The 57,671-nt window shown below is 61.1% G+C and carries 43 protein-coding genes (2 of these 43 cut by a window edge); 34 read left to right on the forward strand and 9 right to left on the reverse strand.

The genetic code is table 11. The features are described from left to right. The 8 genes from accC to V3W27_RS20620 all read left to right on the forward strand — a co-directional run. Positions 1–1,061: the 3' portion of an acetyl-CoA carboxylase biotin carboxylase subunit gene (gene accC, locus V3W27_RS20585; RefSeq protein ID WP_027613593.1), read on the forward strand. It extends 298 nt beyond the left edge of the window; the window shows 1,061 of its 1,359 coding nt (coding positions 299–1,359); its start codon lies off the left edge, out of view; its stop codon occupies positions 1,059–1,061. A 255-nt stretch (positions 1,062–1,316) separates the two neighbouring features. Beyond that, positions 1,317–2,195, forward strand: a complete 879-nt coding sequence (gene prmA / locus V3W27_RS20590; protein WP_183783611.1) for a 50S ribosomal protein L11 methyltransferase — start codon at positions 1,317–1,319, stop codon at positions 2,193–2,195. Between the two features lie 30 nt (positions 2,196–2,225). After that, positions 2,226–3,500, forward strand: coding sequence for a DUF3426 domain-containing protein (locus V3W27_RS20595; RefSeq protein WP_330207407.1), 1,275 nt, complete (start codon positions 2,226–2,228; stop codon positions 3,498–3,500). A gap of 185 nt (positions 3,501–3,685) precedes the next feature. Further along, positions 3,686–4,696: a tRNA dihydrouridine synthase DusB gene (gene dusB / locus V3W27_RS20600; RefSeq protein WP_007961945.1), complete on the forward strand. Its 1,011-nt coding sequence runs from the start codon at positions 3,686–3,688 to the stop codon at positions 4,694–4,696. Beyond that, positions 4,693–5,013, forward strand: coding sequence for a DNA-binding transcriptional regulator Fis (gene fis, locus V3W27_RS20605; RefSeq protein WP_003221275.1), 321 nt, complete (start codon positions 4,693–4,695; stop codon positions 5,011–5,013). The genes dusB and fis overlap by 4 nt, the downstream gene beginning before the upstream one ends. An 82-nt stretch (positions 5,014–5,095) precedes the next feature. Next, entirely contained in the window at positions 5,096–6,703 is a 1,608-nt protein-coding gene (gene purH / locus V3W27_RS20610; RefSeq protein WP_330207408.1) for a bifunctional phosphoribosylaminoimidazolecarboxamide formyltransferase/IMP cyclohydrolase, read from the forward strand. A gap of 149 nt (positions 6,704–6,852) precedes the next feature. After that, complete coding sequence (gene purD, locus V3W27_RS20615) at positions 6,853–8,148, forward strand: phosphoribosylamine--glycine ligase (protein WP_095138182.1); 1,296 nt, start codon at positions 6,853–6,855, stop codon at positions 8,146–8,148. A 99-nt stretch (positions 8,149–8,247) separates the two neighbouring features. After that, entirely contained in the window at positions 8,248–11,022 is a 2,775-nt protein-coding gene (locus tag V3W27_RS20620) for a hybrid sensor histidine kinase/response regulator (RefSeq protein WP_330207409.1), read from the forward strand. Positions 11,023–11,032: 10 nt separating this feature from the next. Here V3W27_RS20620 and V3W27_RS20625 read toward each other — a convergent pair whose 3' ends face one another. Both V3W27_RS20625 and V3W27_RS20630 read right to left on the reverse strand, forming a co-directional pair. Continuing rightward, a complete protein-coding gene (locus V3W27_RS20625) occupies positions 11,033–11,761 on the reverse strand; it encodes a hypothetical protein (protein WP_247268727.1) in 729 nt (242 codons plus the stop codon). Positions 11,762–11,818: 57 nt separating this feature from the next. Then, positions 11,819–12,622 carry a hypothetical protein gene (locus V3W27_RS20630; RefSeq protein ID WP_247268726.1) on the reverse strand — a complete coding sequence of 268 codons (804 nt, stop codon included), beginning with the start codon at positions 12,620–12,622 and terminating at the stop codon, positions 11,819–11,821. A gap of 216 nt (positions 12,623–12,838) precedes the next feature. Between V3W27_RS20630 and V3W27_RS20635 the strand changes: the two genes are divergently transcribed. Further along, positions 12,839–13,435 (forward strand): MarC family protein, encoded by a 597-nt coding sequence (locus V3W27_RS20635; RefSeq protein ID WP_007961956.1) that lies wholly within the window; start codon positions 12,839–12,841, stop codon positions 13,433–13,435. 62 nt (positions 13,436–13,497) lie between these two features. Here the strand turns inward: V3W27_RS20635 and V3W27_RS20640 are convergent, their stop codons facing one another. The 7 genes from V3W27_RS20640 to V3W27_RS20670 form a co-directional block, all read right to left on the reverse strand. After that, a complete protein-coding gene (locus V3W27_RS20640) occupies positions 13,498–20,463 on the reverse strand; it encodes a TcdA/TcdB pore-forming domain-containing protein (RefSeq protein WP_330207455.1) in 6,966 nt (2,321 codons plus the stop codon). A 110-nt stretch (positions 20,464–20,573) separates the two neighbouring features. After that, complete coding sequence (locus V3W27_RS20645) at positions 20,574–27,629, reverse strand: TcdA/TcdB pore-forming domain-containing protein (RefSeq protein ID WP_330207410.1); 7,056 nt, start codon at positions 27,627–27,629, stop codon at positions 20,574–20,576. A 409-nt stretch (positions 27,630–28,038) separates the two neighbouring features. Continuing rightward, positions 28,039–29,739, reverse strand: a complete 1,701-nt coding sequence (gene cobJ / locus V3W27_RS20650; protein ID WP_330207411.1) for a precorrin-3B C(17)-methyltransferase — start codon at positions 29,737–29,739, stop codon at positions 28,039–28,041. Continuing rightward, positions 29,739–30,473 (reverse strand): precorrin-2 C(20)-methyltransferase, encoded by a 735-nt coding sequence (locus tag V3W27_RS20655; protein ID WP_371917839.1) that lies wholly within the window; start codon positions 30,471–30,473, stop codon positions 29,739–29,741. The genes cobJ and V3W27_RS20655 overlap by 1 nt, the downstream gene beginning before the upstream one ends. Then, positions 30,470–31,096 (reverse strand): precorrin-8X methylmutase, encoded by a 627-nt coding sequence (locus V3W27_RS20660; protein WP_103520958.1) that lies wholly within the window; start codon positions 31,094–31,096, stop codon positions 30,470–30,472. The genes V3W27_RS20655 and V3W27_RS20660 overlap by 4 nt, the downstream gene beginning before the upstream one ends. Then, complete coding sequence (cobG, locus tag V3W27_RS20665; protein ID WP_330207412.1) at positions 31,089–32,387, reverse strand: precorrin-3B synthase; 1,299 nt, start codon at positions 32,385–32,387, stop codon at positions 31,089–31,091. Before cobG ends, V3W27_RS20660 begins: the two co-directional genes overlap by 8 nt. A gap of 119 nt (positions 32,388–32,506) precedes the next feature. Further along, positions 32,507–33,163: a hypothetical protein gene (locus V3W27_RS20670; protein WP_330207413.1), complete on the reverse strand. Its 657-nt coding sequence runs from the start codon at positions 33,161–33,163 to the stop codon at positions 32,507–32,509. A 233-nt stretch (positions 33,164–33,396) separates the two neighbouring features. Here V3W27_RS20670 and cbiE point away from each other — a divergent pair, with 233 nt between their 5' ends. The 25 genes from cbiE to ureC form a co-directional block, all read left to right on the forward strand. Continuing rightward, positions 33,397–34,608 carry a precorrin-6y C5,15-methyltransferase (decarboxylating) subunit CbiE gene (gene cbiE / locus V3W27_RS20675; protein WP_330207414.1) on the forward strand — a complete coding sequence of 404 codons (1,212 nt, stop codon included), beginning with the start codon at positions 33,397–33,399 and terminating at the stop codon, positions 34,606–34,608. Further along, positions 34,601–35,698: a cobalt-precorrin-5B (C(1))-methyltransferase gene (locus V3W27_RS20680; RefSeq protein ID WP_330207415.1), complete on the forward strand. Its 1,098-nt coding sequence runs from the start codon at positions 34,601–34,603 to the stop codon at positions 35,696–35,698. Before cbiE ends, V3W27_RS20680 begins: the two co-directional genes overlap by 8 nt. Then, on the forward strand, positions 35,695–36,423 hold the full coding sequence (locus tag V3W27_RS20685; RefSeq protein WP_330207416.1) for a cobalt-precorrin-6A reductase: 729 nt from the start codon (positions 35,695–35,697) through the stop codon (positions 36,421–36,423). Before V3W27_RS20680 ends, V3W27_RS20685 begins: the two co-directional genes overlap by 4 nt. A 159-nt stretch (positions 36,424–36,582) precedes the next feature. Then, positions 36,583–36,885 (forward strand): type II toxin-antitoxin system RelE/ParE family toxin, encoded by a 303-nt coding sequence (locus V3W27_RS20690; RefSeq protein ID WP_003221246.1) that lies wholly within the window; start codon positions 36,583–36,585, stop codon positions 36,883–36,885. 3 nt (positions 36,886–36,888) lie between these two features. Then, positions 36,889–37,179, forward strand: coding sequence for an addiction module antidote protein (locus tag V3W27_RS20695; RefSeq protein ID WP_003221244.1), 291 nt, complete (start codon positions 36,889–36,891; stop codon positions 37,177–37,179). 98 nt (positions 37,180–37,277) lie between these two features. Further along, positions 37,278–37,676 carry a DUF2946 domain-containing protein gene (locus tag V3W27_RS20700; protein ID WP_225137326.1) on the forward strand — a complete coding sequence of 133 codons (399 nt, stop codon included), beginning with the start codon at positions 37,278–37,280 and terminating at the stop codon, positions 37,674–37,676. 48 nt (positions 37,677–37,724) lie between these two features. Then, on the forward strand, positions 37,725–38,204 hold the full coding sequence (locus tag V3W27_RS20705; RefSeq protein WP_097089900.1) for a copper chaperone PCu(A)C: 480 nt from the start codon (positions 37,725–37,727) through the stop codon (positions 38,202–38,204). A gap of 21 nt (positions 38,205–38,225) precedes the next feature. Continuing rightward, the gene (locus V3W27_RS20710) at positions 38,226–38,672 is read left to right on the forward strand and encodes a DUF2946 domain-containing protein (RefSeq protein ID WP_097089899.1); all 447 of its coding nucleotides are present in this window, start codon (positions 38,226–38,228) and stop codon (positions 38,670–38,672) included. Positions 38,673–38,757: 85 nt separating this feature from the next. Further along, on the forward strand, positions 38,758–40,878 hold the full coding sequence (locus V3W27_RS20715; RefSeq protein ID WP_183783639.1) for a TonB-dependent copper receptor: 2,121 nt from the start codon (positions 38,758–38,760) through the stop codon (positions 40,876–40,878). 177 nt (positions 40,879–41,055) lie between these two features. Next, positions 41,056–42,435, forward strand: coding sequence for a PepSY-associated TM helix domain-containing protein (locus V3W27_RS20720; RefSeq protein ID WP_330207417.1), 1,380 nt, complete (start codon positions 41,056–41,058; stop codon positions 42,433–42,435). 150 nt (positions 42,436–42,585) lie between these two features. Next, entirely contained in the window at positions 42,586–44,709 is a 2,124-nt protein-coding gene (locus tag V3W27_RS20725) for a TonB-dependent receptor (protein ID WP_330207418.1), read from the forward strand. A gap of 113 nt (positions 44,710–44,822) precedes the next feature. Beyond that, complete coding sequence (locus tag V3W27_RS20730) at positions 44,823–45,611, forward strand: ABC transporter ATP-binding protein (RefSeq protein ID WP_027613567.1); 789 nt, start codon at positions 44,823–44,825, stop codon at positions 45,609–45,611. Beyond that, on the forward strand, positions 45,608–46,555 hold the full coding sequence (locus V3W27_RS20735; RefSeq protein WP_115988311.1) for an ABC transporter substrate-binding protein: 948 nt from the start codon (positions 45,608–45,610) through the stop codon (positions 46,553–46,555). The genes V3W27_RS20730 and V3W27_RS20735 overlap by 4 nt, the downstream gene beginning before the upstream one ends. After that, positions 46,552–47,562 carry a FecCD family ABC transporter permease gene (locus V3W27_RS20740; RefSeq protein WP_330207419.1) on the forward strand — a complete coding sequence of 337 codons (1,011 nt, stop codon included), beginning with the start codon at positions 46,552–46,554 and terminating at the stop codon, positions 47,560–47,562. Before V3W27_RS20735 ends, V3W27_RS20740 begins: the two co-directional genes overlap by 4 nt. Before the next feature lie 329 nt (positions 47,563–47,891). Then, a complete protein-coding gene (gene urtA, locus V3W27_RS20750; RefSeq protein WP_027613564.1) occupies positions 47,892–49,157 on the forward strand; it encodes an urea ABC transporter substrate-binding protein in 1,266 nt (421 codons plus the stop codon). Positions 49,158–49,320: 163 nt separating this feature from the next. Then, positions 49,321–50,823 (forward strand): urea ABC transporter permease subunit UrtB, encoded by a 1,503-nt coding sequence (urtB, locus tag V3W27_RS20755; protein ID WP_330207420.1) that lies wholly within the window; start codon positions 49,321–49,323, stop codon positions 50,821–50,823. After that, the gene (urtC, locus tag V3W27_RS20760) at positions 50,823–51,902 is read left to right on the forward strand and encodes an urea ABC transporter permease subunit UrtC (RefSeq protein WP_330207421.1); all 1,080 of its coding nucleotides are present in this window, start codon (positions 50,823–50,825) and stop codon (positions 51,900–51,902) included. Before urtB ends, urtC begins: the two co-directional genes overlap by 1 nt. Beyond that, positions 51,899–52,768, forward strand: a complete 870-nt coding sequence (gene urtD / locus V3W27_RS20765) for an urea ABC transporter ATP-binding protein UrtD (RefSeq protein WP_007950599.1) — start codon at positions 51,899–51,901, stop codon at positions 52,766–52,768. The genes urtC and urtD overlap by 4 nt, the downstream gene beginning before the upstream one ends. 133 nt (positions 52,769–52,901) lie before the next feature. After that, entirely contained in the window at positions 52,902–53,600 is a 699-nt protein-coding gene (urtE, locus tag V3W27_RS20770) for an urea ABC transporter ATP-binding subunit UrtE (protein WP_098966990.1), read from the forward strand. Between the two features lie 30 nt (positions 53,601–53,630). Further along, positions 53,631–54,470 (forward strand): urease accessory protein UreD, encoded by an 840-nt coding sequence (locus V3W27_RS20775; RefSeq protein WP_330207422.1) that lies wholly within the window; start codon positions 53,631–53,633, stop codon positions 54,468–54,470. A gap of 147 nt (positions 54,471–54,617) precedes the next feature. Continuing rightward, positions 54,618–54,920, forward strand: coding sequence for an urease subunit gamma (gene ureA / locus V3W27_RS20780; protein ID WP_007915951.1), 303 nt, complete (start codon positions 54,618–54,620; stop codon positions 54,918–54,920). A gap of 9 nt (positions 54,921–54,929) precedes the next feature. Then, positions 54,930–55,463, forward strand: coding sequence for a GNAT family N-acetyltransferase (locus tag V3W27_RS20785; RefSeq protein WP_047600616.1), 534 nt, complete (start codon positions 54,930–54,932; stop codon positions 55,461–55,463). Positions 55,464–55,469: 6 nt separating this feature from the next. After that, positions 55,470–56,006 carry a GNAT family N-acetyltransferase gene (locus tag V3W27_RS20790; protein WP_027613558.1) on the forward strand — a complete coding sequence of 179 codons (537 nt, stop codon included), beginning with the start codon at positions 55,470–55,472 and terminating at the stop codon, positions 56,004–56,006. Continuing rightward, entirely contained in the window at positions 56,003–56,308 is a 306-nt protein-coding gene (locus tag V3W27_RS20795; RefSeq protein WP_098966985.1) for an urease subunit beta, read from the forward strand. The genes V3W27_RS20790 and V3W27_RS20795 overlap by 4 nt, the downstream gene beginning before the upstream one ends. A 158-nt stretch (positions 56,309–56,466) precedes the next feature. Beyond that, positions 56,467–57,671: the 5' portion of an urease subunit alpha gene (gene ureC, locus V3W27_RS20800; protein WP_330207423.1), read on the forward strand. 496 nt of this gene lie beyond the right edge of the window; the window shows 1,205 of its 1,701 coding nt (coding positions 1–1,205); it begins with the start codon at positions 56,467–56,469; its stop codon lies off the right edge, out of view.

A 57,671-nucleotide genomic window follows, 5' to 3' on the forward strand; every position in this document is an offset into this window, starting at 1 on the left:
ATTCCGGCTTCGCCTTCATCGGCCCGAAAGCCGAAACCATTCGCCTGATGGGCGACAAGGTATCGGCCAAGCACGCGATGATCGAAGCAGGCGTGCCTACCGTTCCAGGTTCCGACGGCCCGCTGCCGGAAGACGAAGAAACGGCGCTGCGCATCGGTCGTGAAGTCGGCTACCCGGTGATCATCAAGGCCGCCGGCGGCGGTGGTGGTCGCGGCATGCGCGTGGTGCACAAGGAAGAAGACCTGATCGCCTCGGCGAAACTGACCCGCTCCGAAGCTGGCGCGGCGTTCGGCAACCCGATGGTCTATCTGGAAAAATTCCTGACCAACCCGCGTCACGTCGAAGTGCAGGTGCTGTCCGACGGCCAGGGTCATGCGATCCATCTGGGCGACCGCGATTGCTCGCTGCAACGTCGTCACCAGAAGGTGCTTGAAGAAGCACCGGCACCCGGCATCGACGAGCAGGCACGTCAGGAAGTTCTGGCTCGCTGCGTCAAGGCGTGCATCGACATCGGCTACCGTGGCGCTGGTACCTTCGAGTTCCTGTACGAGAACGGTCGTTTCTACTTCATCGAAATGAACACCCGTGTTCAGGTGGAGCACCCGGTTTCGGAAATGGTCACCGGTATCGACATCGTCAAGGAGATGCTCAGCATCGCCGCTGGCAACAAGCTGTCGTTCACGCAGGATGACGTGGTGATCCGCGGTCACTCGCTGGAGTGCCGGATCAACGCTGAAGACCCGAAAACCTTCATGCCGAGCCCGGGCACGGTCAAGCATTTCCACGCCCCGGGCGGCAACGGCGTTCGCGTCGATTCGCACCTGTACAGCGGTTATGCAGTTCCGCCGAACTACGACTCGCTGATCGGCAAGCTGATCACTTACGGCGCCACCCGCGACGAAGCCATGGCGCGCATGCGTAATGCCCTGGACGAGATCGTGGTTGACGGGATCAAGACCAACATCCCGCTGCACCGTGAACTGACCCGCGACGAAGGCTTCTGCAAAGGGGGCGTGAACATTCACTACCTCGAGCACAAGCTGGCAGGCGAGAAGCACTAAGCTTCAAGTCCGCACAGACAAGGCCGCCTTCGGGCGGCTTTGTTGTTTCTACAGCTTTCAAATCCCCTGTGGGAGCGGGCTTGCTCGCGAAAGCGGTGCATCAGATACATTTATTTGTCTGGCACACCGCCTTCGCGAGCAAGCCCGCTCCCACAGGGTGCAATGCAGCTCCCACAAACCCTGCGCGCTCGCGTAAACTTGCGCGCTTCTCGCTGGCCGCTAGGCTGCAATCATATTTTTTCAAAGGTGCCCGCCATGCCTTGGCTGCAAGTACGTCTCGCCATCAGCCCGGAACAAGCCGAAACCTACGAAGACGCTTTCCTTGAAGTCGGCGCCGTTTCGGTGACCTTCATGGACGCCGAAGATCAGCCGATCTTCGAGCCGGAACTCAACACCACCCCACTGTGGGCGCACACGCACCTGCTGGCCCTGTTTGAGGGCGGCACCGAGCCTGCGCCGGTGCTCGCGCATCTGGAACTGCTGACCGGCAGTCCGCTGCCCGAGCATCACAGCGAAGTCATCGAAGACCAGGACTGGGAACGCAGCTGGATGGACGGCTTCCAGCCAATGCGTTTCGGTCAGCGCCTGTGGATCGTGCCGAGCTGGCACGCCGCGCCCGAGCCTGACGCGGTCAATCTGTTGCTGGATCCGGGCCTGGCGTTCGGCACCGGCACCCACCCGACCACCGCCCTGTGCCTGGAATGGCTCGACGGTCAGGACCTGAAAGACTGCAACGTCCTGGACTTCGGCTGCGGCTCGGGAATTCTGGCGATCGCCGCCCTGCTGCTCGGCGCGAAAGAAGCCGTCGGCACCGACATCGACGTGCAGGCGCTGGAAGCCTCGCGCGACAACGCCGGGCGCAACAATATTGCCGACGAGCTGTTCCCGCTGTACCTGCCGGAAGATTTGCCGCAGGTCAAAGCCGACGTGCTGGTGGCCAACATTCTGGCCGGCCCGCTGGTTTCCCTGGCGCCGCAGCTGACCGGCCTGGTGAAAACCGGCGGTCGTCTGGCACTGTCAGGCATCCTCGCCGAACAAGGTGAAGAAGTCGCTGCCGCCTATGCGCAGGACTTTGATCTGGACCCGATCGCCAATCGCGATGGCTGGGTGCGTATCACCGGCCGTCGGCGCTAGAATGACCGCCTGCATAAACCGGATCGCCGCATGACCGACAGCTTCGTCACCCAGTGCCCGCATTGCCAAACCAGCTTCCGCGTCAGCCATGCTCAGTTGAGCGTGGCCCGCGGGGTGGTTCGCTGTGGCTCCTGCCTGCAAGTGTTCAACGCCGCCAAACAGCTGCTGGAACAACACGCCGGCAAGGAAGCGGTCACTCCGGTGGCGCCGTCCATTGTCCAGCCAGCACCGTCTCAGGCGGTGGTCAGCGAGCCGCCGCCAGTGGTCGAAGCACCCGTCAATGACGAACCGCCCGCGCCGCGCGCCATCAGCCAAAAGCAATGGAGCGCCAGCGAGCTGGACCTGGACAGCCTCGATCTGGACGAAGAACTCGCCCGCCTCGAACAACGGGAAATCCAGCCGACCACCGAATTCGGTCGTCAGCGCGAGGAGTCCCTGAGCGCCCGCCGCGACAGTCCTGAAGCCGATGAAACGGAGTGGCGCGACAGCCTGTTCAGCGCACGCGACGATGAACGTCTGCCCGAGCCCGAAGATGACGTCGAGCCAGATGCCGTCGAACCGGAACCGGTAAACACCGCGCGCACCGAGCCTTCCCTGTCGCTGGAGCCGGTGGATCTGGACGATGAACCGCCGATCCCGCAACTGCGCCTGCACGACCCGATCGATCCGAATGCCCGTCGTGAACGCCTGTCGGCCAACGTCGAGCCGGACGATGACGACTTGCCATCGGTCGAACCGCTGCGCAAAAAACGTCAACGCGCCGAAGTGTTGCAGGACCTGACCGACGACCCGCTGCAACTGGACTGGCAGAAACGCCGTTCGCCCTGGGGCCGGCGTCTGCTCTGGGGTTTGCTGGTGCTGCTAGCTGCCGCCGGTCTGGCCGGCCAGTACATTGCCTATCACTTCGATGAACTGGCGCGCCAGGATCAGTACCGCCCGTGGTTTCAGCAGTTCTGTCCGCAGATCGGCTGCACGGTGCCGTCCAAGGTCGACATCGGCAAAATCAAAAGCAGCAATCTGGTAGTGCGCAGCCATCCGGAATTCAGCGGGGCGCTGGTGGTGGATGCGATCATCTACAACCGCGCGACGTTCTCCCAGCCATTTCCGTTGCTGGAGCTACGCTTCACTGACCTCAACGGTCATCTGATCGCCAGTCGTCGCTTCAAACCCGGCGAATACCTCAACGGCGACCTTGAGGGCATGGCGGAAATGCCGCCGCAGACGCCGATCCACATCGCGCTGGATATCCTTGATCCAGGCCCCAAAGCGGTGAATTACAGCCTGAGTTTCCACTCGCCCGAGTGAATCGCTTCATCGCTTCAGGTTTGACGGCAGTTTTCTGACTTCGCCCGCGCTTACCAAACCGCTGGTAATAACAGAATAACTGTTCAGATTTTGTTCAATTCAGCCTTTATCCAGTCATCGAGAGCGGGTATCATGCCAACCCTTTTTCGAACTCTCATGATCCGGCCCCACTTCAGGGAAGTCCTATGTCGGCGGTACGCATCGGCCCATATACATTGCAGAACGGTTTGATTCTCGCCCCGATGGCGGGCGTCACCGACCAGCCCTTTCGTCAGCTGTGCAAGCGTTTGGGCGCAGGGCTTGTAGTCTCGGAAATGGTCACCAGTGACATGAGCCTGTGGAATACCCGCAAGTCGCGCATGCGCATGATCCACGAAGGCGATCCCGAGCCACGCTCGGTGCAGATTGCCGGTGGCGATGCGCAGATGCTGGCGGACGCGGCACGGGCCAACGTCGAACTGGGCGCACAGATTATTGATATCAACATGGGTTGCCCGGCAAAGAAGGTCTGCAACAAGGCCGCCGGCTCCGCGTTATTGAAAGACGAAGCACTGGTGACCGAGATCCTGCAGGCCGTCGTCGCTGCAGTGGATGTGCCGGTGACCTTGAAGATCCGCACCGGATGGGATCGCGACAACAAGAACGGCCTGACTGTGGCGAAGATCGCCGAGCAGGCCGGGATCACCGCGCTGGCCGTGCATGGCCGCACGCGCGCCGATCTGTACACCGGCGAAGCCGAGTACGACACGATTGCCGCGATCAAGCAGGCGGTGTCGATCCCGGTGTTTGCCAATGGCGATATCGATTCGCCGGAAAAGGCCCGTTACGTGCTTGACGCGACCGGTGCCGATGGCCTGCTGATAGGCCGGGCTGCCCAGGGGCGGCCATGGATTTTTCGCGAGATCGAACACTTCCTGCGTACTGGCGAGAAATTGCCAGCGCCGGAGCTGAGCGAAGTGGAACGCATCCTGCTGGAGCATCTGGCCGCACTTCACGCCTTCTATGGGGATGTGATGGGCGTGCGCATTGCCCGCAAGCATGTGGGCTGGTATCTCGCAACCTTGCCGGGCGCCAGGGAGTTTCGCGCCCACTTCAATCGTTTGGATGGTACGGAAACACAATGCGCCAACGTTCGGGAGTTCTTCGCCGAGCGTTACAAGAGCCTGACAGGGGACGAAGAAGGGGTGGCCGCATGACGATGATGACCGAGACTTTAGTGAGTGGAACAGCACCCGTGAGCGACAACGTGAATTTGAAACAGCACCTCAATACCCCGAGCGAAGAAGGTCAGACCCTTCGCGGGAGTGTCGAGAAGGCGCTGCACAATTATTTCGCCCACCTTGAGGGCGCGTCCGTCACGGATGTGTACAACCTGGTGCTCTCCGAAGTCGAGGCTCCCCTGCTCGAAAGCGTGATGAACTACGTCAAGGGCAACCAGACCAAGGCCAGCGAGCTGCTCGGACTCAACCGCGGCACGCTGCGCAAGAAACTCAAGCAGTACGATCTGCTGTAAGCATTCAATCAAACCAGAAAGGCGCCCGCGTAAAACCGGTCGCCTTTTTTGCTGACTTCCTTTGCTTTTGATGGAAATTGAGATGACCGACCAGACTACCCGCCTGCCGATCCGCCGCGCCTTGATCAGCGTTTCCGACAAGACCGGGATCCTCGAATTCGCCAAGGAGCTTGAAGCCCTCGGCGTCGAGATCCTCTCCACCGGCGGGACGTTCAAGCTGCTGCGCGACAACGGTGTTGCCGCAGTGGAAGTCGCGGATTACACCGGTTTCGCGGAAATGATGGACGGTCGGGTGAAAACCCTGCACCCGAAAATCCACGGCGGGATCCTCGGTCGTCGCGGTATCGACGATGCAATCATGAACGAGCACGGCATCAAGCCGATCGACCTGGTTGCGGTCAACCTGTACCCGTTCGAAGCCACCATCAACAAGCCCGGCTGCGACCTGCCGACTGCGATCGAGAACATCGACATCGGTGGCCCGACCATGGTTCGTTCGGCAGCGAAAAACCATAAAGACGTGGCGATCGTGGTGAATGCCAGCGATTACGCCAACGTTCTGCAAAACCTCAAGGCCGGTGGCCTGACCTACGCTCAGCGTTTCGACCTGATGCTCAAGGCCTTCGAACACACCGCCGCCTACGACGGCATGATCGCCAACTACATGGGCACCGTGAATCAGGCTGCCGACGTGCTGAGCACCGAAGGCCGCAGCGAATTCCCGCGCACCTTCAACAGCCAGTTCATCAAGGCTCAGGAAATGCGCTACGGCGAGAACCCGCACCAGAGCGCGGCGTTCTACGTGGAAGCCAAGCCTGCCGAAGTCGGCATCGCCACCGCGACCCAACTGCAAGGCAAAGAGCTGTCGTACAACAACGTGGCCGACACCGACGCCGCGCTGGAATGCGTAAAAAGCTTCGTCAAGCCGGCCTGCGTGATCGTCAAGCACGCCAACCCGTGCGGCGTGGCCGTGAGCCCGGACGCCGAGGGCGGCATCCGTCAGGCCTACGAACTGGCCTACGCCACCGACACCGAGTCGGCCTTCGGCGGCATCATCGCCTTCAACCGTGAACTGGATGCCGAGACCGCCAAGGCGATCGTCGAGCGTCAGTTCGTGGAAGTGATCATTGCTCCAAGCGTCAGCGCAGAAGCTCGCGCCATCGTCGCCGCCAAAGCCAACGTGCGCCTGCTGGCCTGCGGCGAGTGGTCGGCGGACCGCGCCGCTGCCTGGGATTACAAACGCGTCAACGGCGGCCTGCTGGTACAGAGCCGCGATATCGGCATGATCAGCGCCGATGACCTGAAAGTCGTGACCAAACGTGCGCCGACCGAACAGGAGATCCACGACCTGATCTTCGCCTGGAAAGTCGCCAAGTACGTTAAGTCCAACGCCATCGTCTACGCCAAGAACCGTCAGACCATCGGTGTCGGCGCCGGCCAGATGAGCCGCGTAAACTCCGCGCGTATCGCCGCGATCAAGGCTGAGCACGCCGGTCTGCAAGTGGCGGGTTCGGTGATGGCCTCGGATGCGTTCTTCCCGTTCCGCGACGGTCTGGACAACGCGGCCAAGGTTGGCATCACTGCAGTGATCCAGCCAGGCGGCTCGATGCGTGATGCTGAAGTGATCGCTGCAGCCGACGAGGCTGGCATCGCCATGGTCTTTACGGGCATGCGCCACTTCCGTCACTGATACAACTCGATCCAAATGTGGGAGCGGGCTTGCTCGCGAATGCAATCTGTCAGCAACAGCCGTTTTGCCTGACACACCGCTTTCGCGAGCAAGCCCGCTCCCACATAAAGCGCTCCAGCAGCGCCTGACAGATTTTTGAGGTTTTTGAAATGAATGTTTTGATCATTGGCAGCGGTGGCCGTGAACACGCCCTGGCCTGGAAAGTGGCTCAGGATCCGCGCGTACAGAAGGTTTTCGTCGCGCCGGGCAACGCCGGTACCGCGATTGAAGCCAAGTGCGAGAACGTCGCCATCGACGTGCTGGCCCTTGAGCAACTGGCCGACTTCGCCGAGAAAAACGTTTCCCTGACCATCGTCGGCCCGGAAGTGCCGCTGGTGGCTGGCGTGGTCGATCTGTTCCGCTCCCGTGGCCTGGACTGCTTCGGCCCGACCGCCGGCGCTGCGCAGCTGGAAGGCTCGAAAGCCTTCACCAAGGATTTCCTGGCGCGTCACAAGATCCCGACCGCCGACTACCAGAACTTCACCGAGATCGAGCCGGCCCTGGCTTACCTGCGTGAAAAAGGCGCACCCATCGTGATCAAGGCCGATGGCCTGGCCGCCGGTAAAGGCGTGATTGTTGCCATGACCCTGGCCGAAGCCGAAGACGCCGTGCGCGACATGCTCGCCGGCAACGCGTTCGGCGATGCCGGTTCGCGCGTGGTGATCGAAGAATTCCTCGACGGTGAAGAAGCCTCGTTCATCGTCATGGTCGACGGCAAGAACGTGCTGCCGATGGCCACCAGCCAGGACCACAAACGTGTTGGCGACGGCGACAGCGGCCCGAACACCGGCGGCATGGGTGCCTACTCCCCTGCCCCGGTGGTCACCGCCGACGTGCACCAGCGCGTGATGGATCAGGTGATCTGGCCGACCGTGCGCGGCATGGCCGAAGAAGGCAACGTCTACACCGGTTTCCTGTACGCCGGTCTGATGATCGACAAGGCCGGCAACCCGAAAGTCATCGAGTTCAACTGCCGCTTCGGTGACCCGGAAACCCAACCAGTGATGCTGCGTCTGCAGTCGAGCCTGGTGCTGCTGGTCGAAGCCGCTCTGGCGCAAGCGCTGGACAAGGTTGAAGCACAGTGGGATCCACGTCCGAGCGTCGGCATCGTGCTGGCCGCCGGCGGCTACCCGGGCGACTACGCCAAGGGGGCGGCAATCAACGGTCTGGACGCAGCCGCAGTCCTGGAAGGCAAAGTCTTCCACGCCGGTACGGCGCTGAAGGATGGCAACGTGGTAACGGCCGGTGGTCGCGTACTCTGCGCCACCGCCATGGGCGCCAGCGTCAGCGAAGCGCAGCAGCAAGCCTACAAGCTGGCCGCCGCCATCGACTGGGAAGGCTGCTTCTACCGCAAGGACATTGGCTACCGCGCCATTGCCCGTGAACGTGGCGAAACCCAGGAATAAGCTGTCCTTCACGTCCGGCGCGGGATGCAGTCCCTCGCCGGGCTGTTCCGCCGCCGCGCATCGTTATATTCTGGCATCAACCTACGAAGGGATTTCGCCGTGCGCTGGCTCAGGATTGCCATAAGTTTCACCGTCACGTTGCTGACCTTGCTCTGCATGCTCCCGGCCCAGGCCGCGCAAGGCAGTGGCTGGTCGGTATTGCTTGACGATCAGGGTAATCTGCAACTGAGCGACATCCGCTCGGCGCGCTACACCAATCAATTCAGTCCCATCGAACTTGATCGCCTCACGGCGGCCGAGCCCGACGGTGCACTCTGGCTGCGCTTCAAACTGGCGCCGGGCAAGCACGAGCAGGTGCTGCGGATCTTCGCTCCCGACCTGTCCAACCTCAGCCTCTACGTGCTGGACGGCGACAAGCTGATCGAGCAACGCACTTCCGGCACCCAGCAGCCACAGGTCGAGCGGCCACTGCCGAGCAGCGACTTCCTGTTGCCGCTGCCGCAAAGCGACAAGTCCCTCGACGTTTATCTGCGGATGGTTTCCGACCATCAACTGCGCCCGCACATCACCCTGCAATCGGCGGTGATGAGTGCCGCCAACCAGAACCAGACGCTGATCTTCGGTCTGCTGTTCGGCTGTCTCGGCATGTTGCTGCTGCACAACATCGTGCGCTACGCCTACTCCCGCTCGCGCAGCAGCCTGTGGCTGGCGGTCTGCGAAGGCCTGCTGGGCCTGAGCCTGTTGCTGTTGCTCAACCTCGCCGGCCCGTGGTTGCCGAACTGGCACGCGATCCAGACCCCGGGCGCCTATCTGGCGTTGCTGCTGACCGCCCCAGCCGGGCTGATGTTCGCCCTGCGCTTCTTCGCCCCACTCGGCCCGCACCCGCTGAACAAACTATTGCTGGGCGACATTCTGTTCATCGTGATCTGCAGCCTGCTGCTGTTATTCGTCAACACCCTGCCGCTGAACATCATCACCTACGCGCTGGTGGCGCTGGCCGGTCTGAGCATGTTGCTGGTCGGCTTCTATCACTGGCAGAAGGGCTACCGTCCGGCGCGGCTGTTCGTTGCCGGGATGGTAGTGTTCAACATCGGCACGCTGATTATTTTGCCGGCCCTGCTGGGGCTGACCCTGGTGGCGCCGCAAGGCCTGATCATGACCCTGATGGGTTTCATCTGCATCAGTGGCTTGCTGATGAGCATCGCCTTGGGTGAACGCCAGCGCAGCATCACCGAAAGCCGGTTCAGCATCAGCCGCGACCTTGCCGCGAGCAATGCCGAAATCAACGCCAAGGCCGAGTTCCTGGCCAAGATCAGCCACGAGATCCGCACCCCGATGAACGGTGTGCTGGGCATGACCGAACTGCTGCTGGGTACGCCACTGTCGGTCAAGCAACGCGATTACGTGCAAACCATCCACAGCGCCGGCAACGAACTGCTGACGTTGATCAACGAGATTCTCGACATCTCCAAGCTCGAATCCGGACAGATCGAACTGGACGATGTGCAGTTCGACCTCAACGCGCTGATCGACGACTGCCTGAGCATCTACCGGGCCAAGGCCGAACAGCAGAACGTCGAGCTGATCAGCTTCATCCAGCCGCAAGTGCCACGCGTGATCAGCGGCGACCCGACCCGCTTGCGCCAGACCCTGCTGAGCCTGCTGGAAAACGCCCTGAAGAAAACCGACGAAGGCGAAGTGCTGATCGTCGTCGCCCTCGACGAACGCAGCGTCAAACCGCGCCTGCGCATCGCCGTGCAGGACAGCGGCCAGCCAATGGAGGCGGAAGAGCGCGATGCGTTGCTGCACGCCGAACTGCACAGCAAACACTTCCTCTCGGCCAACCGTCTGGGTGGCAACCTCGGACTGGTGATTGCGCGGCAACTGATCCGCCTGATGCACGGCGAGTTCGGGATCAAGAGCGGCGCCAATCAGGGCAGCACCTTGTGGCTGACCTTGCCGCTGGACCCGGATCGCCTCGAACACCCGACCTCCGACCTCGACGGCCCGTTGCAAGGCGCGCGCGTGCTGGTGGTGGACGACAACGACACCTGCCGCAAAGTGCTGGTGCAGCAATGCAGCGCCTGGGGTCTGAACGTCAGCGCCGTGCCATCGGGCAAGGAAGCGCTGGCGCTGCTGCGCACCAAGGCGCACCTGCGCGACTACTTCGATGTGGTGCTGCTGGACCAGAACATGCCCGGCATGACCGGCATGCAACTGGCGGCCAAGATCAAGGAAGACCCGAGCCTCAATCACGACATCCTGTTGATCATGCTCACCGGCATCAGTAACGCGCCGAGCAAGATCATCGCGCGCAACTCCGGGATCAAACGCATCCTCGCCAAACCGGTGGCCGGCTATACGCTCAAGACCACGCTGGCCGACGAGTTGAACCAGCGCAATAAAGGTCAGGTAGTGTTCCAGCCGCAAGTGGTCACTCCCGCGACGGCGGCCAAGGTGCCGAGCGATTTCCGCATTCTGGTCGCCGAAGACAACACGATTTCGACCAAAGTGATTCGCGGCATGCTCGGCAAACTCAACCTGCAACCGGACACCGCCAGCAACGGCGAAGAGGCCCTGCAGGCGATGAAGGCCCAGCGTTATGATCTGGTGCTGATGGACTGCGAAATGCCGATCCTCGATGGCTTCTCGGCGACCCAGCAGCTACGGGCGTGGGAGGTCAGCAATCAGCGTATACGCACGCCGATTGTCGCGCTGACCGCGCACATCCTCGCCGAACACAAGGAACGCGCGCGTCAGGCCGGGATGGATGGCCACATGGCCAAACCGGTGGAGCTGTCGCAACTGCGCGAGCTGATCGAACACTGGGTAGCCCAGCGCGATCAGCAGAACCGTACGGCTTCGACGTTCTGAAAGCAATCCGCTACGAACGTGCCTCGACTGATGGCGTGTTCATGCAGGTTTCACCGCGCAGGGTCAACGTTGCGACATTACCCTGAATCCTGTCTTTGAGCTTCAGAGCCATTTGATGCCTTATAGGCGCATACAACGTTTCCGACAGACTTGCCTGGACGTAACGGCTGCTGATCGGGCCTTGCACCTCTTCAGCCCGATAACAGTAAGGCAACGGGTTGGAGCTCAGTCGTCGATCAGTTTTGAACTCTATACATACACAGCTGAACGAAGTGGGTGTTGGTGCGACGATTACGAGCAAACGAACATCCATCACAGGCGGCGTCGTGTGGGTTGGCTGATCTTCGGGCACTTGTTGCATATACTTGCGCAATAAACTGATCGCCGGGTTGAGCTGCGTTTCGTTGACCATTTGCGATAACACTTCGGCGGTCACTCTCTCTTTATCGACTTCCAGCCGAGACATCGCCGAAACAGCCCACTGAACTGTCGATTCGGCGCTATCTGAAGATATATCAAATTCGTCGCGCGCTTTGGCAGACCACATCCAGACACCACCCAAAACTTCAATATAGGTGTCATACCAACTAGTACCCGGAGTTGATTTCACTCTTTTACTTGCGGCCAGCTGCGCATACAACAACGCATTCACTACATCATCATAAGCAATGACTTCTATCGCCGAAGGCACTATCAAGACTGCGCCCCCTACAATCAACACCGAATGATCACAGTTCATTTCAACACCTCGATAGAGAAAGGACAGCCAACAAATGACCGCCCTTCCCTGCATTCATCAGATATCGTAATCAAGCGTCTCAGTAGCGTAAGCCACAATTTTGGATGCAATGAGCTGTCGAGTAGCTTCAGCCAGGGTTTCGTTCTTTTCGAACGCCGTCTCACCACGATACAGACCGACGTTACGAACATCCGTATCGACGAACAATACTTTGGTCGACGAATTTCCACGTGTAAATCGTACGGTGCCAATGGCAAAGATGTTCGTGCCGTTCACATCAATACACGAGCCTACGGTCACGCCACCGACACCTTGATTCAGAATGTTGCGCTCATAAAGCGTCAACGCGGTATCGCGTTTTTGCAGAGCGGCAATTGCATCACCTGCGGTTTTCAGCATTAATGCAGTGGACGGCCCCGGTACCGTGAGACCTGTGACTATCGAGGCGAGGATCTCCAACACCAACTTGTCCATGCGCACGCTGGTTCCCGAGACATTCAGATTGTTGTAGTACATGCTGAGGCTCATCCAACCCGCTTGCCCCATAACCTTACAGAACTGCGCATACCATTCTTTGCCTTGGTGCTCTAGTGGAAACATTTTGGTTGCAACAAGCGATGCATAGTGATAAGCATTCTGCGCATCTTTCCTGTTTTGGTCAGTAAGATTACCACTAAAGGTAATCAGCCCGTCCCTCACGACCGAAGCCGTGGCAGGAACTTCGACTTCATCTGCCGCAGAAAAAAAACCACGCGCCCTGGAAACAACTGGCACGCCCAGATCGTAACAGTCCAGCGCCTCTACACAGGCATCAATATAGGCTTCACTAAATACATTACTCACAAGAAATTCCTTATACATTAAAACAAGCTCCTCATGAACTTGCCGAGACCAAACAATAATCAACTATCACCCCACCGACAAACTTAAACATGTAACTTAATTTACAGAGAACAAATAAGCAAAAACCATAATCCCTCACACAAAACAAACAACACGCACCTTTAAAACCTGTCCCACAACCAACAGATCGACTGATAAACTCCGGCTCAACCTCTCGGAATGCGAGCGCAAACCATGCTCCACGTGTTATTCAGCGTTTACCTGAAGATGCTGGTGCTCTACAGCCCGTTCTTCGTGTTGTCCTGCTTCATCAGCCTGACCCGTGGCTACTCGCGCAAGGAACAGCGGCGCCTGGCCTGGAAAGTGGCGATTGCCACCCTGGTGTCCAGCGTCCTTTTGTATCTGTTCGGAAGGGTGATTTTCGATGTATTCGGGATCACTGCGGACGCATTCCGCATCGGTGCCGGCAGCGTGCTGTTCATTTCGGCGTTGGGCATGGCCCAAGGCAAGCCTGTGGTGCAGAGTGACAACGTGCAACAGGACGTGACGATCGTCCCGCTGACCATTCCGCTGACCGTCGGCCCGGGCACCATCGGTGCGCTGCTGGTGATGGGCGTCAGCCAACCACACTGGGACGACAAACTGACCGCGATCATGAGCATCACCCTGGCCAGTTTCACCGTAGGGGTGGTGCTGTATCTGTCCAATCACATCGAGCGGGTGCTCGGCGATCAGGGCCTGCAGATCGTCAGCCGGCTGATGGGCCTTTTTGTCTGCGCACTGGCGGCGCAGATCATCTTTACCGGGATCAAGGGCTATCTGGTGTCCTGAACGAAAAAGGGCTGCGGAGGAAAATCTCCGCAGCCCGGTCTGATCTGCCAGCTCGCAATGGCTTACTGGTCGATGGACAGCCCGATCAGCGCGCCGAGTTCCAGCAGGGGTTCCGTGGCCATCGCACTCATCAGCTCCTCCAGGCTAACGGTCACCGAGATTTCGTCAGGTAACGCAATCCCGAATGTCACCTGCTGTTGCCGTGCCGCATCAAGGCTCGTGGCATTGCGCATGATGATGCTGCTTCCCGAGTCGGGATCCGTCAGCAGCAGGTGCCCGCCGGACATCGAGACCAGCCACCGATGCATCGGCTCCAGTGTCAGCGCCAGATAGATTTTTGCCGCCTCGGGAAAATCGAGGTCGACAATCAGGCAGTCAAGGCTGTCCCAAGTCTGGCGGTCGAGCGAAAGGTAGGAGGCGGATTGCGCAAAACGCAGGACCAACGTATCGATGCCAGCCGGAATCGGCGCAACCTTGCCGGTTGACCTGATGCCATCGATAACCAGCGTATCTGCAACCCGGCTGACCCCTTCCACAGTCATCCATGCATCAATGCTTGTAACATCTTCACTCGCGTTGCTGAACAATTGGCCCGTTACAGGGTCATGCAGCACCAGGGTCTGACCGTTCGCTACGCCCAGATATTGTGGCCAGTCACGGCCTGACACCGTGGCGCTGAGCAGACGACCGGCAGCGACGTCATACCAGCGGCAAAGACCATCACTCCGGCCCGCTGTCAGGTACGGAGCGCTGTGCTGACCTGCAAGCAATCGCGCCAGCTTTTCCTCCCGTGCCTGCAGGGAATCCACGTCGTTGAAAAACTCGACTTCAACGCCGACGATACGCGGCGATTCACCTTCGAACAGGTCGAACAGCACATGGTCATGCCGACGGGCGCGCAGACCTGATGCATGGGGCACGGCCCAGGCAAAAGTGTGTCGTGGCATGACTCGCTGCATCGGGGCAAGCAAATGTGCCTGCAGCAAACGTGTTCCCGAACCGAATGCCGTCGCCAGGCTTTCAGGTGTCATGAAGGGTTGACGATAGATTCGACCGGTTGCCCAGTCCATCAACCACGCCGCTTTTTTGTCAGGCGTCAGTCTCAACACGCGCATGGCTTTGCCCGCCGTGTCGGCAATCAGAAATTGCTGATCCAGATAGATGACATACAGGGATGTCTTGCCCGTTGCATCGCTGATACCTCCGACTTCCACGCCATCGGCGGACTCGTTCTGAATGTTGGTCCCGACCGTTTCCCACCACTTGAACCCTTGCCCAGTGCGCTGCTGGCGGGCCGACAGCCATGCGTGATTGAGTCCCACCAGCCGCGTCTGGCCGTCGTCATTCATCTGGAACAGCATGCCTTCGTCAGTGAGGATGACGTATTGTCCGCCCTGGCGGTGAATATGCTGCACCTCAAGCGGCAAGACACTTTGCGCAAAGGTCTCGGGTATCTGATCCGCTGCGGCAATGTGCTGTCGATAAACAAGACGATGGCCCAGATGGTGAAACAACACTTTATCGCCGGTCGATTGAAGCGGATCAAGCAGCACGCAATCGAGGAAGTCAGGTGTACCTTCCGTATCGCGCAGCACTGGTCGAATGAACCGCCCATCGTCGCTGCGTACCCACACTCGGGTGAGAGTACGCAAATTCTCATCGAAGGCATCGAGCGCAATGAACACGCCCAATGTGAACTCCACCCTCTGTTCATCAAACGGCTCATGGTGCCGATTCATGTGCTGTTCGAGGAACTCCCGGACATTGTCGCGCCCTTCGCGTACGGGGCTTGGCTGATCAGTATTCGTATCGGAAATCGCGGTTATGACAAGAGAGTCTTCCCCGAGCAGGTAAGTGATCTTGTAGAAGCTTTTCCACTGATCTTCAAAGCGCTGAACCACCTGCAGCAAACCCTCTGGCGTCTCCTGAATCGCAACAATGCAGGCGTTGCCCCACGAATGTATTCTCATCACCCGATAAGCGCGCTTGATCTGTCCGGTGACCAGATCCGTACGCCAGATGATTCCCTGCACCGGGCAGTAGTAAAACATCTCCTCGCCGATCGTCGGTCCCATGCAGATCTGCGCCGCATACTGTGGGTCCAGTCCGCGCACCAGGTGCAGGGCATCTTCGGTGTGGTCGTACCAGGCCGTGGTACGAACGCCCGTCAGGGCATCGTGATAGTTGCGGATGACCGTCGGGCCATCGGCCAGACGATGAGCGCGGGCGAGTTCGCGCAAATGCTTGCGTGTGGCCGGGCCGTCGGCATCGTTGAGCGCGTCGAGTTCAGCAAAGAGCAGCGCTCCCGTTGCCCAGCCAACCTGATAGAACCCCTCCGCAAGTTGCAGGTACACGACACTCCTGGCGGGCACCTGCACCCGCATCGAGCCCAACTGAAAAGTATCCAGTTCCAGCTTCACCGCCGCTGCACTCACCCATGGGGCACGCAATGACCAGGTCATTGGATCATCGGAGGAAACCTGCAGCCGCAACGACTTGACGCCCTCGGCCAGGGTGATCGAACAGTGCCCGCCAACGGCATCGATGTCATAGCATAGGTAACCGTGCACCTCTTGCGGCAACGGGGGGACATGCAGAAAACGCTGGTCAGGGCCAATCACCACACTGACGCGGGTTTCCACGTAGTTGGGCACCATTTTTTCCATGATGTATTCGGTCGGTGCCTGGTAAAAGCTGAACCAGAATTGCTGCTCGCCTCCCCGCTTGTATTTTTCCAGTGCCAAAGCCGTTTCCATGTCTTCTCTGAGCGTTGTCGCAAAAGGCAGACCTTCATGGACGAAGCCCAGGAAGCACTCCGGCACACTCGGCAGCACGACGCTTTCAATACCCGGCGCTGTATCGAAGGAAATCGAGTCGCGAAGGTCGAGGGCCTCTCGAATGCTGAATGCCATGCTGCGATCCCCGACGATCCTCGGCTTATGCAGAAAGGAGTAATCTTCCGCGGCGAAAATTTTGTGGCCACCGAAGGTAATGAGCCCTTTGCGCAAATCAAGCCCGGTATAGACCGCACAAGGATTGGCGATATAGGTATCGCCTTGTACCGAGTGATTTTCAGGTCGATAGGCCGCATGCACGTCATTCAGATACCGGCCGATCCGTCTTCCACGATCAGCCCTGGCGCTGAAGCCCTCGACCAAAGCGCCGATGCCCACCGCCAGCCCGCCCAGAATCACCCCCGCGCCGCCGAGAAAGGCCGCCGCCGTGCCCGCACCGGCAACACCGGCGCCCAAAGCGCCAACACCCAGCGCCAGCCCAGCTGAATCGAAGGCCAGCTGCGTGGCATAGACCGCTCGCTGGATATCGTTTTGGGCATTGACCAACAGATAAATGTCGAAGCCGATGCTGGCCAGTTGCAGAACGGTTCCGACACCTTCGTTCAAGACGCTGCCCAATGCATTGCTGACGATCGATGAGGTGGTTTTGGCCACCCGCAGACCATCGGTAAAGGCATGACGCACCAGATTCAGCAGTTGTACTGCGTCGACCACCAGCCCGTGAGCCATCTGCGCGTAGGCCAGGTAACCGTGGATGCGCACTGCCGACGTCAACGCGGTCGCCCCCATCCCGGACTCCGCGTTCTGCAACCCGAGCAGCAGGGCTTGAATGGCAAATCCGGCATTGAGCGTGTGCACCGCACCGACATCCGTCGGATCGATCACTGGCGACCCCGCGCGTCTGCCGGACAACGCTTCAAACGTATCGCTCAGGTAAGACTTGATCCCTTGCAGGCGCGTGTCATCGGTCTGCACTGTGCGTGTGCGCTGCGGATCACTGGCACTGACCAGGGTGATTTCGCTGCGCCCTTGCGCAGTGCTCTTCAGGGAGTCGAACACCGGAACGAAGTCACGAGACAGTTGATGCTGGTCCTGTAACCGCAGGGTCGCGCTTTCGATCGTCCGCGCCCACTTGTGGCTGTCCACACTGCTCAGCGCCTGTCCCAGACGCGCGTTCTCTGACAAGGAACGCGCGCGCAAGGCGGCATGCTGACTCCAGGGTTCGACGGCACGCCCGCCACCCAGCGGATCACTGCTGAGCAAATGCTCAACGCGAATTTCCGAAGGCAACGATTTACCGGCAATGCTTGCGCCGTCGAGTTCGATGACTTCGAAAACGCTGGCAGCCCCCTGTTCCAGACCATAAAGCCTGGCAATCACTTCCTCCTGCATGAAGCGCTGGACGCCTTGTTGCAGATCCTCGATCCGGGCGAACGCATACAGCCCGAAGTTGGGATCGTAGAAGCGATAGGATGTCTCGCCTTGCGCTACAACCTTGCTCACCAGCATCGAATGATTGTCTGTGTTGAGCAACAGGCTGCCGGCAGCGGTTTTCGCTTCCAGCGTCTGCATCAGAGTGGCCAGGTTCGCCGCCGGTCTCTTCTCGCCCAATCGCGCCATGGGAACGCCACGCAACTCGTCCAGCACCTTGAGCAGGGCATGGGCTTGCGGTGCGTCGGGAGTGAGGTTGGCAATCGCCAGTTTGCCGATCAGCGCGCGCTCGGCCGAAGCGCCTTTTTCCAGCGCGGCGGCCATCACCAGCGCCAGTGGATAGCAGCGTCGGCCCGGATCCCCTGCACCGCGCAGCAGCAAATCCTGCGGCAATTGTCTGGCCGTATGTGCGCCCGCCGCGAAGAACGCCTCGCGCACTGCCGCGCCCCGCGCAAGGATCGACGCCCGGCGCTCATTCACGGCGGCGACCTCGACCCGACTCACGTACTCGCGCCATTGCCGCACGCTGATCGGTTCGGCAAATGCCTGCGCCTTCAGCACCCTGGAGTTCTGCCCGAGCGATTCGCGCTCCGATGCATTGACTCGTGCCTCCACCGGTGCAGGATCGCGATTGAGCAGTGTCTGTTCGATCACCTCGTAGCGCGCGACCAGGCCACGCTCGCGCGTATCTTCGGCAAAGGCGACGGTGGTTGCCCAGGCGTCTGCGAACCCGACCTGATCCAGTGTTGCGGCACCGAACAGGCCGCCGAACATCACCCGATGCAACGGGCTCAACTGATCCAGCGGCAACTTGCCCGCCGCGATGCGCGCCAAGGCCTCGTTGAGGTTACCCAGTGACTCGGCACCCGTGGACGTTGGAATTTTGTCGACTGTCTGGTTCAGCACCTGCTGTCGAGCATCAAAGTCGAGGTGGATGGGAACGTTGAACGTCACATCACCGGTCAAGCGGTCATTCATGGCCCGCACAAACGGCTCACCCAGATCATCCAGCAGTTGCTGCAGAACCGAGGTCAGCAACACGGATTTTCCTTCTATGACCGGCCAGCCAAGTTTGAACGTAAGAGTCCGCTCTTTCAGCAAATCGGACAGATTGCCGGTGTAGCGCGACTTGAGCTTGCCCGAGTTCCACTTCTCATGTTCTTTCGCCAGCCAGTCTTCGGGAGTATCCTTGACTGCCCAACCGGAGATCATTTCCTCTTCGGTAAAGACGTTGAAGCCCTCGACCTGCTTCAGATATTTGCGAAGCGTGGGCAGGTGCTCATACTGCAGACCTCTTTCGGCATAGTCGATTACACCGCTTTCAAGTGCGCCGGGACCGGTCATGTAGATGGTGCCCAAGGCGTCGGGACGAATCCCGTCCTGATAATAATCGGTGATGGCGCCTACGAGTTTTTCTGCTGAATAGGCCGCGGATTTTGGCAGCCGCCCATTTGCTCGAGCTTCAAGTACGACCTCAATAGCGATGCCCCGGACTGCCGCCACATCTGATGGTGTCACGCCCGCGACGCTTATGCGGCGCTCAACCTCATACAGACAGTCATAGTTCGTCCGGATCAAGTGCATGCTCGCATTGACCATGCCGCTGTCAGGGTGAGCCAGAACATAGGCATTCATTTCACTCGCCGACGGAATGCCCCAGGCCGCGCCGCGCCCGATGGCATCCTGGGGTAAAGACGTCGGCTGCGGCGAAGCGAAAATCTGCTCCACACCCGGCCTGCTCCGGGCAAATGCGCTCAGTGCCTCGAGATGTTCGGCGGGAATATGCCCGGTTCTGTCGACATAACGTTGCCGATCCCGCCCCGGCATCAAGGCATCGTCATGGTTGAGCATTAACTGCAGGACACCGATCTTCGCGTCTGTACTGAAACCACTGATGTCCACGCCGCCCGGTCTCTCGATCAGCGGCGGCAAATAATCCATGTCGCTGTAACGCCCGCCCTCGAGAAACTCGGCCTGCAGTCGCACCACGTCACTGGCAGCAGCAAAGTTGCCGCGCATGGCGACTTCGCGCTGGTAGACGTCAGCCAGAAAATGACTGGCAAACTCCTGGCGAACATCGCGCAGGCGCAAGTCCTCACCCACCATGGTCTGATGCGAATCCAGACATTTCTGGCGGAAGGCTTCGAGCGTCGCACGGTCTTTGCCATAACCCCGCACCATCAGGTCGATCCGCGCCTCGTCTGCGCGTCCGGCCCAGCGTGGATGATTCAGGTAGTCGAACATCTGCTGTTTGAGTACCCGTGCGCGGTCTTCGATCATTCTCGACAGTCCCGTCGGGGTTACCTTTTCGTCCTTTAATACCTTCATCGTGTCCGCACGGGCACTGTCGAGAATCACCCGATTCATTTCAAAGGCCAGCAGCGCATCACTGTCATACCAGAGATTGAATGCATATCCCTGCGACGCCAGTACCTTGCGCCAGATGTTCATGTAATCGCGCTGATTCGGCCCGACCTCACTGCCACCGACCCAGACAAAATGCATGATGCGCGGTATCGGTTTGCCAGCGGAGAGCATCTTCACAGTCGCACTCAAGCGGCGGTCGTAGTCGCCCAGTTTCAGGCGCAGTTTATTGACCTGAGCATCCGCGGCGTCCAGCTGTGTTGATTCAATCGCGTCCTTGAGCAATCTGATCGCCATCAATTGTTCTGCAAGACTGGTAGCCGCCGTAGCTCCGTCGTAGTAGCGCAAAGGAGCCTCCCCCAGGCTACCGCTGACGGACTCAAGTTCTGTGCGCGCAATAAGATCGGCGAACACTCTGCCCATCGTGACTTCATCCATAGTGCTCAATGCAATTTCCTTTTTTTTGGCCAAACGAACCCATCGCGACGACATGAACCGTCGCGACACAGAGAAAAAACAAACTTCAAAAAACCCAACGAAGACTTTCGTCAGGCCGGCACCGCTCCCAGCAACTGCGCCAGCGTTGTACTGCCGTCGCCATCATCGACTTCGACGATTTCCCGCAGCCTCTGCACCAGGCTCGATACCGGATAGGAACGCCCGCCCTCGAACCCGAGGAAGACGTCACCGCGCATCGCCGGATCCGCCGAGCACACATCCCGCAGGATCAGGCTGTGCTGGCGATCCGGGTCGACAATCAGCAAGTGCTCGTCGACAAACGACAGTTGCAGTGTTTGCGGTGCGTCCAGCGCCCAGACCAGCTTGCCGGGAATTGCCGGGACCTCGCCCAGCGGGTGACGGCAATCGACAATCACCGAGTCCAGCCGCAACCAGCAGGCCTTCGACAGGTGGTACGTGACGCCGCCCTGCCCCAGGCGTAACACCAGACAGCTCACGTCATCAGCGATCAGTGGCAACAGGTCTTCAACCTTGTTCTGGCCCTCGACCACCAACACCTCGGCGTCACGCCGCATGTATTCGAACGGGCCGATGCTCTGCTGACCGGGGAAGACGTGTACGCGGTGTGCCTGAAGTTCGTGCAACAGCACATGCCGATGGCGGGTGCCGAGTAATTCGCAATCGTGTGGCAGATCCTGGCCTGCTACCCGGATCAGTTGTGCATTCGCCACGTCGAACCATTGCAGGTAGCCCGCGCCAGACTCCACGGCGATGTAGGGCCCATGCTCGGCGGTCTCCAGCAATGCCTGCAGAGACTCCGGCAAATGTTCCGCGTGCTCGCTGGCCCAGTGATGATCGACGCCGATGATCCTTTCAGCTTCCTGATATCGCAGCTTGAGTGACACGCCGTTGACCGATGTCCCGTACAGACCGGAGCCGTCATTGCGCACGGTGCTGAACCGCCAGTCGTCCCACTCGGCCTGCGGTGCCGGCAGCATGTCGCTCGCCAGTAACTGGGCGCCGCTGCCGAATGCTGGCTCGAGTTGCCGGCTGTCGAAGAACCGCTGACTGCAGATCTCACCGTTGACGACATCGAACAGCCAGACCGCCTGGTTGTCCGGTGTGACCCCGAGCAGGCGCATTTCCCGTTCGTGCCCCGGATCGCACAGCAGCAAGCGGTTATCCACATACCAGGCACACAGGCTGCGATCACCGGCGGCGTTGCGCAGGCCCAGAATGGCGAAACTGTTGACTGGGTACTTCGCCGCCAGCGTTTCGAGTGCCTGCCACCACTGCGCGCGCCCCCTGAGCCAGCGCTCACTCAAGCCACCCAGATGCACTTCACCCTCTGCGGTCAGGTTGAAGAACAGACCGTCGTCGGTCAGGGCCAGATACCCGTCCTGTACCGGCACCACGTCATTCAACCCGTCGGGCTGCAGCCATTGATGCGTCCACTGCGCCGGCCAGCGCTCGCTGCCAGCGGACGCGCTGCGTTGCACCCTGCACAGTTTTTGCGCCAGCCGGTCGTAAATGAAAAACAGCTCGTGCTCATCGTTGACCGGCAGAAGCAGCAGATCACCAAGCTGTTTGATCGAATCGACCCAGCCGCGGTCATGCCCGAAGGCAAACGGATGAATGCACAACAGGTCACGGCTGCGAATCCAGACCAGGTCACGTTTGCCCGGATCGAACGCCCAGCAGACCGACACGTAGGCGGCCGGTTGCCAGTCGACGGTACTGACGCCTGCGCGTTCGGGCACCGGCGATAACGTGAAATAGTGACCAAGCACTACCGACCAATCCGTCAAGGTCGGGTTGGCGAACACTCGCTGGCCCAGCTCACGGTCAATCTCCCGGGTAACTGCCACCAGTTGCAGTTGGCCCTCATGGATCAGATAGTTGAACTGCGTGACTTGCCGATCGGTACCCAGCCATTGCTGTTCGATATGAATCACGCCCTGCGCATCGACTTCAATACGCCGAATGCTGCACTGCCCCTCCATGACAAGTAGACGATAGCGGCACTTGAGCAAACCGCTGACGGCATCGACCTGCCAGATGTCGTAGTTGCGCACCTCATAGAAAAACGCAGAATCGTCGACCACCGCCGCCAGCAGCATTTCATCGGCCGCCAGTACCTCTTCACTGCGGATGTACAGAAAACGATCCTCGGCAGCGTCGTACCAGGCCGTGGTGTGACGCGGCTGGCTTTCGGGCTCGAAAGGAATCGGAAAGTGATGAACTGGCGTGTAAGGCAGCACCAGCCGATGCTCCCGGGCCAGTGTCTGGTAATGCGTGAGCAGCGACTGCTCATTCTCCCCGGCTGGCGCGCTCTGCTCGATAATGTCCAGTCGTCCGTCACTGCGGTTGACCTTGAACGATTGCCGCCCGGTCAGTTGGAGCATGACCTCATGCCGACCTCTGCCGCCGAACGTCACCTTCACGCCACCCACCGAAAGAACCCCGCCAACGTCGATCCGCACATCCCTCTCAGTGGCCCAGGCGGCTACCAGATTCCAGCGGCACTGCTGCAGGCTGGGGGACTGCAACTGGAGATTGACCCCGCGATTGAGGATCAGTGAGCAGGCGCCGCCCGCACCTTCGATGCGGTACGACACCTTGTCGTGCCAGACCTGCGGCATCATTGGCACCGCCAGCGCACGCTCGTGGGCATCCAGCCGCACCTCGATCACGGTTGGCCGATACGACGGTGCGAGACGGTTGATGATGTAGTGCACGGGAAAGGAGTAGAACGAAAACAGAAACCGCCGCTGGCCAGCCGCATCCTTCTTCTCCAGCTTGCGGGCGGTATCGAAGCCGGTGTCGTGACGCAGCGTCGAGAAAGGCAGCGCCTTGTATTCGTAACCGTAGTACGTGGTCGGCGTGCACGGCAGGACGACCAGTTGCGTGCTCGGCGGATCGAAGTGGATGTAGCCGGGAAGTCCCAGTTCACGCCGCAGATCGAGCGCTTGTTGATCATCCGGATTGAAATCCGGCACCCCGAAATGGTCGCGCAGCCGATACACCTTAGGACTGTCGAGCACCAGCATCGTGCGATTGAAGTCCAGGCTCTGGACGACCAGCGAAGGGTGAGCGACCCACGCCCCGAGTCCGTCGTCATACCGATAACCGACACCCCGACAGACCCGCTCCAGCTCATCGAAGAACAGCCCGACCTCCTGCGCCTGCTCAGCGATCCTGGCAAACCCCTGTGCCAGGGCTGCCACACCCACGGCCAGTCCGCCCAGGATCACCCCGGCTCCACCGAGCACTGCGGCCGCTGTTGCCGCGCCCGCCGTGGCAGCCCCCAGACCACCGGCGGTCAACGCCAGACTGGCGGAGTCGAAGGCCAGTTGGGTGCCGAATTGCGCGCGCTCGATCTCGTTGTCTGCCGTCGCCAATTGATAGATGTCGAAACCGACATTGGCCAACCCCAGCACCGCGCCCACGCCTTCGTTGGCGACATGTCCCAGCGCCTCGCCAACCACCGGCGCACAGGTGCGGGCGATGATCTTGTCTTCATTGAGCGCGGTTTTTACCAGACTGATCAGGCCAGCGACATCCGTGACATTGCCATGCACCAGCTGCGCGTAATTGACGTAAGCGTGCAAGCGCACGGCGGTGGTCAGGGTGCGGTCATCCCCCTCTCGTCCACGCAGGACGTTCATCAGTGCCTGGATGGTGAAGCCGGTATTGAGCGTGTGTACGGCACCCGCCTCTGCCATCTGTGGCGAGATTCGGGTGCCCAGTGCCGAAAACTGCTCCGACAGATAATTTCTGATGCGCAGCAGACGGTGATCGGAGCTCACCACCTGCACCACATGCTCGGCCTGCGTGGGATCGACCAGGTTGATCCGGTACTCGCCGGCGGGCGTCATCTCCAGGGTTTCGAACAACGGCACCAGCGGTTTTGCCGCCGCATGCAAGTGCTGTAGAGCGTCAGTCGCCTGGGCAATCTGCTGTCCCCACCAATGACTGTCCAGATCGCGCAGGCTGCGCCCCAGGTGCGGATTATTGACCAGGGAATGGCCGCGAGCACTGTTCAGGCGCCGACGGATCGGTCGCTGTGTATGCTCCGGCAGCACGTTGTCGGATTCCAGCAATTGCCCGACGCGCAAACCGCCGGACAGATCCAGCGCCGCTATCTTTTGCCCCTGCAGCTCGATCAGATCAAAGGTCGGGCGCGCGTCGTCGCCATAGGCCGCATAGTATTTCGCCAAACCCTGTTTCTGGAAAAGATCGGTCAGTGCCAGCTGAAACTGGTCAGGCTGGCTGAACTCGAACACGCCGAAATTGGGATCATAGAAGTGATAGGTGGCGTGCCCACCATTGAAGATTTTCGCCACCAGCATGGCGTGGTTGTCCGAGTTGAGCATCAGCGTGCGCGAGCTGGCGAACGCCTCCAGCGTGGTGCCGAGCTGCTGCAGATCGACACGCCCCAGCGGCTTGCCGATGTCGTGCAACTGCACGCCGCGCAACTCCTCAAGCGCCTCCAGGAACACCATTGAATCGCGCTGCTGCGGCTCGGCGGTGGCCAGGAAGAATCGCTCGCGCAAGCGTCGCGATGCCGCCCCGCCGTGCTCCAGAGCAGCGCTCATGATCAGCGCCAGCGGGTAACAGCGGCCACCGGGATCTCCCGGCCCCTGGAGCAACAGATCCTGCGGCACCAGCTTGACGTCACTGGCCTCGATTTGCCCCAGTACCTGACCCAGCCGCAGGATCACCTGTTCACGATGCTCGCGGGTGGCGATGGTCTGGATAAGGGCAACATGACGCCCCCATTGAAACAGCGTGTGCGCCTGCGACAGCGCGGCTCGTTTTAACGTCAGCGCGCTGTCCGACGAGACCATCGGCTGGTCGACATGGCTGGCGAGACCGGCCATGAATTGCGGCGCCCGATGCTGATACAGATGGCGTTCAATGGCCGCATAACGTACCGATGCTCCTACCTCGGCAACGCTGTTGGCGAGGTTGTCGAGCTCGGGGGCAAGTTGCGTGAAGCTTGAGTTATCCAGTGAGCGTACGCCGAGCATCTGTCCCAACACTACCCTTTGCAAGGCACTGATCTGGAAGAACTGCAGCGAACCCTCGGCAATGCCGCTTAGCAACTCATCCAGCGCCAGCCCCTGAATCCGCGCATCACTGAGCGACGCCGGAGCTTGCAGAGTGACGGGTTGGGCCTTGATGGCCTGACGATCGTCGAACCCCAGACCCGGCCCTTCGGGAAAAACCAGCGGACCGTTATGACCTTGCCTCATCGCCGCCACAAACGGTGCACCGAGTCGGTCGATCATCCCTTGCAAGACCTCCGTCAATAACACCGGGCGTCCCTCGATGAGCGGCCAACCCTCTTCGAACACCACAGTCTGCTGTTTCAGCAGGGCAGCAACATCACCGCTGTAGCGGACACTGAACTGTCCTTGCCGCCAACGCTGCTGTTCGTCGACAACCCATTGTTCATCATCGCTGGCGTTGTCTTTCCACGAGTGATCCTGCTCCTCCTCGGTCTTGTCGTTGATCATCCAGAGCGGCTCGATGGCAGTCTCGACGCGCACTGTTTCATCTTCGCGCGGGACGAAGTTGTGCTGTTCGTAATCGCGCATGCCAGCGCGCATCGCGGCCGGGCCAGTCAGAAAAATTGTCCATTCGCTCTGCGGGCGGATACCGTCTTCGAAATATCCGGCGACCGCCAGAATCAGTTCGTTCACCGTTGCGTGTTCGATCGAGGACAGAGCGGCAATAGAGCCGCAGTTTTGCTCGAATACCTCGCGCGCAAGCGTCGACATGCCGTAAAAATCGCTCAGCGCAACACCGCGCTTGGCCGCCAGTCGAGCCGTCAGGTCGATGAAGTCATAATTGAAGCGAAACCGGTCGATCACGCTTTTGAGCATCGGCGATCGGGCATGGGCCATCAGGAAGGAATTGCTCAGCGAGCTCTGCACAGCAACTGCCCGCAAGTCCTGTGGGCGGACGAGCAACTCGGCCGGCGCCTGGAACACTTCATTCAGCGCCGGTTTTTGTCGGGCAAACGTCTCAAGCGCGGCGCGGTGTTGCTCGGGAATGCTTGCCAGATAATCAGTGTACTGGTGGCGCAGCGCCTCGCGTGCAGGCATCCAGTGCCGATTGTGATCGAGCAGCAGTTGCAGAACGCCAACGCGTGACCGGGGATCAAACCCGCTGATGTCAACGCCTCCCAGAGTCTTGACCAGTGGCGGCAGATTATCGACATCGGCATATCCGCCGCCCTCTTCGTAAAGGACCTCGGCGCGCACCACATCGGAAGCAGCGGCCAGATTGCCGCGCAACCGGATTTCACGCTCGTAGATATCCTGTAATTGCAGCGGAGTATCAAGGGCGTTCAAGTCGCGCAACTGCAGGTCGTCTCCTGCGAGGTCCAGTAGACTGCGGCGGTTTTGCTCGATCAGCGCCTCCAGTTGCGCGGCGTCCTGCCCATAGGCACGGGCCAACAGATCGACGCGTGCTTCATCAGCTGAAAGTCCCCGCGCCAGTGCGGCATCGATATGCATGGACATCTGTTGTTTAAGGACGATGGCCCGTTCTTCGTACAGCGTGCCCAACTGGTCTTTGGAAATACTGTCGCTGCCATCTTGTTGCAGGGCGTCGGCCTTGGCCGCCTCGACGATCAGCCTGTTGGTTTGCCAGGCCAACAATGCGTCGCTGTCGTACCAGAGATGGAGGCTGTAACCTTGCCCGTTCAGCACCTGTTTCCAGAGGTTGAGATAGTCACGCTGTATCGCGCCCAGTCCTCCACCGAGCCAGACAAAGTGCAGATTCTTCGGCACCGCAGTCGGGGTGCTCTTCGCGTACGCCAGGCTGTTTTGCACACGGGTCTCGAAAGCCTGGATGCTGTTATAGATGCGCGACAACTGTGCAGGCTGGCTATCGGATTGCGAGTATTTATGTGGCGAACCGATCAACTGGCCGATCGACTGCTTGAGCAGTGCCAAAGGCTCGATCAGTCGTGGAGAATCGAGCAAGCCAATACAGGCAAAATAATAACGCCACACTGACTGATAGGATTCACTACCCCTGTACGCCGACATGGCCTGTTCCAGATCCGCCTGCTTGAACAGTTTGATGAATTTGACAAACCCGCTGGCGTCTTGAGTTCTTCGGTCCTGCATGAAAGTTGCTCCTTTGCCCTGACCAATAACGAAAGTGCCCGCTGGCACTTGCATAGCGGCCAAACTAACTTCTGGCGAATCGGAGCTCAAACTTCAAAACTTTCAATACATGTCAAAATCAACAACTAAAAAACAACTGATAACGCATGTAACGGCAACAAGTTATTTCTACAATCAATATATAAATCAAACGCACCCGAGCAGAACGCGAAATTACCAAGGCTGCAATTTCAGGTCTGTCTATCAGTATTCAAGATAAGTCGAACAGAATGTAAGCAAAGAGAAAGCTCTCACACAGAAGCGGAGCAGATCGTACAGGTCGCGTTGAACAATATGACGCGGTCAGATCCGGAAACAATCTGTGCGGGAGATCGCGGTTGGCGAGGCAGCAAGCTCCCTCGCCAACGGCTCAGGACTGGGGCTTTTCGCCGTACCAGCGCGGCGTGTAGACCCACTCGCCACCTTCAGCCTTGGGGAAGGTGCAAGTCGTTGAAGAGCCGACCAGCACCATGGTGCGCATGTCCACCTGATCCGGGGTCAGTTGCCCCAGTGTCGTCACGCGCAGGGTTTGCCCCGGGCGACCGATGTCGCGCCCCAGCACCACCGGTGTTGCCGCGCTGCGATGCTGCGCGACGATTTCCAGCGCACGCCCCAATTGCCACGGGCGTGCCCGGGAAATCGGGTTATAGAAGGCCAGCGCCAGATCGGCCTCGGCCGCCAGATCCAGACGTTTTTCAATGATCGACCACGGCTTGAGGTTGTCCGACAGCGACATCACGCAGAAATCATGCCCCAGCGGCGCACCCGCTTGCGCAGCCGTGGCAAGCGAGGCGGACACCCCCGGCAGGATTTCCAGCTCGACGCTGTGCCATTTCGGGTCGGTCGACTCGTGCAACGCTTCGAGCACCGCCGCGGCCATGGCGAACACGCCGGGGTCGCCGGATGAGACCACGATGACCGAACGCCCCTCGGCCGCCAGCCGGAACGCGTGGCGGGCGCGCTGCATTTCTTCGCGATTGTCGGTGCAGTGCTGCACCTGATCATCGCGAAACGGGCCGGCCATGCGCACATAGGTTTCGTAGCCGAGCACATCGGTGGCCCGCGCCAGTTCCGCCTTGACCGCAGGCACCATCAACTCGGCAGCGCCGGGGCCAAGGCCGATCACCGCCAGGCGCCCACGCTGCCGACCGATCTGCGCGACGTCCAGCGGCTGTTCGGCCCGCGCAATCGCCAGACCGTTGGTATTGCTGATCGCGGCCTGCGGCAGTGCCTGACGAGCCAACTCGCCGAGGTCTTTCTGCGCCGCGAGAAAGCGCAGCGGCACCCCCAGTTCGAGGGCGGCTTCACGCAGTCTGGCCGACGCCATTTCAGTGTCAGCCGCCAGCAGACAGGCCAGCGACTGCTGCGCAACCCCGGCCTGCTGCAACGCGGCGCGCACGGCATGCGGCAGATCGTCCAACTGCGCACTCACCGCCACCGCCACACTGCGGGGATAGATCAGCAACTCGTTGGCGCTCGCGACACGCTCGGCACTGCCGACATGAATCGAGCGCTGCGCCTGCGGATCTTGTGGCAACTGCGCCTGATCCAGCCACGGCGCCGCGCCTTCGATGCGCACGCTGTGCCCGGCCAGCAGATCGGAAACGAAACGCTTGCCCAGCTCCAGATCAGCCAGCGCATAACCGCTGGGTGGATTGAGCAGGCAAGTGCCAAAGCGCAATTCGCCACTGGTGGTGATCGCCGCTGCGACCTGCAATGCGGCGGCGATTTCCCGGGCCATGACATTCACCCCGCCGAGGCCGCCGAGCAGCGGCACCACGGCGCTGCCGTCTTCAGCAACAGCGAGTACCGCCGGCTCAGCGCCCTTCTCCAGCAGCAACGGCGCCAGGGTGCGAATGACAATACCAGCCGCGCACAGGGCGATGATCGGTGTGTCTTGCTGATACAACTCACGCAGGGTCGCGCCGAATTCCTGATAGCTGCAGTCGGCGCCTTCGACGCGTCCGGCGAGGCCGTGGATCTGCGCTGTCGGATACAACTGCTGGATCCGCCGTGCGGTAGCGAGCGCGCCTTGTCCGAGGATGACAATGGCCGGTGTGGATGGCGTCATCAACCTTGCCACCGTTCGCCCGGGACGATGATCAGCGAGAAGTACGGCGAGGACATCGGCTCGACCTGATCCAGCGGCACGATCTTCTGATTGGCCATGGTCGCGCGTTCGACGTACAGCGCCCGCTCGGCCAGACCGAGTTCTTCAAGTACCGCACGAACTTTGGGAAAGTTGCGTCCCAGTTTCATGATCACCGCCGCATCGGCGTCGGCCAGACGGCGCTTGAGATCCTCATGCGGCAGCACGCCGGAGAGCACCGACAGGCTCTGGTTGCGATACACCAGCGGCGCGCCGAGCACCGAGGCGCCGCCGAGCATCGAGCACACGCCCGGTACCACTTCGGCTTCATAGCGCGTGGACAACCGGTCATGCAGATACATGTAGGAGCCGTAGAAGAACGGATCGCCTTCGCAGATCACTGCAACGTCGCGCCCGGCGTCCAGATGCGCCGCAACTTCTTCGGCGGCATCATCATAGAAATCGCTGATCACTTGCTCGTAGGACAGCGGCGCCGGCAGCACTTCGGTGGTCACCGGGTACACCAGCGGCAACAGATTCTGCGCGTCCTGCAGGTGCGCTTCGATAATGCCGAACGCATTGCCCTTCTTGCCCTTGGCGACAAAGTACGCCACCACTGGAGACTCGCGCAGCAGACGCAGGGCTTTGACGGTAATCAGTTCCGGATCACCGGGGCCCACGCCGAGGCCGATCAGACGTCCTTTGGCCTGCATCATTCGATCTCCGTGGCGAGGGCATTGACTGCTGCGGCGGCCATGGCGCTGCCGCCCAGCCGACCCTGCATGATCACGAACGGTACGCCGCGACTGTCAGCCGCCAGCGCCGCTTTCGATTCGGCGGCGCCGACAAAGCCCACCGGGAAGCCAAGAATCAGCGCCGGTTTCGGTGCGCCGGCGTCGAGCATTTCCAGCAGATAGAACAGCGCGGTCGGCGCGTTGCCGATCACCACCACGCTGCCTTCCAGATGCGGACGCCACAGTTCCAGCGCGGCCGCCGAGCGGGTGTTGCCCAGCTCACGGGCCAGCTCCGGCACGCTGTCGTCGCGCAGGGTGCAGATCACCTGGTTATTGGCCGGCAGACGCGCACGGGTCACGCCTTCGGAAACCATCCGCGCATCGCACAGGATCGGCGCACCGGCCGCCAGTGCATCACGCCCGGCCTTGCCGGCACCTTCGGAAAACTGCAGACCATCGACCGCCTCGACCATGCCGCAGGCGTGGATCACCCGCACCGCGAGTTTTTCCAGATCGGCCGGGATGCGCGCCAGATTGGCCTCGCTGCGAATGATCGCGAAGGAGTTGCGATAGATCTCCTGACCGTCGCGGATGTAATCAAGCATCAAGGGGGCTCCGTGAGCGGGCGTCGAGCAGGATCGCGGCCGCTTCAATAGTAAGGTTGCGTGCGTGCAGCGTGCCGAAACCCGGCAGCGCTGCATCGCGAAAATAAAGGTCGTAATGACCGGGGCTGACCGCCAGCAATGTCGCCGGGGCGCAATGGGCCGCCGCACAAGAGCGCGGGCAACCGGACAGGTGCACGTGCTGCGCCTGTGGCAACAACGTCGCCAGCAGCCGCGCGTCGTGTTTGGTATCGGCCAGACCTTTGCCACAACCGCTGGAGCCGGTGCAGGCAATCAGCCGGGACAGCGGCTCGCGGGTGTCGGTCAGCCAGTGCAATTGACTCAGGTGTTGCAGGACTCGCCCCGGGTCGGCGGGCTTCACGTTCGGCAGCAGCAGACTTTGCCAAGGGGTGAAACGCAGGCTGCCATCTCCGAACTCGCGAGCCAGCTGGGCCACGCCCCGCAGCATGGCCGGATCGAGACGGCCGAGCGCCGGCACCGCACCGACATATACCCGGTCGTCAGCGTTTTGCGCGTGAACACCGATATGCAGCGCATCCGCCATCGGTGTGCGCTGTCGAGCGACGGCAGCTTTGATCGCCACGCGTTCGCGCAATTGTTCGAGAAACGCCAGCAGCGGCAGTTCATCGAGCAAATGGCGCATGCGGGTCTGCTCCGGCCGAGCCAGCTCAAGGAACAACTCCAGCACCGCGACCACCAGTGCATGGCCGTTTTCCACGCTCACGGCACCGGCCGCACGATCGGTCGGGCAGCCGGCCAGACCGAACGCCAACAACACTTCACCGTCACGTTCGAACGCCGACAGCCACAGATCATGCGGATGCTCGAGCATCGCCAACGCCTCACCGCCGTCCAGCTGCACGGCGAACTTGGCACTCAACTGGTGAAAGTGCGGATGCGTCTGCAATGTCGCCAGAATCTGTTCGGCCAGAGGCCGGGTATCGAATAGCAACTGCCGATCAATCCCGGCACTCGGGCTGAGCATCAGGTTGCGCACATCGTCGCCCGCTGCGGTTTGCGGCCCCAACCCGGCGGCCAGCAAACTGTCGACCAATGCCGCGGACTGCTCGCCGATGCCGCGAATCTGCAGATTGGCGCGGTTGGTCGCCTCGATCGCGCCACTGGCAAAACGCTCGGCGGCATCGGCCACCGCGTCGGCCTGATCAGCAGTGATCGAGCCGCCATTGAGCTTGATCCGGCAGATACCGCCATCCAGCGCCTGGACAATACGCAGCAACCCCGGACAAGCCGAGGGGCGCAAAGCGGTGGACATAGAGCGTTCGTTCAAGGGATGACCGGCTGGCTGGCAGCGCTGTGGTGGGCGAAAGGTCGCCATTATGCCTGCTTTGCCCGAGCGCATGAAAATGCCTGCCGGTCGGAAACTGCGGCGTTTCAGAGTTCGACCTCCTCAAGGTCGGCCACGCTCTCGCGAATCGCCTGATCTACAACGTCCCGGTTTTTGTCGATGTCCCGGCGATTGATCACCATTCTCCTGGCGCGGATGTCCAGTTGCGACATCGGTTGATGGACCTGCCAGAACAGGTAGTTGGTACTCAATACCAACTTGAAAAAGCGGATATGGCTGAGCACCACAACCAACTCGCCGCTGGCATTCTTACTGACCGGCACAATATGCGAAGTGAAGCTTTTTCCACTCAAAGCGGTAAACTTTTGCAGCAGTGCTGTATCTCTTTCCAGTGCTGCCAGCCCGGCTTCAACCTGCTCTAATTGACCGCGCGCGAGCAAGGGGGCTGTCAACCGCCGCCACGCCTCCTGCACACTTCCGGAAAACGCCTCCTGGACCAGCACGACCGGCTTCTCTTCCAGGTTCCAGCCACATGACCAAAGGCCCCCGGCAAAGTAATCGAACCACTCTGCAGGGTGCAGGCTGCTGTCACAACGCTTGTCCGCCGCGATCTGGGCGAGATAAATGCAGTTCCTCACAAATCTGTTATCGGCCTCTGCGCGCCCCTCCAGCCCGGTGAACAACATATTATTAACGGCAACTGCATTACTCTGACTTAAACGTGTAGCTGAATTGATATCCATATCGCTCCCTGCCAACTTGGCACGTATTAATTTTATAGCTTCATTGCGCCAGACTTATTAAAAAGAACTGACTTGGAATCAAACTAACAAAAACGAAAGTTGAAAAAATCACTATTACTCGACATTAAGTTTCCGCGTTGTTCTCGACACGCCGCGACGACAGACCTGCGTCAGGTGCCGGCAGTCGCGTTATCATGCCGCCCGTGAAGATCTACTCAGGATTAAGGAACGGCATGACACCCTGGCTGACGGTTGTGGGAATCGGTGAAGACGGCTTCAAGGGCCTGGGCAAAAATGCCCGGCGAGCCCTGATGGGCGCCTCGCGGATCATCGGCGGCCAGCGGCAACTGGACTTGCTGCCGGTGTGCATTCGTGGCGAACGCGAATTGTGGCCGAGTCCGTTTTCCCTCGCGCCGGTATTGGAGCAGCGCGGCGAAGCGGTGTGCGTGTTGGCCAGTGGTGATCCGATGTTCTACGGCGTCGGCGCCAGCCTCGCGCGGCACGTGCCGAGTGTCGAGATGCTGATCCTGCCCGCGCCCTCTTCCTGTTCGCTGGCCGCCGCCCGGCTCGGCTGGCCGTTACAGGAGGTGGTCACCCTCTCGCTGGTGGCGCGACCACTGGCGGCACTCAATGCGCAGCTGTTCAGCGGGGTGCGCCTGTTGCTGTTGAGCAATGACCGGCACAGTCCGGCGGCAGTCGCGGCGCTGCTGCGCGAGCGCGGCTTTGGCGGCAGCCGCCTGACTGTGCTTGAGCATTTGGGCGGCGATGCCGAACGGCGCCTCGAAAGTACTGCCAATGACTGGAATGACCCGGCGATTGCCGATCTGAATGTGATCGCCATCGAATGCCTGGCCGATGCGCAGGCACCGCGCCTGTCACGTCTTGCCGGACTGCCCGATTCGGCATTCCAGCACGACGGCCAACTGACCAAACGCGATGTCCGCGCCATCACCCTCGCCCGCCTCGCGCCGATCCCCGGCGAACTGCTGTGGGATGTAGGCGGCGGTTGCGGCTCGATCGGCATCGAATGGATGCGCGCGCACCCCAGCTGTCGCGCCATCGCCATCGAGGCGGACGCAGGCCGACAGGCCTTGATCGAACACAACCGCGACGCGTTGGGCGTACCCGGTCTGCACCTGGTGCGTGGCCGTGCGCCGCAGGCCCTTGCCGGGCTGGAGCGCCCGGACGCGATCTTCATCGGCGGCGGCGTGACCCGCGAAGGCGTGTTTGAAACCTGCTGGGAACAACTCAAGCCCGGTGGCCGACTGGTTGCCAACGCCGTGACCCTGCAAAGTGAAGTCACTCTGATGCACTGGCGCGAACGCCACGGCGGCGAACTGACCCGAATTCACGTTGCCCAGGCGCAACCGCTGGGCGAGTTCGACACCTGGCGTCAGGCGTTGCCGATTACCCTGCTGGATCTGGTCAAACCCCTCGATGCGTGACGAAACCGCCGAACAACCCGCGCCCCTGCGTAGCGGCCTGACCACCGGCAGCTGCGCCACCGCTACCAGCCTCGCCGCCGCCCGCCTGCTGCTCGGCGGTACGTCGGCGGATGCGGTGCAGATCGTTCTGCCCAAAGGCAAACAAGTGCAGATGCGCCTGGAGTTTTGCCGCTTGACCGCCGACGGCGCCGAGGCCGGGACGATCAAGGACGCCGGCGACGACCCGGACGTAACGCACGGTGCGCTGCTCTATTCGCACGTGCGGCTGCTGGCCGAGCCGGGGATTCGCTTCATTGCCGGCGCAGGTGTCGGCACCGTGACCCGGCCGGGGCTGGTACTCGGCGTCGGTGAACCGGCGATCAATCCGGTGCCGCGCAAGATGATCAGCGACCACCTGACGCTGCTCGCCACCGAAAGCGCTTATGCCGGCGGTTTCGAGGTCACGGTCAACGTCGAGGGCGGCGAGGCGCTGGCGCTGAAAACCATGAACCCGCGCCTGGGCATTCTCGGTGGTTTGTCGATCCTCGGCACCAGCGGCATCGTCCGGCCGTTTTCCTGCGCGGCGTACATCGCCTCGATCCATCAGGGCATCGACGTCGCCAAAACCAATGGCTATCTGCACATTGCCGCGTGCACCGGCAACGCCAGCGAAGACACCATGCGCCGGGTCTACGACCTGCCGGAAATCGCCTTGATCGAAATGGGCGACTTTGTCGGCGCGGTGCTCAAGCATCTGCGCAAAGTGCCGGTGGATAAACTCAGCCTGTGTGGCGGCTTCGGCAAGATCAGCAAACTGGCGGCCGGGCACATGGATCTGCACTCGCGGCATTCGAGTATCGACCTGCCGCAACTGTCCGAGTGGGCGGCGGCGATTGGCGCTGATCAGGCGTTGCAGCAGAGCATTCGTGAAGCCAACACCAGCCAGCAGGCCCTGGCGATGGCCAGCGCGGCGGGCATTGCCCTCGGCGATGAGGTCTGCCGCCACGCGCTGAATTTCGCCTGCAGCGTGGTGCCGGCGCAGGTGCAGGTCGAGGTGTTTGCGATTGATCGCCAGGGCGGCATTGTCGGCCACGCCGGAGGTTTTGCATGAAACGCATTCTGTTGCTTGGCGGCGTCACCGAGGCGTTGGCCATCGCCCGTACGCTGGGGCCAGAACACATTTACAGTCTGGCCGGCGTGGGCCGGGTGCCGACCGACCTGACCTGCCAGGTGCGCGTCGGCGGCTACGGCGGGGCCGAAGGTCTGGCGCAATTCATTCGCGCTGAAGGCATCGACCTGCTGTTCGATGCGACCCACCCTTACGCCGCGCAAATCAGCCACAACGCCGCCATCGCCGCACAACTCGCCGGCATCCGCTGCTGGGCCTTGCGCCGCCCCGCATGGCAGCCGCAGCCGGGCGACGACTGGCGTGAAGTCAGCGACTGGGCCGAACTGATCGAAGCCCTCAAACCGTTCCGCCGCCCGCTGTTCACCCTCGGCCGCGAACCGCTGCAACACCTCGACGAAATCCCTGCCAACCAGTATTGGACCCTGCGCGCCCTCGACGCTTATCCCGGTAACGAACGCTGCGAAGTCATCGGCGCCCGTGGGCCGTTTCTGCTTGAGGAAGAACGAGCGTTGTTCGAACGCCGGCAGATCGATGTGCTGATCAGCAAGAACAGCGGCAGCACCGCGACCGAGCCGAAGCTGGAAGTAGCGCGGGAGTTGGGGGTGCCGGTGATGGTGTTGAAGCGGCCGGTATTGCCGGGAGTTGATCGGGAGTTTCTGACGACGTCTGAAGTCCTCGCTTCCCTGCTTACGTCAGAATTTTCCTGATTTCGAATTTTTCTGCGAATTAGCCGGCTTGATTTGAAGAAGCAGCCGACTGTCCCTAGCTATCCCCTCACCCAATACTTCGGTTCCTTTAATCCATACAGACAGACAAGCGCTAAAAAGCGGCTTGCCAGACTGTATCCCAAGGAATACAATCCTGACATGATCGAACTTGAACGATCCCGTATATTTTCCGAATGGCTCGACTCGTTGAAAGACATCATCGGCAAAGGCCGAATCATCTCCAGACTTCGAGCAGCCGAACATGGCAACTTTGGCGATTGCGGATTTGTCGGTGACACCGTTTACGAAATGCGTGTTCACTACGGCCCTGGTTACAGGATGTACTTCACTCGTCGAGACGAAGTGATTTATCTGCTGTTGATCGGCGGCGACAAATCGACACAACGGCGTGATATCAAGCGCGCCGTACAAATGGCACATAGCATCGGTAATGAGGAGTAAGTCATGACCGAAAAATTCACCCGTTTCGACGCCGCCGAGTACCTTAAAACCCCCGAGGACATGGCGGCTTATCTGGACGCTTGCTTTGATGATGATGAAGGCGATGGCGTACTCATCCGTGCAGCACTGAATGACATAGCCCGAGCCCAGGGCATGACACAGGTGGCACGTGATGCTGGCCTGGGTCGTGAAAGTCTCTATAAAGCGCTGAGCAGCACTGGTAACCCCGAATTCGCAACTATCATGAAGGTCATGAAGGCTTTGGGTTTGAGATTGCACGCCGTCGCGGTGTGATTGATCTGCGACACCATACCGCACGACGCCTTTTTACTTATCGGCCCTGATCAGGCTAAATAGCCCGCGCCTGATCGCCCACCCAACGGATCTGTCCCATGAACCGACACCGGCTTGCATTTGCCTGGATCGCCTGCTTCGCAGTGCTGTTCAACATGCTCGCCATGCCGATGACCGGGGCGATGGCGCAGGCGGCCAGTTCACCGGCCGAACAGTTGCTGTGGAGCAGTTTCTGCACCGGCAGCGGGACGAAGATGGTGGCGATCAACATCGGCACCTCGGAGCAGAAAGCCCCGTCCAACGACAGCCATTCCAACATGCAGCATTGCTGGTGCTGCTCGGGTTCCGCGCCGCTGGTGGCGTTGCCGGGCCATACGCCGCAGCTGTATTTCGCCCGTTACGAAAGCAATCGCAGCGTGGCGCCGCCCTCGTTGCAAACACCGACACCGCGCCAGCAATGGCCGAGCCTTAATCCCCGCGCCTCGCCTCTGGTTTGATTTGTTCTCGCAATTGACCTGCGTATCAAATCGTTCTGGAGAACTGCCATGTTGAACAAACTCTTCGTCATCGCTGCGCTGTTGCTGCCGGCGTGCTTCGCCCATGCCCACGAATACAAGGCCGGCGAGCTGGAAATCGCTCACCCGTGGTCGCAGGAGCTGCCGCCCAACGCGCCGACCGTCGCGGCTTATTTCGTGATCAGCAATCCCGGCAAGACCGACGACCGCCTGCTCAGCGTCGACTCGCCAATCACCGCCGAAGCGCAACTCCATGAGCACGTGATGCAGGGCGATCTGATGAAGATGCAGCAGGTGCCCAACGTGGTGATTCCTGCCGGCGGCAAGGTCACATTCGCGCCGATGGCCTATCACGTGATGCTGCTCAACCCGAAAGACCGCAGCCTGCTCAGCGACGGCAAACGCTTCCCGCTGACCCTGCATTTCGAGAAGGCCGGTAACGTCACCGTCGAAGTCGCGGTGCAGAAGAAACCTCCGCAAGATACCCAGGCACACGATCACGCCCAGTAACCGATCCGGCTGACCACGCCCGTGCGCCTGCAACGCGCCGGGGCATCCCGCCTGCATCGCCAGAGCCAGACTCTGACCCGCGGTAGCTGGATCGCCCTGTTCGCCATGTTGATGATCTTCATCGGCCCGCTGATTTCTCAGTCGATGCCGATGGATCAGCACGCCTCGACTTCCATGCCGATGAGCATGGACATGGCGATGGACATGCCGGGCATGGATCACGCCGCGCACGGCGCACAACCGGCTGCCGAACACTGCCTGCCACAATCCTCGCACCACGCCCTATGGGAAAAGTGCGGTTATTGCAGCCTGCTGTTCAATTGCCCGGCGCTGACCGGTGGCGGCACGTTCGCCACGTTCAGCATTGCCCACGTCAACACCTTCACCCCGCCCTCCCCGCGTCTGGGCCATGCCCGGCAGACCTTCTTCCCCGGCGCCCGCACCCGCGCCCCGCCCATCACGGCGTAAACACCGCACCTTTGATTGCACACGGTTGAGAAGACAGCTTCAGGCTGCCGGCCGTGTCGTTTACGACTGTTTGATGGAAATTGTCATGTCCAGGTTTTCTGCTGTTCCACGCTCGGGTTCTGCCCAGGCGTCTTTCGCGCTGAACGCATCGCGCATTGGTTTCTCGCACGCCACCGCCGTCCTTTGCGGCGTCCTGCTGTCGCCGTTGGTGCTGGCCGATGACCACGCCGGTCACGTTGATGAACTCAGCCCGACGGTGATCACCGCGATCGCTCCCAGCTCGCCGTTGACCATCGTCACCAACCCCAAGGATCCGCGTCAGCCGGTGCCGGCCAGTGACGGCGGCGATTACCTGAAGACCATTCCCGGCTTCGCCCTGGTGCGCAATGGCGGCACCAACGGTGATCCGGTGCTGCGCGGGATGTTCGGTTCGCGCCTGAACATTCTCACCAACGGCAGCATGCTGCTCGGCGCCTGCCCCGGGCGGATGGACGCGCCGACCTCGTACATCTCGCCGGAAACCTACGACAAACTCACGGTGATCAAGGGCCCGCAAACCGTACTCTGGGGGCCGGGCGCATCGGCCGGCACGATCCTCTTCGACCGTGAGCCGGAAAGCTTCGGCGAACTCGGCACGCGGGTGAATGCCAGCGTGCTGGCCGGCTCCAACGGACGCTTCGACAAAGTTGTCGACGCCGCTGCCGGCGGGCCATTGGGCTACGTAAGGGTAATCGGCAATACCGCGCACTCCGACGACTATCGCGACGGCAACAACGACAGCGTGCCGTCGCGCTACGACAAGTGGAACGGTGACATCGCGCTCGGCTGGACCCCGGACGCCGACACCCTGATCGAACTCACCGCCGGCAAGGGCGACGGCGAAGCGCGCTACGCCGGGCGCGGCATGGACGGTTCGCAGTTCCTGCGCGAAAGCCTCGGCCTGCGCTTCGAAAAATCCAACATCACCGACGTACTGGAGAAACTCGAAGCGCAGGTCTACTACAACTACGCCGACCACGTGATGGACAACTACAGCCTGCGCACCCCATCCGGCACCGGGATGATGGCGGGGCCCATGGCCTCCAACGTCGACCGGCGCACCCTCGGCGCGCGGATCAAGGCAACCTGGCGCTGGGCCGACATCCAGCTGATCACCGGTCTCGATGCGCAGACCAACGAGCATCGCCAGCGCAGTGGCATGGGCATCGACACCTACAAGGATCAGCCGTACACCAAGGACGCCGATTTCCATAACTACGGCGTGTTCAGCGAAATGACCTGGTACGCCGCCGACCGTGATCGGCTGATTACCGGCGCCCGGGTCGACCGTGCTTCGGCCAAGGATTACCGGCAGCGCATTGGTTCGGGAATGATGAGCCGGCCAAATCCGACCGCCGACGAGACCCGCGCCGACACCCTGCCAAGCGGCTTCGTGCGTTACGAGCATGACCTCGCTGACAGCCCGGCCACGCTGTACGCCGGCCTCGGTCACGCGCAGCGCTTCCCGGATTACTGGGAGCTGTTTTCACCGAAGTCCGGCCCGGCCGGCTCGCTGAATGCGTTCGACTCGATCAAACCGGAGAAAACCACCCAGTTCGACTTCGGCGTGAACTACAAGACTGCCGAACTCGAAGCCTGGGCCTCGGGCTACATCGGTGTGGTGCGCGACTACATCCTGTTCGACTACACACCGACGATGATGGGCATGAGCACTTCGCGCGCGGAAAACATCGACGCGCGGATCATGGGTGGCGAGCTCGGTGCCGCCTACAAACTCACCGATAACTGGAAAGCCGACGCGACCCTGGCTTACGCCTGGGGCAAGAACAGCAGCGACGGCAAGGCCCTGCCGCAAATGCCGCCGCTGGATGCGCGTTTCGGCCTGACCTACAGCGAAGACAACTGGAGCGCCGGGGCGCTGTGGCGCGTGGTCGCGGCGCAAAACCGCATCGACCAGAACAAGGGCAACGTGGTCGGCAAGGACTACGACAAGAGCGGCGGCTTTGGCGTGTTCTCGCTCAACGGCGCCTACCGGATCAACAAAAACTGGAAGGTCAGCACCGGCGTCGACAACCTGTTCGGCAAGGCTTACGCCGAGCATCTGAATCTGGCCGGTAACGCCGGCTTCGGCTACCCGGCCAACGACCCGCAAGCGATCAATGAGCCGGGGCGCACGCTCTGGACCAAGGTTGATATGAGTTTCTAACCGAGCGGCACGCCCTGCCCTTGTGGGAGCGGGCTTGCTCGCGAAGACGGCGGTACATCCAGCATGGGTGGCGCCTGACACGACGCTTTCGCGAGCAAGCCCGCTCCCACAGGAGTGCAGTGGTGAAACTCCCCATACAGAACAAAGAAAAGATCCAAGCCAAGCGGAGCAAACGTGATGCAAAAGCCCAAACCGAATTTCTACAACATGGCGTGGCGCTGGCATTTCTATGCCGGCCTATTCGTCGCGCCGTTCATGGTAATGCTGGCCCTGACCGGCATCATTTACCTGTTCAAACCGCAGCTCGATTCGCTGATGTACAGCAGCCTGCTCAACGTCCCCGCCGGGCATCACATGGTGCCGGCCGATGATCTGCTGCAACGGGTGAAAAGCGCTTATCCACAAGGCCAGATCACCCAGTACCTGCCGCCGGCCAACGCCGAACGCAGCGCTCAGTTTGTCGTGAAGAATGAGGGTCATGAACTCAATGTGTTCATCGACCCGTACCACGGCGACATCCTTGGCGAGCAGGATGCGAAGAAAAATCTGCAAGCCGTCGCCCGCGCCATTCACGGCGAGTTGATGATCGGCACGCTCGGTGACCGCCTGATCGAACTCGCCGCCGGTTGGGGCGTGGTGCTGGTGGTGTCGGGGGTGTTTCTGTGGTGGCCGCGCGGTCAGGCGGCGGGGATTCTGTGGCCACGCCTGAACAGTCGCGGTCGCGTATTGTGGCGTGATCTGCACGCGGTCACCGGGTTCTGGGGCGCGGCATTGCTGCTGGTGATGCTGCTCAGCGGCATGACCTGGACCGGTTTCTGGGGCAAGCAGTACGCCCAAGTGTGGAACGTGTTCCCGGCCGCGATGTGGAACAACGTGCCGACCTCCGACGTCGAGGCCGGCAGCCTCAATAACGCCGCGCGCCAGACCGTGCCATGGGCAATGGAAAACACGCCGATGCCGATGTCCGGCGACCACGCCGAACACATGGCCCACGGCGGCATGCAACACGGTCCCGCCGCACCCGCGATCAGCCTGCAAGAGGTGCAGAACATCGCCATTGAACGCAAGGTCGAACCGGGCTACAGCATCACCCTGCCGACCACCGCAACCGGTGTGTTCACCATTGCCGTGTTCGCCGACGACCCGCGCAACGACGCGACCCTGCATGTCGATCAGTACACCGGCAAGGTCCTCGCTGATGTGCGTTTCGAGCAGTACGGCGCGGTGGCACGGGCCACGGAAATCGGTGTGATGCTGCATGAGGGCAAGATGTTCGGCACCTTCAACCAGATTGTCGTGCTGCTGATCTGCCTGATGATTCTGCTCAGCGCCGTCAGCGGTGTGGTGATCTGGTGGAAGCGGCGTCCGCAGGGCAAGTTCGGCGTGCCGCCGCTGCGCCATGACCTGCCGAAATGGAAAACCGGCGTGGCGATCATGCTCGCTCTGGCCGTGATCTTTCCGCTGGTGGGCGCTTCGCTGGTGCTGGTCTGGCTGCTGGATCGGCTGCTGTTGTCGCGTCTGGGCCGCCAAGCTGAATCTGCCTCAACTTCAACGTGAAGCAGGCGAGATGCGCGTTTCAGACAGATCTTTAAACTGCCGGGACTTAAACTTCGGCATTTTTTAGTGTTACTGTGTAACACAAATAGGCCGCTCTGCCCGCCACCACAAGTGGCGGGCTTTCTTTTGAAGAAGTGATTCACCGTCCCGATGAACAAGTACCTCTTGTCCAGCCTCTGCCTGTTCACCCTGAACAACGCCAACGCCGATGGCCAACCGCTGACTCTGCCCACCGGCACCATCAGCGCCCCGGCCATGGATGACGAAAACGTCAGCCTGACCACGCCGACCACCGCCGGTTCGCGTCTGAACCTGACAGCCATGGAAACTCCGGCCAGCGTCGAAAGCCTCAGCGGCGAGCAGGTTCGCGCCCGTGGTGATCGCAGCGTGCAGGACGCCGTGTCGCGCAGCACCGGCATCAGCCGCACCGGCACCCCGGGCGATGGCGGCACCTCGTTGCAGGCACGCGGTTTTACCGGGCAGAGTTCGGTGATGCAGTTGTATGACGGTAACCGCATGTACACCGGCATGGGCACCGTGACCTTTCCGGTCGACACCTGGTCGGTGCAGCGCGTCGACGTACTGCGCGGTCCGGCGTCGGTGCTGTACGGCGAAGGCGCGACCGGCGCGGTGGTCAACGTGATTCCGAAGAAACCGTTCGAGGGTGAAATCGAAAATCACCTGCGCCTCGGCTACGGTTCCTACGACAGTCAGCAGCAGGCGTTCGACAGCGGCGGCTCGCTGAGCGACACCCTGAGCTATCGCCTCAATCTCAATCGCCTGCGCAGCAACGGCTGGATCGATCGCGGTGATTCATCAAGCGACTTCATCAGCGCCGCCCTGCGCTGGCAGGCCACCGACGACCTGGCCTTCACCCTCGCCCACGACTACGGCGATCAGCGCCCGCAGAACTACTTCGGCACGCCGCTGACAAATGGCCGATTGCAGGACAGCCTGCGCAACAAGAACTACAACGTGCGCGACGACCAGCAGCACTACAACGATCAGTGGACGCGCCTGACCACCGATTGGCAGATCAACGACGCCGTCAGTGCCAGCAACGAGCTGTACTACCTCAAGGCCCAGCGCCGCTGGCAGAACGCCGAAAACTACAACTTCGACACCGCCACGCAACAGCTCAGCCGCAGTGGCTACTTCGGCATCGGCCATCAGCAGGAGCAGGTCGGCGACCGCCAGACCTTCACCTTCAAGCACTCGCTGTTCGGCCTCGACAGCCAGACCGTGACCGGCGTCGATTACAACCGCATCCGCTTCCAGCTCAATAGCAACTCGCCGTTCAACGATGTGCTGCCGAACGGTCAGGCGCTGGATCTGTATCACCCGCAACCGGGCTATTTCGAAAGCGCCAACCCGTACCGCGACCAGTTCGACAGCACCACCAAACAGATGTCAGTGTTCGCTGAAAACCGCACGCAACTGAGCGAGCGCTGGTCGCTGGTGACCGGCGTGCGCCGTGATTACGTGCACGTTGATCGCAACAATCTGATCGACGACAGCCAGAGCGACAAGACCCTGACCGGCAACAACTGGAAGGCCGGACTAGTGTTTGCCCTGACGCCCGAGACTTCGTTCTACGGTCAGGTCGCGACCAGCACCGACGGCATCGGCGGCCTGATATCCCTCAGTCCGAGCCAGCAGCAATACGACCTGTCGACCGCGCGCCAGACAGAAATCGGCATGAAACAGTTGTTCTGGGATCAGCGCGGCGAGTTCACCCTGGCGGCCTATCGCATCGTCAAAAAGAAACTGCTGACCGACGATCCGGGTAATCCGACGCTCAAGCAGCAAGTCGGCCAGCAATCGTCCAACGGCCTGGAAGCCAGCCTCGATCTGCAACTGCCGCACGCCTGGCAACTGCAGGCCAACGCGGCGATTGTCAAGGCCAGGTACGATGATTTCTCCGAAGTGGTCAACGGGCAAACCCTGTCGTACAACGGCAATCGCCCGGTGGATGTGCCACGGCGCACCGCCAATCTGTGGCTGAACAAAAACCTCAGTGATGATCTGAAGGCCGGGGCCGGCATGCGTTATGTCGATGCGCGTTACGCCGACATGGCCAACCGCAACGAGCTGCCGAGTTACACCGTGGTCGATGCGACGCTGTCGTGGCAAGCCCTGCGCAACACCACGCTCGGTCTACAGCTGAACAATCTGTTTGACCGCCAGTACGCACAAAGCCAATACAATGCGGGCCAGCAGTGGATTCTCGGCGAGCCGAGATCGTTCTTCGTCACGGCCGATTACACCTTTTGATTCACCGGCCCCTTCGCGAGCAAGCCCGCTCCCACATTGAAATGCGATCCACTGTGGGAGCGGGCTTGCTCGCGAAGGCGTCATCAGCAACACCCGATATTTCAGAGTAGAAGATGACCTCACTGACCCTCGCCAACCTCGCCTGGACTCCTCTGGGCCACGGCCACTGCCATCACCAGTTCCAGCTGCGTGACGCCTCGTTGCAGGTGGCCGCCGGTGAGTTTGTCGGGCTGATCGGTCCCAACGGCAGCGGCAAGACCAGCCTGCTGCGCTGCGCCTATCGCTTCAGCCAGCCGGAAAGCGGAGAGGTCAGACTCGATCACCACAACGTGTGGAAACAGTCCTCGCGCTGGTGCGCGAAACGCATCGCCGTGGTTTTGCAGGAATTCCCCGATGCCTTTGGCCTGACCGTCGAAGAAGTGGTCGCCATGGGTCGCACGCCGCACAAAGGCCTGTTCGATGGCGACACGCTGGAAGATCGCAATCTGGCGACGCAAGCGCTCAAATCCGTCGGCCTCGACGGCTTCGAAGACCATGCGTTCGCCACCCTGTCCGGCGGTGAGAAGCAGCGGGTGATCCTTGCCCGCGCCCTGACTCAGCAACCGCAATTGCTAATCCTCGACGAGCCGACCAACCACCTCGACCCGCGTTATCAGCTCGAACTGCTGCAACTGGTCAAACGTCTGCAGATCGGCACCCTCGCCAGCATTCACGACCTGAACCTGGCCGCCGCGTTCTGTGACCGACTGTACGTGATCAACCACGGGCGGATCGTCGCCAGCGGCACGCCGCAACAGGTACTCACCACCGAGCTGCTGCGCGACGTGTTCGGCGTCGAGGCGTTGATCGATTCCCATCCCCTCCACGGCTACCCGCGAATCACCTGGATAACCCGACCATGACTGTGCGTTCCCTGCTTTGCGTCGCTCTTTTGTTGTGCAGTGCCCAGGCTTTCGCCGAAGCCACGAAATACCCGTTGACCATCCATAGCTGCAACCGCGAAGTGACCTTCAACGAAGCGCCGAAACACGCGGTCAGCCACGACATCAACATGACCCAGATGATGCTCGCCCTCGGTCTCAAATCACGCATGGCCGGTTATAGCGGCGTCAGCGGCTGGAAGTCGGTGACGCCCGAGATGCAGTCGTTGCTCGACGGTTTGCCGGAGCTGGCTGCGAAATATCCATCGGTGGAAACCCTGCTCAACGCCAACGTTGATTTTTTCTTCGCCGGCTGGGATTACGGCATGCGCGTCGGCGGCGACCTCACGCCGCAGACCCTGCAACCGCTGGGCATCAACGTGTATGAGCTGACCGAATCCTGCGCCTTCGTGATGAAGCGCCCGGCGGCGACACTGGACGACACCTACAACGACCTGCGCAACCTCGGGAAAATTTTCGACGTGCAGGATCGCGCCAACGCACTGATTGCCGACATGCAGAATCAGGTCGCCGAGATCCGCAAAGACCTGCCCGCCGACAAGCCGCGCGTGTTTCTCTACGACAGCGGCGAAGACCGCGCCATGACTTCCGGGCGTCTCGGCATGCCGCAGGCGCTGATTGATGCTGCAGGCGGGCGCAACATTCTCGACGACGTCGACGCGAGCTGGACGAGGGTCAACTGGGAGACCGTGGTCGAACGCAATCCGCAGGTGATCGTGATCGTCGACTACAGCGAAATCACCGCTGAACAGAAGATCGAATTTCTGCTGAAGAACCCGGCGCTGCAATCGGTCGATGCGATCAAGAACCAGCGCTTCATCGTCATCCCTTACGTGCAGGCCACGCCGGGGATCGATAACGTGCTGGCGGTGGAAACCCTGGCCAAAGGATTCCACGGCGAATGATCGACCGTCGCTACGCCTTGTTGCTGATAGCCCTCGGCGCCCTGTTGCTGGTGTCGTGCGTGGTGTCGCTCGGCTTTGGTCCGGCGCGGGTGCCGGTGGACGTGGTTTGGCGGATTCTGCTGCACAAGACCTTGGGTTTCGGCGAGGTGAGCTGGAGCGCCGGGCAGGAACACATCGTCTGGCTGATCCGTGTGCCGCGCATGTTGCTCGGGGCGTTGGTCGGTGCCGGGTTGGCGTTGATTGGCGCGGTGCTGCAAGCGGTGACGCGCAATCCTCTTGCCGATCCGCACCTGCTCGGCGTCACCTCCGGCGCGACACTCGGCGCAGTGATCGTGGTGCTGCACATAGGTGAGATCGTCGGTCTGCTGACCTTGCCGATTGCTGCTTTCATCGGTGCGTTGCTGAGCATGTTTCTGGTGCTGGGCATTGCCAACCGTCAGGGTCGGCTCGACAGCGATCGCCTGCTGCTGTGCGGCGTGGCGGTGTCGTTCGTAATGATGGCGATCGCCAACCTGCTGCTGTTCATGGGCGACCACCGCGCCAGTTCGGCGGTGATGTTCTGGATGCTCGGCGGCCTTGGCCTGGCGCGCTGGGAGTTGCTGACAATACCGGCGCTGAGCGTGTTGCTCGGCCTCGGTCTGCTATTGGGCATGGCCCGGCCATTGAACGCACTGATGGCCGGCGAACAGACCGCCGTCACCCTCGGCCTGAATGCCCGCGCGGTGCGCCTGCGGGTGTTTGTGATCGCCTCGTTGATGACCGGGGTGCTGGTGTCGATCAGTGGCTCGATCGGTTTTGTCGGGCTGATGGTGCCGCACATTGCCCGGCGTCTGGTCGGCGCCGAACACCGCCGACTGCTGCCGACCTGCGTACTGCTCGGCAGCCTGTTTCTGGTGTGGGTCGATGTTGCCGCGCGAACTCTGATCGCGCCGGAAGACCTGCCCATCGGCGTTGCCACCGCGGCTATCGGCGGTCTGTTCTTCATCGGCCTGATGCGCCGCCGCTGACACAACAAACATAAAAAACTGTGGGAGCGAGCCTGCTCGCGAAGAGGCCGTGCCAGCCAACTTCATTTTTGAATGACCCACCGCATTCGCGAGCAAGCCCGCTCCCACAGTGAATGGCACTGTTTGCGAAATCGGCGCCCTAATCTGGCGCACACGAATGCACCGTCACACGCGACTCGTTCCTTCATGGTGCATCCCATCAACGCGCAACCGCTCTAAACCGACATTTTCCTGCCCGATCCCGACCGGGCACAGCCCTTGCAAAACACACCTTCAGTCGTCCGCATCTGCCAACCATAAAAAACTTTAACGTTCATGGAGATCGCACAATGAAGCGTCGCAGTTTGATCAAGGCTTTCACACTCACGGCATCCATTGCCGCGATGGGCATGACCTGGACTGTCCAGGCCGCCGAGACCATCAAGGTGGGGATTCTGCATTCGTTGTCCGGGACCATGGCGATCTCCGAAACGTCGCTCAAAGACATGGCGCTGATGACCATCGACGAGATCAACGCCAAGGGCGGGGTGAACGGCAAGATGCTCGAACCGGTGGTAGTCGACCCGGCATCCAACTGGCCACTGTTTGCCGAAAAAGGCCGGCAGTTGCTGACCCAGGACAAGGTCGCCGTGGTGTTCGGTTGCTGGACATCGGTGTCGCGTAAATCGGTGCTGCCGGTGTTCGAAGAACTCAACGGCCTGCTGTTCTACCCGGTGCAGTACGAAGGCGAAGAGATGTCGCCGAACGTCTTCTACACCGGCGCCGCACCGAACCAACAGGCGATTCCGGCGGTGGAATACCTGATGAGCGAAGAAGGCGGCAGCGCCAAGCGTTTCTTCCTGCTCGGCACCGACTACGTCTACCCGCGCACCACCAACAAGATCCTGCGCTCGTTCCTGCACTCCAAAGGCGTGGCCGACAAGGACATCGAAGAGGTCTACACCCCGTTCGGTCACAGCGACTATCAAACCATCGTCGCCAACATCAAGAAGTTCTCCGCCGGCGGCAAGACAGCGGTGATCTCCACGGTCAACGGCGACTCCAACGTGCCGTTCTACAAAGAGCTGGCCAACCAGGGCCTGAAGGCTACCGACGTACCGGTGGTGGCGTTCTCGGTGGGTGAAGAAGAGCTGCGCGGCATCGACACCAAACCGCTGGTGGGCAACCTTGCGGCGTGGAACTACTTCGAGTCCGTGGAGAACCCGGTGAACAAGAAGTTCGTCGCTGACTGGAAGGCTTACGCGAAGAAACACAACCTGCCGGGCGCCGACAAAGCGGTGACCAACGACCCGATGGAAGCCACTTACGTCGGCATCCACATGTGGGCGCAGGCAGCGGAAAAAGCCAAGTCCACCGACGTCGACAAAGTTCGCGAAGCGCTGGCCGGCCAGACCTTCGCCGCGCCGTCCGGTTACACCCTGACCATGGACAAGACCAACCACCACCTGCACAAACCGGTGATGATCGGCGAGATCCAGAACGACGGTCAGTTCAACGTCGTGTGGCAGACCGAAGGCCCGATCCGCGCCCAGCCTTGGAGTCCGTTTATCGATGGCAACGACAAGAAGCCGGATTATGCGGTGAAGAGCAACTGAGCCATTGGGTGTCGGGCTGGTAAGACTTTCAGTCCGACATACTCCCCCTGTGGGAGCGGGCTTGCTCGCGAAAGCAGTTCGTCATTCAACTTATATGCAAGCTGACACACCGCTTTCGCGAGCAAGCCCGCTCCCACCATTAGTCCGCGCAAGGCGACTCTTTATGCCGACTACCCTATACCGCTTCATCCTCGCCATCGCACTGCTGTTGCCGATGACTGCCTTTGCCGGTGACGCCGAAGACTTCGTCGCCGCCAATCCCGTGCAGCAAGCCAGACTGCTGGAAGCCTGGGCCGCGCAGCCCGAGCCGGCGCGTGTCGAGCTGATCAACGCCCTGCAACAAGGCGAATTGACCCTCGACGGCCAGCCGAAAACCCTGCGCCTGAACAACCGCCTGCGGGGTCTGATCGACACCGCGTTGGCCAGCCACCAATTGCTCGCCGCCGACGCCAAAACCCGTCTGACTGCCGCGCAGCAATTGCAGAAAAGCGCGAAACCCGCGCAGCTGAAATTCCTCGACCAGCAACTGGCTGGCGAAAAAGACGAGAACGTCCACGCCGCCCTGAGCCTGGCGCTGGCCAATCTGCAGCTGGTCGACAGCGATCCGGCGGTGCGTCTGGCCGCCGTGCGCCTGCTCGGCGAAACCGGCGATCCGCTGGCCCGCACGCGCCTCGAAGGCCTGCTCGAACCCGGCGTGGAAAGCGATGCCGGGGTGCGCACCGCCGCCGAAACCAGTCTGGCTCAGGTCAAGCGCAAACTGCTGATCGGCGAAGTGTTGGGTCAGGCGTTCAGCGGCATGTCCCTCGGCTCAATCCTGCTGCTCGCGGCCCTCGGTCTGGCGATCACCTTCGGCCTGCTCGGGGTGATCAACATGGCCCACGGCGAGATGCTGATGCTTGGCGCCTACTCGACCTACGTAGTGCAGTTGCTGTTCCAGCGCTACGCCCCGCAAGCCATCGAGTTCTACCCGCTGATCGCGCTGCCGGTGGCGTTCTTCGTCACGGCGGCAATCGGCATGGCGCTGGAGCGCACGGTGATTCGTCATCTCTACGGCCGACCGCTGGAAACCCTGCTCGCCACCTGGGGCATCAGCCTGATGCTGATTCAGTTGGTGCGCCTGCTGTTCGGCGCGCAGAACGTTGAAGTGGCGAACCCGGCGTGGCTGTCCGGCGGGATTCAAGTGCTGCCGAATCTGGTGCTGCCGTACAACCGCATCGTGATCATCGCTTTCGCTTTGTTCGTGGTGGTGCTGACCTGGCTGCTGCTGAACAAGACCCGCCTCGGCCTCAACGTCCGTGCGGTCACGCAGAACCGCAACATGGCCGCCTGCTGCGGCGTGCCGACCGGGCGCGTCGACATGCTCGCCTTCGGCCTCGGCTCGGGCATTGCCGGCCTCGGTGGCGTGGCGCTGAGTCAGATCGGCAACGTCGGCCCGGACCTGGGCCAGAGCTACATCATCGACTCGTTTCTGGTGGTGGTGCTCGGTGGCGTCGGGCAACTCGCCGGCAGCGTGCTCGCTGCGTTCGGGCTGGGCATCGCCAACAAGATTCTCGAACCGCAGATCGGTGCGGTACTCGGCAAGATCCTGATCCTCGCGCTGATCATTCTGTTCATCCAGAAACGTCCGCAAGGCCTCTTCGCACTGAAAGGACGGGTGATCGACTGATGAACCAGCCTCTACTTGTCACGGCCACGCAAAAGGCCGGGCCGAAAGTCACCCTCGCCATCGGCGCAGTGATCCTCGCGCTGCTGATCGCCCTGCCGCTGCTCTCACTGTTGCCGGCGGACAGCGCACTGCATGTTTCCGCCTACACCCTGACGCTGGTTGGCAAAATCCTCTGCTACGCCATCGTCGCCCTGGCGCTGGATCTGGTCTGGGGTTATGCCGGGCTGCTGTCGCTGGGCCACGGCCTGTTCTTCGCCCTCGGCGGTTATGCGATGGGCATGTACCTGATGCGACAGGCCGCCGGTGATGGTTTGCCGGCGTTCATGACCTTTCTGTCGTGGACGGAGTTGCCGTGGTACTGGAGCGGCACCAGCAGCTTTATCTGGTCGATGTGTCTGGTGGTACTGGCACCGGGTCTGCTGGCGCTGGTGTTCGGCTTCTTCGCCTTCCGTTCGCGGATCAAGGGTGTGTATTTCTCGATCATGACCCAGGCCCTGACCTTCGCCGGGATGCTCCTGTTTTTCCGCAACGAGACCGGCTTCGGCGGCAACAACGGCTTCACCAATTTCCGCACGATTCTCGGTTTCGGCATCACTGAACCCGGCACTCGCGCGGTGCTGTTTCTGGCGACGGTTTTGTTGCTGGTGGCAAGTCTGTTCATCGGCTGGCGTCTTGCACAGAGCAAGTTCGGCCGGGTGCTGACCGCGCTGCGCGATGCAGAAAACCGCCTGATGTTCTGCGGCTACGACCCGCGCGGTTTCAAACTGTTCGTCTGGGTCTTGAGCGCGGTGCTGTGCGGTCTGGCCGGGGCCCTGTACGTGCCGCAAGTGGGGATCATCAACCCGAGCGAAATGTCGCCGACCAACTCGATCGAGGCGGCGGTATGGGTCGCCCTCGGCGGTCGCGGCACGCTGATCGGGCCGCTGCTCGGTGCCGGTGTGGTCAACGGCATGAAGAGCTGGTTCACCGTGGCCTTCCCTGAATACTGGCTGTTCTTCCTCGGCGCGCTGTTCATCGTCGTGACGTTGTATTTGCCCAAAGGCGTGATCGGCCTGCTGAAGAAACGAGGTGAACAATGAGAGTCACTGCGAGTGCTGAATTCATGCTCGAACCAGCGTTTTTCCCCGTGGAACCGAACAAGGACGAAGGCACCAGCCGTGACTCGATCGGCCTCGGCCAACGCGTCGGCCCGGGCCTCGATACCCGCCACGGCACGATCCTGACCCTGGAAGACATCAGCGTCAGCTTCGACGGCTTCCGTGCGCTGAACAATCTGAACCTGTACATCGGTGTCGGCGAACTGCGCTGCATCATCGGCCCCAACGGCGCGGGCAAGACCACGCTGATGGACGTGATCACCGGCAAGACCCGCCCCAGCCACGGCAAGGCCTGGTTCGGCGAAACCCTCGACCTGACGCAGATGAGCGAAGTACAGATTGCCCAGGCCGGCATCGGTCGCAAGTTCCAGAAACCCACAGTGTTCGAAGCGCTGAGCGTGTTCGAGAATCTGGAGCTGGCGCAGAAGACCGACAAGTCGGTGTGGGCCAGTCTGCGGGCGAAGTTGAGCGGCGAGCAGAAAGACCGGATCAGCGAAGTGCTCGACACCATTCGCCTGACCACCTCGGTCAATCGCCCGGCGGGCTTGCTGTCCCACGGGCAGAAACAGTTTCTGGAAATCGGCATGTTGCTGATGCAGGACCCGCAACTGCTGCTGCTCGACGAGCCGGTGGCGGGCATGACCGATGCCGAAACCGAATTCACCGCCGAGCTGTTCAAGTCGCTGGCCGGCAAGCATTCGCTGATGGTGGTGGAGCACGACATGGGCTTCGTCGGCTCGATTGCCGACCATGTGACGGTGCTGCATCAGGGCAGCGTGCTGGCCGAAGGGTCGCTGGAGCAGGTGCAGGACAACGAGCGGGTGATCGAGGTTTACCTCGGCCGCTGAGCTGCAAACACCTTTCCAAACTGTAGGAGTGAGCCTGCTCGCGATAGCTGTGTATCAGATAAGCCGGCGTTGACTGACACGCCGCTATCGCGAGCAGGCTCACTCCTACAAGCGATTTGAGGAGATTTTGAGAATGCTGCAAGTCGACAAGCTGCACCAGTACTACGGCGGTAGCCACATCCTCCGTGGCCTCTCATTCGACGTAAAAGTCGGCGAAGTCACCTGCCTGCTCGGGCGCAACGGCGTGGGCAAGACCACCCTGCTCAAATGCCTGATGGGCCTGTTGCCGGCCAAGGAAGGTGTGGTGAACTGGGAAGGCCAACCGATTACCACGTTCAAGCCGCACCAGCGGGTACACGCCGGGATCGCCTATGTGCCACAGGGCCGGGAAATCTTTGGCCGGCTCACGGTGGAGGAGAATCTGCTGATGGGCCTGTCACGGTTTCCCGGCAGCGAAGCGAAAGAAGTACCAGGTTTCATCTACGAATTGTTCCCGGTGCTGCTACAAATGAAGCAGCGCCGCGGCGGCGACCTGTCCGGCGGTCAGCAACAGCAGCTGGCTATCGGGCGCGCACTGGCCAGTCGTCCGCGTTTGCTGATCCTCGACGAGCCCACCGAAGGCATCCAGCCCTCGGTGATCAAGGAGATCGGCGCGGTGATCAAGAAGCTCGCGGCGCGGGGCGACATGGCGATTTTGCTGGTGGAGCAGTTTTACGACTTCGCCGCCGAGCTGGCCGATCAATACCTGGTGATGTCCCGGGGCGAGATCGTGCAGCAGGGTCGCGGTGAAAATATGGAGGCCGAGGGTGTACGAGGTCTGGTAACAATTTAATCTGTAGCTTCCTAACGATAATTACAAACCATGAACTTACCGCTTTCCACTGCCCTGTTTACCCCGAGCTGGCACGCCGAGCTGGAACTGGCCTACGCCCGCTTCGGCGACTGCACGCGCCCGGTTCAACGCCGGCACCTTGGCCCGTTGCGCGTGCAAAAGCACCTGTACGCCGAAGGCCCCGAGGTCTGCCAGCACATCATCGTCCACCCGCCGGGCGGGATCGCCGGGGGTGATCGACTGAATATCAGCGCCCGCGTCGAAGCAGACGCCTGGGCGCAGATCACCAGCCCCGGCGCGGCCAAGTGGTATCGCGCAGCGGGGCCGGCGTATCAGCAGCTTGACCTGAAAGTCGCTGCCGGTGCGACGCTGGAATGGCTGCCGCAGGAAACCATCGTCTACAGCGCCGCTCAGGCTGAACTCACCACCTCAATCGAGCTTGAAGGCGATGCGCGGTTGTTCTACTGGGACGTGGTGGCGCTGGGCCGACCGGCCAGTGGCGAGCGCTTCGACCTCGGACACTTTCAAGCGCATCTGGACATCCGCCGTGACGGGCGATTGCTCTGGCACGAACGTCAGAGGATTACTGGCGGTGACGGGTTGCTGGATTCGCCGATCGGTCTGGATGGCGATCCGGTGTTTGCGACGCTGTTGGTGAGCGGTGAAATCGATGCCGAGCTGCTGGAGCGTTGTCGCTCGCTGGGCCATGAGGTGCGCGGTGATCTGACCCAGTTGCCCGGCCTGTTGGTGGCTCGGTGTCTGGCGTCAGAAGCATTGCTCGCCCGTGCCTGGCTCATCGATTTATGGCGTTTGTTACGCCCGGCTCTGCTAGGCCGCGAAGCCCAGCCCCCGCGAATCTGGAACACCTGAAATGCAATCCAATTGTGGGAGCGGGCTTGCTCGCGAAGGCGGTGTGTCATTCACACAGATGCGGGCTGACCTGCCGCTTTCGCGAGCAAGCCCGCTCCCACAGGAAATTTGTGCACATTTTTCAAACTGCCCTGATGGATACCCGCAATGGACCTGACCCCACGCGAAAAAGACAAGCTGTTGATCTTCACCGCCGGCCTCGTCGCCGAACGCCGACTGGCCCGAGGTGTGAAGCTCAACTACCCGGAAGCCATGGCCTATATCTCCGCCGCCCTGCTCGAAGGCGCCCGTGACGGCCAGACCGTGGCCGAGCTGATGCACTTCGGCACCACCCTGCTGAGCCGTGAACAGGTGATGGAAGGCATCCCGGAAATGATCCCGGAGATCCAGGTCGAAGCGACGTTTCCCGACGGCACCAAACTGGTCACCGTCCACCAACCGATCGTCTGAGGCCGCGCCATGACCTACACCATTCGCGATGCCCTGCATGCCGATCTGCCGGCAATCCGCGACATCTACAACGACGCGGTGCTCAACACCACGGCGATCTGGAACGAATCGGCGGTCGACCTCGGCAACCGCCAGGCGTGGTTCAGCGCCCGGCAGGCCCAGGCCTACCCGATTCTGGTGATCGTCGACGCCGACAACGTTGTGCTCGGCTACGCTTCCTTTGGCGACTGGCGGCCGTTCGATGGTTTCCGCCATACCGTCGAGCACTCGGTCTACGTCCGTAGCGACCAGCGCGGCAATGGCCTTGGCCCGCAATTGATGAGCGTGCTGATCGAGCGGGCCAAAGCCTGCGACAAGCATGTGATGGTCGCCGCCATCGAAAGTGGCAATGCCGCTTCCATTCGTCTGCATGAACGCGCCGGTTTCAGCATCACCGGACAAATGCCGCAAGTCGGCACCAAGTTCGGTCGCTGGCTCGATCTGACCTTCATGCAACTGACTCTCAACCCTGGCGCCCAGCCGCCGGTCGCCAACAAGGAGTGACACGCGATGAACCCCGCCCAACTGCGACGCGTCAATGCGGAAAGTTTTGCGCACTATCGTCAGGGCCTGATTGATCTGCTGCTCGACGCCGTGGGTTATGGCGCCAGCGTCGGTTTCATGGCCGACCTCGATGCCGCGCAGGCCCGCGCCTATTTCGATGAAGTGCAGCAACAAGTGAACAAGGGCAGCGTGTTGCTCTGGGTGGTGGTCAAGGATGAAGAGGTGCAGGCCAGCGTGCAGTTGGGTCTGTGCCAGAAGGCCAACGGCCTCAATCGTGCCGAGGTGCAAAAACTGCTGGTGCGCGAACAGGCGCGGCGTCGCGGCCTCGGTCAGCAATTGATGAATGCGCTGGAACTTGAAGCGGCCAAACACAAACGCGGCATGCTCTACCTCGACACCGAGGCCGGTTCGCCCGCCGAAGATTTCTACAAGGCCCTGGGTTACACCCGTGCCGGTGAAATTCCCGACTATGCCTGCGACCCGCACGGTACCTATCGCCCGACCGCCCTCTACTACAAGATTCTGCAAGGAGCCCGGCCATGATTCCCGGCCAGTACCAGATCCAGCCCGGCGACATCGAACTGAATGTCGGCCGCCGCACCCTCAGCCTGAAAGTCGCCAACAGCGGCGACCGGCCGATCCAGGTCGGTTCGCACTATCACTTTTTCGAAACCAACGACGCGCTGACCTTTGATCGCGCGGCCAGCCGTGGCATGCGCCTGAACATCCCCGCCGGCACCGCCGTGCGCTTCGAGCCGGGGCAAAGTCGCGAGGTCGAGCTGGTGGAGTACGCCGGGCATCGGCGGGTGTTCGGCTTTGCCGGGCGGGTCATGGGTGATCTCTAAGTAATGCGGTGTCTGCTCTGGCCCCTTCGCGAGCAAGCCCGCTCCCACATTAAACCGAGTTCCTCCAGCTGGAATCCAATCCCCTGTGGGAGCGAGCCTGCTCGCGAAAGTGAGCGCAGCGAACGATCTCAAAACCAATTGAATTCCAAGGCAAACACATGAAGATCTCGCGTCAAGCCTACGCCGACATGTTCGGCCCCACCGTCGGCGACAAGGTGCGCCTGGCGGACACCGAGTTGTGGATCGAAGTCGAAAAGGACTTCACCACCTACGGCGAAGAAGTCAAATTCGGCGGCGGCAAAGTGATCCGCGACGGTCAGGGCCAGAGCCAGCTGCTCGCCGCCGAAGTGGTCGACACGCTGATCACCAATGCGCTGATTATCGACCACTGGGGCATCGTCAAAGCCGACGTCGGCCTCAAGGACGGGCGCATCGCCGCGATCGGCAAGGCCGGTAACCCGGACGTACAGCCCAACGTGACCATCGCCATCGGCGCCAGCACCGAGGTGATCGCCGGTGAAGGCATGATCCTCACTGCCGGCGGCATCGACACGCACATTCACTTCATCTGCCCGCAGCAGATCGAAGAAGCGCTGATGAGCGGCGTCACCACCATGATCGGCGGCGGCACGGGGCCGGCGACCGGCACCAACGCCACCACCTGCACCTCCGGGCCGTGGCACCTGGCGCGGATGCTGCAGGCCGCTGACGCATTCCCGATGAACATCGGCCTCACCGGCAAGGGCAACGCCAGCCTGCCGGAGCCGCTGATCGAGCAGGTCAAGGCCGGCGCCATCGGCCTCAAACTGCACGAAGACTGGGGTACCACTCCGGCGAGCATCGACAACTGCCTGAGCGTCGCCGACCAGTACGACGTGCAGGTGGCGATACACACCGACACCCTCAACGAATCGGGTTTCGTCGAAACCACCCTCGGCGCGTTCAAGGGCCGCACCATTCACACCTATCACACCGAAGGTGCCGGTGGCGGCCATGCGCCGGACATCATCAAGGCCTGCGGTTTTCCTAACGTGCTGCCGAGCTCGACCAACCCGACCCGGCCGTTCACCCGCAACACCATCGACGAACACCTCGACATGCTGATGGTCTGCCACCACCTCGACCCAAGCATTGCCGAAGACGTGGCGTTCGCCGAAAGCCGTATCCGCCGCGAGACGATTGCCGCCGAAGACATCCTCCACGACCTCGGCGCGTTTTCAATGATCAGCTCTGACAGCCAGGCCATGGGCCGCGTCGGCGAAGTCATCACACGCACCTGGCAGACCGCCGACAAGATGAAAAAGCAGCGCGGCCCGCTGCCGCAGGATGGCGCAGGCAACGACAACTTCCGCGCCAAGCGCTA

This window comes from Pseudomonas sp. AM14(2022), from assembly GCF_036346455.1.
Classification (GTDB): domain Bacteria; phylum Pseudomonadota; class Gammaproteobacteria; order Pseudomonadales; family Pseudomonadaceae; genus Aquipseudomonas; species Aquipseudomonas putida_A.

Bases quoted from the DNA above. Each gene is read 5' to 3' on its own strand.
- prmA (WP_183783611.1), top strand. From the start codon at position 1,317: ATGCCTTGGCTGCAAGTACGTCTCGCCATCAGCCCGGAACAAGCCGAA.
- V3W27_RS20595 (WP_330207407.1), top strand. From the start codon at position 2,226: ATGACCGACAGCTTCGTCACCCAGTGCCCGCATTGCCAAACCAGCTTC.
- dusB (WP_007961945.1), top strand. From the start codon at position 3,686: ATGTCGGCGGTACGCATCGGCCCATATACATTGCAGAACGGTTTGATT.
- fis (WP_003221275.1), top strand. From the start codon at position 4,693: ATGACGATGATGACCGAGACTTTAGTGAGTGGAACAGCACCCGTGAGC.
- purH (WP_330207408.1), top strand. From the start codon at position 5,096: ATGACCGACCAGACTACCCGCCTGCCGATCCGCCGCGCCTTGATCAGC.
- purD (WP_095138182.1), top strand. From the start codon at position 6,853: ATGAATGTTTTGATCATTGGCAGCGGTGGCCGTGAACACGCCCTGGCC.
- V3W27_RS20625 (WP_247268727.1), bottom strand. From the start codon at position 11,761: ATGAACTGTGATCATTCGGTGTTGATTGTAGGGGGCGCAGTCTTGATA.
- V3W27_RS20630 (WP_247268726.1), bottom strand. From the start codon at position 12,622: ATGTATAAGGAATTTCTTGTGAGTAATGTATTTAGTGAAGCCTATATT.
- V3W27_RS20635 (WP_007961956.1), top strand. From the start codon at position 12,839: ATGCTCCACGTGTTATTCAGCGTTTACCTGAAGATGCTGGTGCTCTAC.
- V3W27_RS20640 (WP_330207455.1), bottom strand. From the start codon at position 20,463: ATGGATGAAGTCACGATGGGCAGAGTGTTCGCCGATCTTATTGCGCGC.
- V3W27_RS20645 (WP_330207410.1), bottom strand. From the start codon at position 27,629: ATGCAGGACCGAAGAACTCAAGACGCCAGCGGGTTTGTCAAATTCATC.
- cobJ (WP_330207411.1), bottom strand. From the start codon at position 29,739: ATGACGCCATCCACACCGGCCATTGTCATCCTCGGACAAGGCGCGCTC.
- V3W27_RS20655 (WP_371917839.1), bottom strand. From the start codon at position 30,473: ATGATGCAGGCCAAAGGACGTCTGATCGGCCTCGGCGTGGGCCCCGGT.
- V3W27_RS20660 (WP_103520958.1), bottom strand. From the start codon at position 31,096: ATGCTTGATTACATCCGCGACGGTCAGGAGATCTATCGCAACTCCTTC.
- cobG (WP_330207412.1), bottom strand. From the start codon at position 32,387: ATGTCCACCGCTTTGCGCCCCTCGGCTTGTCCGGGGTTGCTGCGTATT.
- V3W27_RS20670 (WP_330207413.1), bottom strand. From the start codon at position 33,163: ATGGATATCAATTCAGCTACACGTTTAAGTCAGAGTAATGCAGTTGCC.
- cbiE (WP_330207414.1), top strand. From the start codon at position 33,397: ATGACACCCTGGCTGACGGTTGTGGGAATCGGTGAAGACGGCTTCAAG.
- V3W27_RS20680 (WP_330207415.1), top strand. From the start codon at position 34,601: ATGCGTGACGAAACCGCCGAACAACCCGCGCCCCTGCGTAGCGGCCTG.
- V3W27_RS20685 (WP_330207416.1), top strand. From the start codon at position 35,695: ATGAAACGCATTCTGTTGCTTGGCGGCGTCACCGAGGCGTTGGCCATC.
- V3W27_RS20690 (WP_003221246.1), top strand. From the start codon at position 36,583: ATGATCGAACTTGAACGATCCCGTATATTTTCCGAATGGCTCGACTCG.
- V3W27_RS20695 (WP_003221244.1), top strand. From the start codon at position 36,889: ATGACCGAAAAATTCACCCGTTTCGACGCCGCCGAGTACCTTAAAACC.
- V3W27_RS20700 (WP_225137326.1), top strand. From the start codon at position 37,278: ATGAACCGACACCGGCTTGCATTTGCCTGGATCGCCTGCTTCGCAGTG.
- V3W27_RS20705 (WP_097089900.1), top strand. From the start codon at position 37,725: ATGTTGAACAAACTCTTCGTCATCGCTGCGCTGTTGCTGCCGGCGTGC.
- V3W27_RS20715 (WP_183783639.1), top strand. From the start codon at position 38,758: ATGTCCAGGTTTTCTGCTGTTCCACGCTCGGGTTCTGCCCAGGCGTCT.
- V3W27_RS20720 (WP_330207417.1), top strand. From the start codon at position 41,056: ATGCAAAAGCCCAAACCGAATTTCTACAACATGGCGTGGCGCTGGCAT.
- V3W27_RS20725 (WP_330207418.1), top strand. From the start codon at position 42,586: ATGAACAAGTACCTCTTGTCCAGCCTCTGCCTGTTCACCCTGAACAAC.
- V3W27_RS20730 (WP_027613567.1), top strand. From the start codon at position 44,823: ATGACCTCACTGACCCTCGCCAACCTCGCCTGGACTCCTCTGGGCCAC.
- V3W27_RS20735 (WP_115988311.1), top strand. From the start codon at position 45,608: ATGACTGTGCGTTCCCTGCTTTGCGTCGCTCTTTTGTTGTGCAGTGCC.
- V3W27_RS20740 (WP_330207419.1), top strand. From the start codon at position 46,552: ATGATCGACCGTCGCTACGCCTTGTTGCTGATAGCCCTCGGCGCCCTG.
- urtA (WP_027613564.1), top strand. From the start codon at position 47,892: ATGAAGCGTCGCAGTTTGATCAAGGCTTTCACACTCACGGCATCCATT.
- urtB (WP_330207420.1), top strand. From the start codon at position 49,321: ATGCCGACTACCCTATACCGCTTCATCCTCGCCATCGCACTGCTGTTG.
- urtC (WP_330207421.1), top strand. From the start codon at position 50,823: ATGAACCAGCCTCTACTTGTCACGGCCACGCAAAAGGCCGGGCCGAAA.
- urtD (WP_007950599.1), top strand. From the start codon at position 51,899: ATGAGAGTCACTGCGAGTGCTGAATTCATGCTCGAACCAGCGTTTTTC.
- urtE (WP_098966990.1), top strand. From the start codon at position 52,902: ATGCTGCAAGTCGACAAGCTGCACCAGTACTACGGCGGTAGCCACATC.
- V3W27_RS20775 (WP_330207422.1), top strand. From the start codon at position 53,631: ATGAACTTACCGCTTTCCACTGCCCTGTTTACCCCGAGCTGGCACGCC.
- ureA (WP_007915951.1), top strand. From the start codon at position 54,618: ATGGACCTGACCCCACGCGAAAAAGACAAGCTGTTGATCTTCACCGCC.
- V3W27_RS20785 (WP_047600616.1), top strand. From the start codon at position 54,930: ATGACCTACACCATTCGCGATGCCCTGCATGCCGATCTGCCGGCAATC.
- V3W27_RS20790 (WP_027613558.1), top strand. From the start codon at position 55,470: ATGAACCCCGCCCAACTGCGACGCGTCAATGCGGAAAGTTTTGCGCAC.
- V3W27_RS20795 (WP_098966985.1), top strand. From the start codon at position 56,003: ATGATTCCCGGCCAGTACCAGATCCAGCCCGGCGACATCGAACTGAAT.